This window comes from Nostoc sp. DSM 114160, from assembly GCF_053470305.1.
Genome location: NZ_JBPFGO010000001.1, coordinates 719,871 through 777,541, shown reverse-complemented (window position 1 = coordinate 777,541; position 57,671 = coordinate 719,871). Strand labels below are relative to the sequence as shown.

At 40.8% G+C, this 57,671-nt stretch carries 43 protein-coding genes and 8 pseudogenes (1 of these 51 only partly in view); 28 read left to right on the top strand and 23 right to left on the bottom strand.

Annotated elements, in window-relative coordinates; genetic code table 11:
- From NSTCB13_RS03650 to NSTCB13_RS03610, 9 genes are all read left to right on the top strand, one after another.
- Positions 1-103: the end of a hypothetical protein gene (locus tag NSTCB13_RS03650; protein WP_448271362.1), read on the top strand. Its footprint begins 212 nt before the window's first position; the window shows 103 of its 315 coding nt (coding positions 213-315); the start codon falls outside the window, past its left edge; it ends in the stop codon at positions 101-103.
- Between the two features lie 10 nt (positions 104-113).
- Positions 114-623, top strand: coding sequence for a hypothetical protein (locus NSTCB13_RS03645; RefSeq protein ID WP_448271361.1), 510 nt, complete (start codon positions 114-116; stop codon positions 621-623).
- Positions 624-1,406: a hypothetical protein gene (locus tag NSTCB13_RS03640; RefSeq protein ID WP_448271360.1), complete on the top strand. Its 783-nt coding sequence runs from the start codon at positions 624-626 to the stop codon at positions 1,404-1,406.
- Positions 1,407-1,476: 70 nt separating this feature from the next.
- Positions 1,477-2,877 (top strand): collagen-like triple helix repeat-containing protein, encoded by a 1,401-nt coding sequence (locus tag NSTCB13_RS03635; protein WP_448271359.1) that lies wholly within the window; start codon positions 1,477-1,479, stop codon positions 2,875-2,877.
- 105 nt (positions 2,878-2,982) lie between these two features.
- Entirely contained in the window at positions 2,983-3,324 is a 342-nt protein-coding gene (locus NSTCB13_RS03630) for a hypothetical protein (RefSeq protein ID WP_448271358.1), read from the top strand.
- A 40-nt stretch (positions 3,325-3,364) separates the two neighbouring features.
- A complete protein-coding gene (locus tag NSTCB13_RS03625; RefSeq protein ID WP_448271357.1) occupies positions 3,365-3,784 on the top strand; it encodes a hypothetical protein in 420 nt (139 codons plus the stop codon).
- Between the two features lie 5 nt (positions 3,785-3,789).
- Positions 3,790-4,128: a hypothetical protein gene (locus NSTCB13_RS03620; RefSeq protein WP_448271356.1), complete on the top strand. Its 339-nt coding sequence runs from the start codon at positions 3,790-3,792 to the stop codon at positions 4,126-4,128.
- The gene (locus tag NSTCB13_RS03615; protein ID WP_448271355.1) at positions 4,125-4,553 is read left to right on the top strand and encodes a hypothetical protein; all 429 of its coding nucleotides are present in this window, start codon (positions 4,125-4,127) and stop codon (positions 4,551-4,553) included. Before NSTCB13_RS03620 ends, NSTCB13_RS03615 begins: the two co-directional genes overlap by 4 nt.
- The gene (locus tag NSTCB13_RS03610) at positions 4,554-4,748 is read left to right on the top strand and encodes a hypothetical protein (protein WP_448271354.1); all 195 of its coding nucleotides are present in this window, start codon (positions 4,554-4,556) and stop codon (positions 4,746-4,748) included. It begins immediately after the preceding gene.
- A gap of 299 nt (positions 4,749-5,047) precedes the next feature.
- Here the strand turns inward: NSTCB13_RS03610 and NSTCB13_RS03605 are convergent, their stop codons facing one another.
- Positions 5,048-6,061, bottom strand: coding sequence for a glycosyltransferase family 2 protein (locus tag NSTCB13_RS03605; protein ID WP_448268668.1), 1,014 nt, complete (start codon positions 6,059-6,061; stop codon positions 5,048-5,050).
- A 14-nt stretch (positions 6,062-6,075) separates the two neighbouring features.
- Positions 6,076-6,804 carry a C40 family peptidase gene (locus NSTCB13_RS03600; RefSeq protein ID WP_445628392.1) on the bottom strand — a complete coding sequence of 243 codons (729 nt, stop codon included), beginning with the start codon at positions 6,802-6,804 and terminating at the stop codon, positions 6,076-6,078.
- 9 nt (positions 6,805-6,813) lie between these two features.
- Between NSTCB13_RS03600 and NSTCB13_RS03595 the strand changes: the two genes are divergently transcribed.
- Complete coding sequence (locus NSTCB13_RS03595) at positions 6,814-7,746, top strand: serine hydrolase (RefSeq protein ID WP_448268666.1); 933 nt, start codon at positions 6,814-6,816, stop codon at positions 7,744-7,746.
- A gap of 61 nt (positions 7,747-7,807) precedes the next feature.
- Here the strand turns inward: NSTCB13_RS03595 and NSTCB13_RS03590 are convergent, their stop codons facing one another.
- The 3 genes and pseudogenes from NSTCB13_RS03590 to NSTCB13_RS03580 all read right to left on the bottom strand — a co-directional run bounded on the left by NSTCB13_RS03590 (position 7,808) and on the right by NSTCB13_RS03580 (position 10,671).
- Entirely contained in the window at positions 7,808-8,419 is a 612-nt protein-coding gene (locus NSTCB13_RS03590; RefSeq protein ID WP_448270442.1) for a hypothetical protein, read from the bottom strand.
- 177 nt (positions 8,420-8,596) lie between these two features.
- Positions 8,597-8,773, bottom strand: a pseudogene (locus NSTCB13_RS03585) (HNH endonuclease); the annotation flags it as partial.
- A 251-nt stretch (positions 8,774-9,024) separates the two neighbouring features.
- Positions 9,025-10,671 (bottom strand): metallophosphoesterase, encoded by a 1,647-nt coding sequence (locus NSTCB13_RS03580; protein ID WP_448273114.1) that lies wholly within the window; start codon positions 10,669-10,671, stop codon positions 9,025-9,027.
- 482 nt (positions 10,672-11,153) lie between these two features.
- Between NSTCB13_RS03580 and NSTCB13_RS03575 the strand changes: the two genes are divergently transcribed.
- Genes NSTCB13_RS03575 through NSTCB13_RS03565 form a run of 3 tightly spaced genes read left to right on the top strand, consistent with a single transcriptional unit; the run spans position 11,154 to position 14,025 of the window.
- Positions 11,154-11,906 carry a sterol desaturase family protein gene (locus tag NSTCB13_RS03575; RefSeq protein ID WP_448271353.1) on the top strand — a complete coding sequence of 251 codons (753 nt, stop codon included), beginning with the start codon at positions 11,154-11,156 and terminating at the stop codon, positions 11,904-11,906.
- Positions 11,903-12,511: an acyltransferase gene (locus NSTCB13_RS03570; protein WP_448271352.1), complete on the top strand. Its 609-nt coding sequence runs from the start codon at positions 11,903-11,905 to the stop codon at positions 12,509-12,511. Before NSTCB13_RS03575 ends, NSTCB13_RS03570 begins: the two co-directional genes overlap by 4 nt.
- Positions 12,511-14,025 carry a GH3 family domain-containing protein gene (locus NSTCB13_RS03565; protein WP_448271351.1) on the top strand — a complete coding sequence of 505 codons (1,515 nt, stop codon included), beginning with the start codon at positions 12,511-12,513 and terminating at the stop codon, positions 14,023-14,025. Before NSTCB13_RS03570 ends, NSTCB13_RS03565 begins: the two co-directional genes overlap by 1 nt.
- A 209-nt stretch (positions 14,026-14,234) precedes the next feature.
- On the opposite strand, the gene NSTCB13_RS03560 is transcribed toward NSTCB13_RS03565, so the two are convergent.
- From NSTCB13_RS03560 to NSTCB13_RS03550, 3 genes are all read right to left on the bottom strand, one after another.
- Entirely contained in the window at positions 14,235-14,582 is a 348-nt protein-coding gene (locus NSTCB13_RS03560) for a hypothetical protein (protein ID WP_445628384.1), read from the bottom strand.
- An 80-nt stretch (positions 14,583-14,662) separates the two neighbouring features.
- On the bottom strand, positions 14,663-16,147 hold the full coding sequence (locus NSTCB13_RS03555; protein WP_448271350.1) for a CIA30 family protein: 1,485 nt from the start codon (positions 16,145-16,147) through the stop codon (positions 14,663-14,665).
- Positions 16,148-16,473: 326 nt separating this feature from the next.
- A complete protein-coding gene (locus tag NSTCB13_RS03550; RefSeq protein WP_445628382.1) occupies positions 16,474-16,941 on the bottom strand; it encodes a GNAT family N-acetyltransferase in 468 nt (155 codons plus the stop codon).
- A gap of 186 nt (positions 16,942-17,127) precedes the next feature.
- Here NSTCB13_RS03550 and NSTCB13_RS03545 point away from each other — a divergent pair, with 186 nt between their 5' ends.
- On the top strand, positions 17,128-17,928 hold the full coding sequence (locus NSTCB13_RS03545; RefSeq protein WP_445628381.1) for an RMD1 family protein: 801 nt from the start codon (positions 17,128-17,130) through the stop codon (positions 17,926-17,928).
- 223 nt (positions 17,929-18,151) lie between these two features.
- Here NSTCB13_RS03545 and NSTCB13_RS03540 read toward each other — a convergent pair.
- The 5 genes and pseudogenes from NSTCB13_RS03540 to NSTCB13_RS03520 all read right to left on the bottom strand — a co-directional run bounded on the left by NSTCB13_RS03540 (position 18,152) and on the right by NSTCB13_RS03520 (position 29,764).
- Positions 18,152-23,622, bottom strand: a pseudogene (locus NSTCB13_RS03540) (trifunctional serine/threonine-protein kinase/ATP-binding protein/sensor histidine kinase).
- 465 nt (positions 23,623-24,087) lie between these two features.
- A complete protein-coding gene (locus NSTCB13_RS03535; RefSeq protein WP_448271349.1) occupies positions 24,088-25,704 on the bottom strand; it encodes a tetratricopeptide repeat protein in 1,617 nt (538 codons plus the stop codon).
- A 471-nt stretch (positions 25,705-26,175) separates the two neighbouring features.
- Positions 26,176-28,269, bottom strand: coding sequence for a tetratricopeptide repeat protein (locus NSTCB13_RS03530; protein WP_448271348.1), 2,094 nt, complete (start codon positions 28,267-28,269; stop codon positions 26,176-26,178).
- A gap of 162 nt (positions 28,270-28,431) precedes the next feature.
- The gene (locus NSTCB13_RS03525; protein WP_448271347.1) at positions 28,432-29,142 is read right to left on the bottom strand and encodes a DUF4058 family protein; all 711 of its coding nucleotides are present in this window, start codon (positions 29,140-29,142) and stop codon (positions 28,432-28,434) included.
- Between the two features lie 79 nt (positions 29,143-29,221).
- On the bottom strand, positions 29,222-29,764 hold the full coding sequence (locus tag NSTCB13_RS03520; protein ID WP_448271346.1) for an SH3 domain-containing protein: 543 nt from the start codon (positions 29,762-29,764) through the stop codon (positions 29,222-29,224).
- 310 nt (positions 29,765-30,074) lie between these two features.
- Between NSTCB13_RS03520 and NSTCB13_RS03515 the strand changes: the two genes are divergently transcribed.
- Positions 30,075-30,956 (top strand): TauD/TfdA family dioxygenase, encoded by an 882-nt coding sequence (locus NSTCB13_RS03515; protein WP_448271345.1) that lies wholly within the window; start codon positions 30,075-30,077, stop codon positions 30,954-30,956.
- Positions 30,957-31,161: 205 nt separating this feature from the next.
- Here the strand turns inward: NSTCB13_RS03515 and NSTCB13_RS03510 are convergent.
- Positions 31,162-32,671 (bottom strand): annotated as a pseudogene (locus tag NSTCB13_RS03510) (UbiD family decarboxylase).
- Between the two features lie 265 nt (positions 32,672-32,936).
- Between NSTCB13_RS03510 and NSTCB13_RS03505 the strand changes: the two are divergent.
- From NSTCB13_RS03505 to NSTCB13_RS03485, 5 genes and pseudogenes are all read left to right on the top strand, one after another.
- Positions 32,937-33,407: an N-glycosidase gene (locus NSTCB13_RS03505; protein ID WP_445628373.1), complete on the top strand. Its 471-nt coding sequence runs from the start codon at positions 32,937-32,939 to the stop codon at positions 33,405-33,407.
- Positions 33,408-34,071: 664 nt separating this feature from the next.
- Positions 34,072-36,815, top strand: a pseudogene (locus tag NSTCB13_RS03500) (GAF domain-containing sensor histidine kinase).
- Positions 36,816-37,578: 763 nt separating this feature from the next.
- Positions 37,579-38,349 carry a hypothetical protein gene (locus NSTCB13_RS03495; protein WP_448271344.1) on the top strand — a complete coding sequence of 257 codons (771 nt, stop codon included), beginning with the start codon at positions 37,579-37,581 and terminating at the stop codon, positions 38,347-38,349.
- 58 nt (positions 38,350-38,407) lie between these two features.
- Positions 38,408-38,504, top strand: a pseudogene (locus NSTCB13_RS03490) (IS630 family transposase); the annotation flags it as partial.
- Positions 38,505-38,789: 285 nt separating this feature from the next.
- A complete protein-coding gene (locus tag NSTCB13_RS03485; protein ID WP_448273230.1) occupies positions 38,790-39,026 on the top strand; it encodes a hypothetical protein in 237 nt (78 codons plus the stop codon).
- A gap of 75 nt (positions 39,027-39,101) precedes the next feature.
- Here NSTCB13_RS03485 and NSTCB13_RS03480 read toward each other — a convergent pair whose 3' ends face one another.
- Positions 39,102-39,962 carry a phosphate/phosphite/phosphonate ABC transporter substrate-binding protein gene (locus NSTCB13_RS03480; protein WP_448271343.1) on the bottom strand — a complete coding sequence of 287 codons (861 nt, stop codon included), beginning with the start codon at positions 39,960-39,962 and terminating at the stop codon, positions 39,102-39,104.
- Positions 39,963-40,143: 181 nt separating this feature from the next.
- Here NSTCB13_RS03480 and NSTCB13_RS03475 point away from each other — a divergent pair, with 181 nt between their 5' ends.
- Entirely contained in the window at positions 40,144-41,052 is a 909-nt protein-coding gene (locus NSTCB13_RS03475; protein ID WP_448268647.1) for a c-type heme family protein, read from the top strand.
- Between the two features lie 48 nt (positions 41,053-41,100).
- On the opposite strand, the gene NSTCB13_RS03470 is transcribed toward NSTCB13_RS03475, so the two are convergent.
- Complete coding sequence (locus tag NSTCB13_RS03470) at positions 41,101-42,561, bottom strand: protein kinase domain-containing protein (protein WP_448271342.1); 1,461 nt, start codon at positions 42,559-42,561, stop codon at positions 41,101-41,103.
- Between the two features lie 165 nt (positions 42,562-42,726).
- The gene (locus NSTCB13_RS03465) at positions 42,727-43,053 is read right to left on the bottom strand and encodes a DUF4278 domain-containing protein (RefSeq protein WP_448271341.1); all 327 of its coding nucleotides are present in this window, start codon (positions 43,051-43,053) and stop codon (positions 42,727-42,729) included.
- 422 nt (positions 43,054-43,475) lie between these two features.
- On the opposite strand from NSTCB13_RS03465, the gene NSTCB13_RS03460 reads away from it, so the two are divergent.
- Together NSTCB13_RS03460 and mltA are read left to right on the top strand one after the other, a co-directional pair.
- Positions 43,476-43,730 (top strand): hypothetical protein, encoded by a 255-nt coding sequence (locus NSTCB13_RS03460; RefSeq protein WP_190728057.1) that lies wholly within the window; start codon positions 43,476-43,478, stop codon positions 43,728-43,730.
- A gap of 3 nt (positions 43,731-43,733) precedes the next feature.
- A complete protein-coding gene (mltA, locus tag NSTCB13_RS03455) occupies positions 43,734-44,993 on the top strand; it encodes a murein transglycosylase A (RefSeq protein WP_448273112.1) in 1,260 nt (419 codons plus the stop codon).
- 180 nt (positions 44,994-45,173) lie between these two features.
- Here the strand turns inward: mltA and NSTCB13_RS03450 are convergent, their stop codons facing one another.
- On the bottom strand, positions 45,174-46,043 hold the full coding sequence (locus NSTCB13_RS03450; protein ID WP_448271340.1) for a DUF5895 domain-containing protein: 870 nt from the start codon (positions 46,041-46,043) through the stop codon (positions 45,174-45,176).
- Between the two features lie 255 nt (positions 46,044-46,298).
- Positions 46,299-46,991: a haloacid dehalogenase type II gene (locus NSTCB13_RS03445; protein WP_445628364.1), complete on the bottom strand. Its 693-nt coding sequence runs from the start codon at positions 46,989-46,991 to the stop codon at positions 46,299-46,301.
- A 470-nt stretch (positions 46,992-47,461) separates the two neighbouring features.
- On the opposite strand from NSTCB13_RS03445, the pseudogene NSTCB13_RS03440 reads away from it, so the two are divergent.
- The 4 genes and pseudogenes from NSTCB13_RS03440 to NSTCB13_RS03425 all read left to right on the top strand — a co-directional run.
- A pseudogene (locus tag NSTCB13_RS03440) lies at positions 47,462-48,481 on the top strand (thiamine pyrophosphate-binding protein); the annotation flags it as partial.
- A gap of 265 nt (positions 48,482-48,746) precedes the next feature.
- The gene (locus tag NSTCB13_RS03435) at positions 48,747-49,214 is read left to right on the top strand and encodes a thiamine pyrophosphate-dependent enzyme (RefSeq protein WP_448271339.1); all 468 of its coding nucleotides are present in this window, start codon (positions 48,747-48,749) and stop codon (positions 49,212-49,214) included.
- A 16-nt stretch (positions 49,215-49,230) separates the two neighbouring features.
- Positions 49,231-50,370, top strand: coding sequence for a 3-oxoacyl-ACP synthase III family protein (locus NSTCB13_RS03430; protein WP_448271338.1), 1,140 nt, complete (start codon positions 49,231-49,233; stop codon positions 50,368-50,370).
- Positions 50,371-50,411: 41 nt separating this feature from the next.
- On the top strand, positions 50,412-51,386 hold the full coding sequence (locus tag NSTCB13_RS03425) for an SGNH/GDSL hydrolase family protein (protein WP_445628361.1): 975 nt from the start codon (positions 50,412-50,414) through the stop codon (positions 51,384-51,386).
- A gap of 123 nt (positions 51,387-51,509) precedes the next feature.
- Here the strand turns inward: NSTCB13_RS03425 and NSTCB13_RS03420 are convergent.
- Both NSTCB13_RS03420 and NSTCB13_RS03415 read right to left on the bottom strand, forming a co-directional pair.
- A pseudogene (locus tag NSTCB13_RS03420) lies at positions 51,510-52,422 on the bottom strand (IS982 family transposase).
- Between the two features lie 167 nt (positions 52,423-52,589).
- Positions 52,590-56,133, bottom strand: a pseudogene (locus tag NSTCB13_RS03415) (WD40 domain-containing protein).
- Positions 56,134-56,570: 437 nt separating this feature from the next.
- On the opposite strand from NSTCB13_RS03415, the gene NSTCB13_RS03410 reads away from it, so the two are divergent.
- A complete protein-coding gene (locus NSTCB13_RS03410) occupies positions 56,571-56,750 on the top strand; it encodes a CopG family transcriptional regulator (RefSeq protein ID WP_448268638.1) in 180 nt (59 codons plus the stop codon).
- Here the strand turns inward: NSTCB13_RS03410 and NSTCB13_RS03405 are convergent.
- Positions 56,735-56,878 (bottom strand): hypothetical protein, encoded by a 144-nt coding sequence (locus NSTCB13_RS03405; RefSeq protein WP_445628358.1) that lies wholly within the window; start codon positions 56,876-56,878, stop codon positions 56,735-56,737. The genes NSTCB13_RS03410 and NSTCB13_RS03405 overlap by 16 nt on opposite strands.
- Before the next feature lie 359 nt (positions 56,879-57,237).
- Positions 57,238-57,384 (bottom strand): ribbon-helix-helix protein, CopG family, encoded by a 147-nt coding sequence (locus tag NSTCB13_RS03400; protein ID WP_094348756.1) that lies wholly within the window; start codon positions 57,382-57,384, stop codon positions 57,238-57,240.
- Positions 57,385-57,671 lie beyond the last annotated feature (287 nt).

Genomic DNA, 57,671 nt, shown 5'->3' with positions numbered 1-57,671 from the left:
GTCTCCGGTTACTCGCAACGGTGTTGCGAAAACTCAATTCCAATTTTCAGAAAGATTTTATGGGCCGTACAGTGCCCCGACATTCGATCCAAACTCAATTTAATAATTAATAAATGCAGTGTACTGTCGTTGGAACTTATCTTTCCTCTTTAAATGGGTGCGATCGGGATACATTATCTGTTGTCTTGACATTTGAATCAGGGAGCTTTTCTTATAGCCCAACATTAAATAGAGAGTGTGGAGTTGAATATAGAATTTCAGAGTCTTCCATAACAGGATTGAGTTCTATTACTTATACATGGGCTAGAGGATCTGGAACTCTTGATTATTCTACTTTTGCTGATTTTTCTTGGATAGGCTCACCGAGCATATCTTGTACTAGCACTACTAAATACGATTGTATTAATGGTACTTGTACAGATGCAAATACACACAAAACCGCAGGAATTTATCAATCGCTAGCTGATTGTCAAGCTGTTTGTGCAAATGGTGGAGCGTGTGCATCAGGCAAGCAATGCGTAGACCCGACAACATTTATTCCTAGTGGTAAAGTCTGCATTGATCAAGGTGAATTTGCATCAATTGAAGCCCTAATATCTAAAATTGGTGGTGAGGTTTGTTAAGTGTCTACAGAAGGTCAATCTCTGATTTCCTCACTTTCAAATATTAGTCATTGTTCTGGTCATCAGTGCGATTGTTGTCAGCAACTCCAAAGTCAGATTGATGAATTAAGGAATTTAATTAATAATTCCAATAATGGAAATCTTCAAAGCGAGATTGATGCACTTAAACATCAATTAGCTGATGTGTATCGCCAATTAGCCCAAGATGAAATTCAAATTGGCAATATAGAAACTGAACTACACGATCTAGAAGCAAAATTAATTGCAGTTGGGGCAGGGATTGCCGCAGTAGTAGCAGTAGTGGCTGCTCCATTAATTGCTGCTGCTCTTGAGGGAGTGTTTGCAGCGATCGCGGCATTAGGTGTAGAAGTCGCAGCCGCAACCGCAGCAACCGCAGTAGTAGAAGCACAATTTGTAGTTTTGGAAACTGAAATTGTGGCACTGACTGGTGAGGCATCGTCAGCACTGGCACTAGCAGGCACAGCTGAGGGAACTGCCACATCAGCACTGGCACTAGCAGGCACAGCTGAGGGAACTGCCACATCAGCACTGGCACTAGCAGGCACAGCTGAAGGAACTGCCACATCAGCACTGGCACTAGCAGGCACAGCTGAGGGAACTGCCACATCAGCACTAGGAACAGCATTACCAGCCTTGACCCTGGCGCAAAAAGCGGATTTAACAGCTGATTCAGCGTTAGGTTTGGCAATGACCCGCCGAAGGAACAGCAACTTCAGCATTATCAATTGCAGAAATTGCTCAAATTCTCGCTGGCACGGCTGAAGAAACAGCAGTAGCCTCTGGCGCAACTGCCACCACTGCATTAGGTACGGCTGAAACAGCAATTGCTGAATTGCAACCAATTGCCGCTCAAGTTCAGGCTCAACAAGCTGAACTGGCATTTCTTGAACCGCAAGTAAAAGTAGCTATCAGCTTAGGGACAGTTGCAGAAGGTGAAGCTGCTGCTGCCGCTGCTGCTGCTGCCGCCGCCGAAGCAACAGCCACATCAGCATTAAGTTTGGGTACGGTTGCAGAAGGTGAAGCTGCTGCTGCCGCTGCTGCCGCGACCGCCGCCGAAGCAACAGCCGCATCAGCACTAAGTTTAGGTACGGTTGCAGAAGGTGAAGCTGCTGCTGCTTTAGCAATGGCTGAAACTGCGCTTGCTACAGCAGAAGCAGCATTAGCAAAGCCAATCATCCCAGGTCCTCCAGGTTTACCCGGCGAACCCGGGCCACAAGGTGAACCTGGAATACCCTTGCCTCCATTGCAAGGGCCCCCTGGCGAACCCGGTCAGCCTGGACAGCCAGGCCCCCAAGGTGAACCCGGTCAGCCTGGACAGCCAGGCCCCCAAGGTGAACCCGGTCAGCCTGGACAACCAGGCCCCCAAGGTGAACCCGGTCAGCCTGGACAACCAGGCCCCCAAGGTGAACCCGGGCCACAGGGAGAACCTGGAATACCTTTACCTCCACTGCAAGGACTTCCAGGAGAGCCGGGGCCACAAGGAACGCCAGGGCCACAAGGCGAACCCGGAACACAAGGAACGCCAGGGCCACAAGGCGAACCAGGACAAAAAGGAGATCCAGGCCCACAAGGTGAACCAGGTGAAAATGGTAAGGATGCAGAGGTGAATTTAACAACAATTACCGTTCCAGTATTTGAGGGATGTAGCGATACCCATCAACCAACTTATGGATCGCGAACAATAACGGTTATTCAAGGAACTGAAGCTCAAGAGGCGCTAAAGTTTCAACAGATGGCAGAAATTGCAAGTGAGCAATGCAAAGTAGATAATTCTGGTTCATCAAATGTTGTAGCTATCGCATCTTTACCCGAACGATACCAACTTTCACCTGATGGACATATACCGCAATTGGTATGTTTATTCCGTGAATTAAAATCTGATAATTCACTAGGTAGCGATTGGTATCCGATTACAATTCCCCATCCACAGAACACTATAGAAACTGAGCAGAAAACTCTACCAAATTACAAAAAAGGTTCATGGGAATTAATATTAGTTTTAAAAGACAATAGCAAAGTTTTTGTAAACGCATTCTCTAAAGATGATGCTGAACAATTTTTAACATCTATTAAAGCTACAATTAATCCGACCTATTTGGAAAACTCTACTCAAAAGATAGGGCAGAGAAAGGGACAAGCTCTAAAAGAAATAACTGTCAAAATGGTACGGGCTGACTATTACCCTCAAGGCACTGCTAATTCTAAGCCAGAGTGGTCAAAAAAGTTTGTCTGATGGCTCTCGTTGAGCATACGTTGCTACGGAGCCTTAACCGCTCCGTTCGTTTGACAGTCGATGTCAAGATTATGCTGTAAGAACGCAACAAATCATTTTCTAAATATGGCTAATTTGAAATCTTATCTATTAGTAATTGATAGCATCAATTACGCTTTGCACTTGGACAGCAATATTTACGATGGTATTAAGGAAATGGTTGGCTTAACTGATATGCCTGCCACTCCTCCAGCATCTTTAAGGCAAACCTCAATAGCTGAACTAGAAAAAAATGGTTTAGCTCATAAAATTAGCGTGGGTTTGGCAGGGACAGCAAATGGCAAGATTACAAAGCGTAAAACAGTTATGTGCCCTTCTACTAAGCCTTTCAAAAATATGATTGGTAAACAAATTAATAGCCTTTACGTGAAGTCTGCCAGCGTAAAAACTCATCGTACTTTTGTTTAACTAATAACAATAACAACAATAACCAAATAACAGGAGAAGCATGGCTGGACTTTATTCAACACTGGCGGTTACTGGTACTCAACTTGCGCTTGATGGAACCGAAAAACCATTTACATTTTATTTTCGAGGCGCAAAACAAATTTACGAAGATAATGAATGGTCAACCGCAACGGGAATTAAGGATGTTACTGCCACTCACGCCGGGCAAGTTGTTCTTACAGACATAGGCGATCTACTTTTGCATGGCATTGTTCGGACTGCTGAAGTTGAAATCAAAGATTCTGATACGGGCAAAGTTCTTGCTATAAAAAAGGTACGCTATGCCGGCTCTAAGTCTTCAACAGTTGAACAAAAAAAAGCTGATGGTGGAATTGTTGGATTAACCTGGAAAGGAATCGGTAAATTTAATGGAAAGCCAGTAGCAGCAGTTATTGAAACCAGAAAGATGATTGTTGATTAATTTCAATGGATTTATCTACTGGCTGGATTTCTGTAGGGAATGGAAGCTTCACATCTGCTAGTGGTTCCATTCCTTCATTCACTGTACCAACTCTTCTTAATGCCCAAATTGTTGCAATTAGGATTTTGACAGAAAATGCTAAACCGACTTGGTATACAGGGGCATGGGTAGATCAGAAAATTTTAACTGGACTAGATACTTCAATTCCGTGGATTACTTTCTCTAAGAAGATTGGGCTTGGAGGGAATGTTATCTTTTTACCTCAAGCTATCTCTAACTACTCACTAGATATTAGTTTTCCAACCTATTTTAAAACTGTATCTGTTGGGGTATGGATACAATGATGAACACTCCAAAAAGCACTATTGCTGTTACCACTAATCCACAACCGGGAATAGTTATAAGCCTAGAAACTACAGAGATATTTTTAGCAATTCTTGTTAGTGTATCTATCTTGTCTGGGGTAGCTATCCGAGTTGTTACCAAGATGAATACTATTTCATCTTCAATTACTCAAATCGAAAAAGCCCTTAAAGAGCAGGCTGTTCATACTGAGAAAATTGGGCGAATTGAACGAACTTTAGATTTGCATATTCAGGAGTATGTCAACCGAAAAGATGTAGTTCAAATGGTACTCGGACAACTCGATCAGAAGATTAATCACAAGTTCAAAAGAGTTCTCTTTTATACAAGAGATATTCAGCGTTTTTTACAGAAGAACGGGAATTTCACAATTCGAGAATACGAAGAAAATACAGAGGAAGAATAAATGTCTAAATCTACATTGAACACTTTAAGCACGATTCTTGGCTTGGTTGCGGGCGGTTCGAGTTTACTAGGCAGTGCTGGAGTCATCAATCACCAACTTGCAGGTACTATTGGTGGGCTTGCTACGGCACTTCTTGGGTATCTTGTACAGCAGCCCGCCGCAGAACAACCGCAAGCCCCTACAACTCAAAAGTAAGTCTCTGGGGATTCAAGGTAGATGCAATTTAACTAGTTTTTTGTCATTTGTCATTTGTCATTTGTTCTTTGTCATTTGTCATTTGTCATTTGTTCTTTGTCATTTGTCCTTTGTCATTTGTCTAGAGTCAACCAATATTTATTGTTAATTATTTGCTAATGACCAATGACCAATACTTCTCTACGAGAGGCTGCGCCAACGACTTCACTAAGTAGCAAGTGCCCAATGACCAATGACTAATGACCAATGACCAATGACTAATGACCAATGACTAATGACCAATGACTACTATTGTTACGTTACTTAACATTTTTTGCTACCACCTCTCGCACGCGATAGATAGGCCGTCCTTGGGATTCGTGGTATGTACGCATGAGTAATTCTGCTAAAAGTCCGAAGCAAAACAACTGCACTCCTGTTAGTAACAGCAAAACTGCCAAAATCAGCAGAGGGCGATTGCCAATCATCTCACCTAAAGCTAATTTGACGAAAGTCAAGTAAATTCCGATCGCAGTTCCCGAAAACATTGAAATCAAGCCTAACAGCCCAAAAACATGCATCGGACGGGTGAGGAATTTTTTCATAAACAGAATGGTTAACAAATCCATCAATACCCGGAAAGTCCGCCAAATTCCATATTTACTACGACCAAAGCGGCGGGCGTGATGACGTACAGGTATTTCGGTAATTCTAGCTCCTTCGATGTACGCCAAAGCGGGTAAAAATCGGTGTAATTCTCCGTAGAGGTTCATATCTGCCAAAAGTTCTGCCCGATAAGCTTTCAGCGAACAACCATAGTCATGAATATTCACGCTAGTGGTGCGGCGAATTAGCCAATTGGCAATTTTGGAAGGAAGTAACCGATTTACAGCCCCATCTTGGCGTTTTTGTCGCCAACCACTCACCAAATCGTAACCTTCGTCCAGCTTTGCTAATAACATCGGGATATCAGCCGGATCGTTCTGGAGATCGGCATCTAAAGTCACGATCGCTTTACCGACTGCATAATAAAATCCAGCAGCCATCGCCGCAGTTTGTCCGTAGTTGCGGCGCAAAATCACCGCCTTTAAATCAGTGCGGATTTGCGCCTGTTCTTTGAGAAAATTCCCAGAACCATCTGTAGAACCATCATCCACACAAATGATTTCATAATTTACCTGACTAGAAGATAAAGTAGAGGCGATCGCTTCTAGTAAAAGCGGCAAACTCTCCACCTCGTCATGTATTGGTACTACCACCGAAACATCTGGGACAATTGCTGAAATCGTCCCATTTTCCCCCATTACCCCTTGATCGATCAACCCACTCCTCATAAGCCTCAGCATCCTCAGCGTCTCTGTGGTTCGTAACTCTTAAAAACTCTACCAGCACCTCGCAGCTGCTGATAGTACGACTGACTAACCGCATCTCCCTGTTCCGAGAGAATATCAATTCCGATCCCATTCCGTCCCTGTTCTTTCCCAGAACTATGGATATAATAACCATCCGCCAAATAAAGCCCGACATGGGTGGCTTTTTGCCTAGTTCCAAAAAATACCAGATCCCCGGCTGCTAATTCTGCAATCGTAATTGGTTGAGTGAATCCTTCCTGTTGATAGGCATCTCTAGGTAGCCAAATACCCACCGAAGCAAACGCCGCCTGCATTAACCCAGAACAGTCATAATTTGGCCCAACCGTACCACCCCAAAGGTAATAATTTGATTGTTGCATCGCTTTTTGGGTAAAGGCGATAATCTCTGCTAGGAGTTTTTTAATCTCCGATTCAGAAAATGTTGCAGCCTGATAAGGTACAGTAGCAGATTGTAATGAATCAAAATCTGAAACAGATAGCCATCCCGGATAGTCATCTTCACATAAATACACCTCAACCGCCGAATTTTGATGATTTGATGTTAGCCACAAATGTCTCCCAGATGCAGCTTGAGTTGCTAAACGCGTACATTCAGGAGAATCATATAAATTCAGGTCAGCTAAACACTGATACTCCCCTGATTTTGGATTTTGAACTTCGGCTTCGCTCGGTCGAACCATTTTGGATTTTAGATTAAAGGACATTATCAGAGAATGATTTTTTTTAATAAAGACGAACAACTCGAAAATCTTGGGTTAGGCATTTTAGATGCAACTTGGGCAGCATTTCCAACCTTAGCGCGAAACCAAATTGCCTTGACTTGGGTTGTTTACGATCCACCAGTGCGAGTAAATACTGGTGGGGCGCTGACTCCCAACGCTTTTTGGGATCACCCAGTTCGTGGTTTCACTTATCGCGGTGTTGAGCGGATTTATCCTGCCAGTGTAGTCAAGCTATTTTACCTGGTAGCGGTAAACGAATGGCTAGAAAAAGGTATGAGTCAAACCTCCAAGGAGTTGGAGCGAGCTTTGCAGGATATGATTGTCGATTCTAGTAACGATGCTACCAGCTTGGTTGTGGATATTTTGAGTGGCACTACATCAGGGCCAGAATTACCAATTGGCCCCTTTGAAACCTGGAAATATCAGCGTAACATTGTTAACCGCTATTACCAATCTTTAGCTTGGGAAGAATTGGAAACAATTAACGTCTGTCAAAAAACTTGGGGTGATGGCCCTTATGGGCGGGAACGGGCGTTTGTGGGGGAGTTACTAGAAAATCGCAATATGTTGACTACAAATGCGATCGCTAGATTACTGCATAGTATTGTCGGTGGGGTAGCGGTTTCAAGCGCGCGATCGCAAGCCATGATGGCTTTACTGAAACGTCCTCTCAAAGATTTGCCCACTGACACCGAGGAAAATCAGGTGACAGGTTTCTTAGGCGGTGGACTGCCTGAAAATGCTCAAATTTGGTCAAAAGCAGGTTGGACAAGTCAAGTTCGCCATGATGCAGCGTATATTGAATTACCAGAACAGCGCCCTTATCTTTTAGTGGTATTTACTGAAGGGAAAGCCCAGGCTAAAAGTCGGGATATTTTGCCTTTTGTTTCTAGGCGAGTTGCCGAAGCGATCGCTAGTTTATGAGCCAAAATTTTTAAACAAACAAACCCTCCTATAGGAGGGTTGTGCTTCAACGTTGTCTGCCTCAACCTGCTAGGCGAAACTCGATGTCGTGACTGGCTAACGGGAGCAACCCTGAAGACACCGTGATACGCCATATACCAATGCAGTTTACTTTTAAAGGCAGGAATAACGGAACACACCATCGACGTACTAGAGCAGTCGTCTGTGATATCGATAAATCAGAATGAGAGATCAAAGCAGTATGACCTTCGGCATCTTGAACAGAGTAGTCAATCCGAAGCATTGTGTTTATTGGGATAGTACCAGTTTCGACAATGCAGAGCAGGTTTAGTTGCAGATTGTATGGCAGCGACGGAACCTCATAGTACGCCCACCCACCGCCAAGTACAGAAAATAGACCTTGTACTTGAATCGCATTGGCAAGAAAAATGGTGGATATCTGGAGTCCATTTTCAAGATCATCCACGTCTGCCGGACGACCACTATAAGTAGCCACGCCACCACCACCGCCTCCTCCACCGGGAACCTGCCCTTCTCCTCCGTGGAGGTCTATTGGTTCGTGAAATCCCGCTGGAGTAACACCGACTATGTTGATTATTCCGCCCTCGCCACCAGCACCGCCAAAATACCCACCTTCTCCACCTGCTTTCAGTTGTGCACCGTGAAAGTCCATATAAACACTTGTCTGCAAGTGACTTTCCATCGTTTTTTGAAGTTCGGCGACCAGGGAATCAGACAATGCAGACACTTCGATTTCTGCTTTCCTTGCGTTTTCTTCGCGATCTGCCTTTATGCGTGTCAAGTATTCGACGGTGTATTTATGAAGGTTCTCCTTAGCGTCAATCACTTTGTGGTGGTTTTTACAAAGAAGAATTAGATTCTCAAAAGAATGTCTTTCTTCTGAGGTTTGTTGTGCGTTGTATCGAAGACCACCAGGATTCTGGGCACATATATGACACACATCGCCCAGTATTGTACTGGAATCTATGATGGCATTAGTGCAGCTTGGAAATGCACATTGGTTCATCGATAGTGCAAATAGTCTCCGAATCGTCGAATCTCTCGGTGTCTTTATTTCTGTCACCTTGCTCCCCCGGCTTTGTTTTCCGCCTGCCCACGAATGATTAGCCTGTTGCTTTATATTGCAAAAAATTGCAAAGCAGATACCGAGAAAGTACCTAAAAAGTTTTTATTGTTTGACTTTGACGGCTTAATTCATCTTATTCAACAACAAGTTTATTTAAATTGTCCTTACGCTTTCATATTCTCGTCAGTAACTCATTGGGGATTCAACTTAAATTCGTCAAACTTTAATACTTCCGAATCAGGCTTACGAGTATCAAAACGATAACTACTAATCGTACCCGTCCCCGTATCAAAGATACTAAAAACCGTAATATCATTACTCGCAATATAAGGCATCGGCTTCCCATCTTCACCCAGCAAGGGGGCAATTGTTGGCACTATCGGTTCTAATTCATTGGGATCGCCAAGCTTAACATAATCCTCTTGATATCCAATTGGGACTTCTCGTTTTCTGTCACCCCAAGCAGCACCATAAGTATTGCCTACATTAGATGTTTCCAAAAAATGCATTCCACTGGGACTAACAAAGCGGTTCCATAAATGAGAATGTCCATAGAATACTAATTGCACATTAGCCGCTTCAAGTATTGGGACAACATCGCGGATAATATAATCTGCGTCTTTTGGGTACTCATAACGCACTGCTTTGATATTGTCGCTATCCCGTTCAATTATCTGTACTGGCTCTGTATAAGCAGGAACTATATTATCACCCAAAGTATGGGGTGGATGATGGAACATCACAACTTTGTATTTTGCTTGTTGAAACTCAGGGCTGTTAAGTTCCGACTCTAGCCAATTATATTGCTTGCTGCCTTTAGCAATTGGCTCATAAATCACCTGTCCATAACCCCAATTTTCAGGATTATTTAAATCCTTTTCAGCTTCTCGATATCTACCCTTAAACTTTCCATCTAATTTGGGAGTTCGCCACATATTTGTAGCGTACAGTACCACCAAACGCGTATCACCAAAACTAACTGCATAATACCTTTTTTCACCCTCTTTACTTTTTGGTAAAGAAAAAATCTCTTCATAGGTATTAGTATTAAAAGAATTATCGATTAAAGATTTATCTGGATAGATTCTTTGAGCAACAACACGGGGAATTGTATCATCAAATTCATCATTTAAACTCCCTGTCCTAGCAAACCGCCCCATTACCTCATGATTGCCAATGCAAGTAAACATGGGTGCGTGTTGAATTATTTGTCCGCCAGTGTAGATTGTTTTAACACCATTGTGCGTCATTTCATGTTTAGCACGACCTTGCAAACCGGGAAACAACGCACCACCACCATTATCATCAAACCATTCTGAGGCGCGATCGCTAACATTGACCAAATCACCGGCAAACCACACGCCATCGACTCGTCCCACTGTTTCTACCACCTTTTGCAGATTTGCCGCTGTCATCGGCTTTAATTGATGATCTGAGGTCAGTAGAATTTTAAGTGGTGTATCTGATTTAGGAGTAGCTGCAAGGCTGAAAACATCACTGTCAACACTTTTGCCGTCTTCTTGCACACTTGTGACACGATAGTTAACCCGCACACCAGGAGTTAACCCAGTTACCTCAGCCTCATGTCGCCAAATGTCCCTTTGGACGGGTTTTTGATAAACTTGTCCGTCTTGGTTTTGGCTTGCAACTCTTGATTGTTGGTCTTCACGCGTGCGACTAAGTTTGGTAGTACTTGCTCTAGCAGTTTGTTTGAGATTTTCCCCGTAGGTTACTATGTGATTAACACCAGCAAATTCAGTAAACCAAACTACTTGCACTGAAGTTGCAGTCGGCAATTGCAAAAATGGGTCGGTGAGCAGTTGGGGTGCTGATGTCATAATTGTTTGCCCAAATGAACGCACACCTACCAGAGTAAAGCATATAACAAGCACAAGCATCGCTACTGAGGAAATTTTTCGGCGGCTTTTGTGTCTGAGCATGAGTAACACACCAAATTTTAGGGTATTCACCGACTGAACGCATTTTATTATAGGAAATGTGTGTAAAATCCCGAACAATTACTCCAGCAGCTACCGGATTTATTCAACCGTCAGCAGCAAGTAAACCAGACAGGACAATTAGTTGCTAAATTTAATAGACCCGCCTTGAAAATAGGGAATAGGGAATAGGGAACAGGAAGAAGTATTTTCATTGTTCCTTGTGAGTTCCACTCATGAAGTCTCTTGCAAAAATATATTTTTCCAAGAGAGGGAAAAGGGACTCATGTTAAAGGGGAGGATTTTGAGTTTCTTTACCCTTTTCCCTTTCACCTTTACCCCGGCTTTTGTAAGAAGTCTAATATCAGTGTGAGTAATCAAAAGTGGAAATACAAACTTTTTCACAACTACTAATTTTTGGCTCTTTTATCGGATTAATTGGTTGGACTATTAGCAATCAAATTGGCAGAACTCAACTTCAAGTTAAAAGCCATGAAGATTGGTTACTAGATGGTACAGGGCTAATGATTCAAGGAATTTTGATTCCCTTACTACAAGCTACTTTAGTTTATTGGCTTTATCAACATTTATTACCAACTCAGCAAGGAAATTTAAAATTATCATTAATTCTGAGTTTTCTGATTGGGTTTGTTGTAATTGATTATTTATATTATTGGAATCATCGTTTATTACATACAAAATATTTGTGGACGGTTCATCAAGTTCATCATACTGTTACTCAGATGGATGTACTAGGAACTTCTCGCAACACACTTTGGACAAGTTTGTTAATTATTTATTTATGGATACACACTTTATTTTTATATCTTTTAGCCGATCCTACAGGTTATGTACTTGGAGTAAGTCTAACTTCTGCCTTAGATTTATGGCGACATAGCCGTTTGATAATTCCTGAACATAGCTGGTTTTATCAATTTTTATCTTCTTGGTTAATCTTGCCACAGGATCATGCTTGGCATCATTGCTGTGAAATCCACAATTATAACTATGGAGCTAATCTAAAAATTTGGGATAAGTTACATGGGACATATTATGAAAGCAAAAAAATGCCATCTACAATCGGAATTTCTAGCTCATTAAACTTGTTCCAAAAACTTTTATTTCCATTTTCATGACTGTTCTAAGTAAAATTCTGTTGTTTTTTCCCGCCTTTGTATTATTGCTAACTGGGGCAGCAATAGTCTACCTCGTTTATTCACCCAACATCTTCAGTATTTTCGGGGTGTTCCTTTCTATTTATGGGCTACCAGTGCTAGTTTACCGCTTGCATGAATGGGTTTATCCTGTGCGGGAAGGTATTAGTTATCTACAAAATAAAGAATATAATTCCTGGTGGGGTAGTCATCAAATCCAAGTAATTTTTATTGCAATTCCAGTGTTGGAAGCAGTGTTGCGGTTGATTCCAGGGGTGTTTTCTTGTTGGTTGCGATTGTGGGGTGCTAAAGTGGGGCGAGATGTCTATTGGACACCAAGTTTAGAAATTGCCGATCGCAGTTTATTAGAAATTGGCGATCGCGTCGTTATCGGGCATCGTGTCGGTATCTATTCTCACGTCATTAAACCCCGTAAGCAAAATTTAATGTTGTATGTCAAAAAAGTCAAGATTGGCAGCAATGTTTTTGTGGGAGCCGGATCTAATCTTGCTGCTGGTGTCGTCATTGGTGATGGTTCTTATGTACCAGCAGTCAGTAACCTTTATCCTAATCAAAAGGTGCAATAATGCGTCCGATTATTCAGCTTTTTGGGCAAATCCTTGCGCCAACTGCGAGGCGATTTCATCAAGCTTTGGATAACCCAGAGTTAATGCAGACATCTATAAAAAGGGAGATTTGCGATCGCCTAATCAAAAGTGAGTATGGTAAAACTTTGGGAATTCATTCTGTAGACGATTGGCAGCGTCTACCAATTGTAAATTATGATACACTCGAACCTTACTTAAATCAAAAACATCAGCAAATTTCCCTTACACCAGAACCCATTTTGTTCTACGAAAAAACCTCTGGTAGTAGTGGAGCAGTAAAATGGATTCCTTATACTCAATCTTTGCGGCGATCGTTTAATCAGATGTTCTGTGTATGGGCACACGATCTGATTGTACATGGCCCGAAATTTTCCACAGGCAAACTTTATGCTTGTATATCGCCGCAATTAAATGTAGCTGATAGTCAAACTTTACAAGATGATTTAGATTACTTAGATGGCTGGTTGCGTTGGTTTTTGCGTCCTTGGTTGGTGATGCCAAATAAACTTAATCGGCTACATGATGCGAACTTGTTTAAACATCAACTGGCTTTGGCATTATTAGAGGCTGAAAAACTAGAAATTATCTCTATTTGGAGTCCTAGTTTTCTACAAGTACATTTAAAATATATTCAAGAAAATCAAGATTTGTTACGAGGAGAATTACACAACCGGATTTCACATCATCGGTTGCAAAACCTGTGCGAAAGTAATATTCCCTGGATGCAACTCTGGCCAAATTTGAAGCTGATTTCTTGCTGGGATAGCGCCAATGCAGCAGACCAAGCGCAAGGATTAAGATTAAAATTTCCAGACGTATTAGTTCAAGGTAAAGGACTACTTGCAACGGAAGCACCAATGACGATTCCGTTGATTGTTGCTGGGGGATGTGTGCCGGTTCTGGATGAAGTATTTTTCGAGTTCGAGGACGATGCTGGTTCGTTGTATGGTTTACATGAACTCAACATTGGCAAGGAATACACGATTATTTTATCTCAAAAAGGGGGTTTGTATCGTTATCGAATTGGCGATCGCATTCGGGTAACTCATTACTATCGCCACACTCCCTGTTTAGAGTTTCTCGGACGATATCAAGCCATTAGCGATTTGGTAGGCGAAAAGTTACAAGAAACCTTTGTAAATAATGTTCTAACTCTACTGAACTTGCAAGAAACTAATTTTAAAAGCTTGATGCCAATTACCGATCCTCCGCACTATATTCTATTATTAGATTCGGCAACACAAACCCCAGAAATAATCGCTCAAAAACTGGATCTGGCTCTATCAGAATCGTATCATTACAAGAGAGCGAGAGCCATCGGTCAACTTACACCACCACAAGTTTTAATCTCTAGTCAAATTCCTGAAATATTAGTTTCCCATCGTATCCGCACTGGAAGTATTTGGGGAGGTATTAAGCATCCAATTCTGGCAACATCACCCATTAGCACTGAACTTTTACAAGAATTGCAGGTGAAAATTGTCCAAAAATAGCTCAATACGGTTCGGTTAAAATTTTTTGATGAAAATTATAAATCGCCGTCAACACGAAAAACTGATTATTGTAGAGACGGCGATTCATCGCGTCTCTCACCTTCGGCGATTCATCGCGTCTCTCACCTTAATGTGTTCATTTTTAATTTTTAATTTTTAATTTTTAATTCCGCCTTGCGGTACTAGCCTTTTAAAATTTGATTAAATATTTAACGCGATTCTAATTTAGCAACTCGCTCCTCTAATTTATTAACTTGTTGCTTCAATTCAATCACCAAAGTTGCAAGCCGATCGAACATCGGATCTTGTTGTGATAAGTTCCTTCTAGAACCAGTTGACTGTCGTGGGGTAAGTGTTGTTCTTGAAGATGGAGACTGGCGAGTTCTACCTAACTGAGACTCTAGCTGATTTAACCGCGACTCAACACGATTTAAATCCGCTTCCAGATTGTAGATGCGGGACTCTACTTGCTGCGATGAGGCAGTTTTAGAAAAAAAACTGCCCCAGATAATTGTTGCTAAAATCCCGGCGATTACTAACACCTTGATTTTTTTCATACCAATAGCTGACTTGTTAGAACAGTCTATCTAACCAGAGTTGGTTGAGATAATTTACAGACTAAAAATCTGTAGATATTTCATCTCTTATCTGGTTGTAAATTAGAAAATAAACTCTGCCAATCGATATTGACAGTATTTTCTCCCTGCTTAACCTCAAATGTGACGTTAGACGCTTTTCCTATTTTTAACGCTTGTACGCAAAGTTCTGCCACATCCTCACGACTGATTTTGCCTCTAATATTATCACCTTGCTCAAATATTAATTCCTTACCTCCTGGGTCTTCAGTTAAGGCACAAGGTCTAATAATTGTATAAGGAATTCCGCTTTCTCTTAAACTATCTTCTCCCTTCAACTTCCAAGTTAAAATTCCTCCCAATTGGTCATTTAATTTCACTGCTGGCGGTTCTTCATCTAAATTAATGCCAGGACGACCAGGACGAGTGACACCTGCTGAACTGACGAGGATAAATTGTGGTAAAGTTGCCCCCCCATAAGCTTTAATTGATTCCAACTGGAAAGTAAAACTACCTGGGGAAAATTTCGGATTTAAAGCGCCATCATGTTCAAATTTGCTCAACATCAGTTGAAATGAGCAAATTCTACTTTGCTCAATTGGTGGCGCATCTTTGACAGTTTTTGCCCGAAAGACGGGAATCAAATCTGCAAAGGGAACATGAACATCTATCCAGGTATTAGCTACGGTGTCAAAAGAATAGCTGTAGCCAACACCATCCCATGTTGTATCTGTCCGCAGAAAGATTTTATAGCGTTGACCATCACCTTTGACACGCAATTTCACACCTTCATAACTAGATAAGTTGAAAGGTGGATCAAAATTTTTCGTTCTGACAGAAGCAAATCCGCCAGAGTTAGCAGTGGAAACATTACCCGCAAATAAAGCTGTATTTTCTAATAATTGGATATTACTAGCACTCACGCCACCCATGACAACATCATCCAACGCTCCCCAGCTATCCTTTAATTCTGCTGATGGCTTGGTGAAATCAAATATTAGTTTTTCCTTTGCTTGAGGTAGATATTTTGCTGCCGCTTGGACTAAGTTTTTTACTCCTTGATATTCTACATTTTCGGGAGTGTCACCAACAATTTCTGGCTGGTAAAATTTAACACCTTGATAGTATTTAGCTCTATCTGCTGTGTCTCCCTCAACTGGTTGTACGTGTACTGCTGTACAACAAATTACAGCTTGGATATCAGAAAGAACTAAAGGAGTTAAAGTTTCTGGTTGCGTGATATCCGCAACTACTAAATCGATATCATTACCAAGAATTGACCGCGCTTTGTCAATGTCTCGAACTAAAGCGCGAACTTTATAACCTTGTTGGAGCGATCGCTGCACAACTCGTTTACCGACACCGCCCGTTGCACCTGCTACTAATATTACACCCACGTTTCTTCCCCCATTGGGTCTATATTGATTATCCTTAGGACGACCTTGGATTAATTGCTGTACCCAGTTAAGGAAAGGAATTACCTCAAAGTAAGTCAGGGTTTCGATAAACCTGCCTAAGTCCCATTGAGAACGATTTTTGTCAGTCATATTTGCGTCCTCATAACTTTATTTACTCTAACAATTTTAGAGGGAGTAGCGAGTCAATACTTTTTGGGTTTTGGGGGAAAGGGAAAAGGGAAAGGGTTTGATATTTACCTTTTCCCGCAAACCCATTAACCTTTACCCAGACCAAAAGAGAGATTGTTGGATTTATCCGAAAAGTATTGAGTGACGAGTAGTGTAGTTCAATTACTTGAAAAACGCTGTCATTTCTTCAGAGTGCAAGAGTATCATCAGCAATATCTAGAGAAGCATGGACGCGCCTCTTACAGGATAGGCTAATCTTTCACTGGATTGAGGGAATATATAAGTGCTCAGTTAGAATATTTATACTTCATAAATAGTACAAAAGATTTTGTTAACCTCTTTCGTAATTGAGATAGTCCAAACTTAGACTTGAGGGATGGTGGTAAGTCTTGAAAGTTAACGGATACAAAACCTCTTTGAATGTAAAAATTCACCAATTGATGTTTTAAGCATTTTAAATAAAGCGGTTGACTAGCTTGAGTAATTAAATGCTGCACTAGAACAGTCCCCAAACCACGGTTTCGCCAAGCTGGTGCAACAAATAAACTACCTAGTTCTTGTGCTAAGTGAAAGTTTCGGATCTGCCCGAAGGCTACTAAATGCCCATCACATTCAATGACCCAAAATTGCTGCCATCTGAGTTGACTGGGATCTAGCTTTGCTTTAAACACAAAAAATACTATTAACCACATATCAAAAGGCTTGGCCTTACGAAGAACATACTCAGGTGGCAACGAGACATTAGACTGTATCATCTATCCAGCAATAATTAGACAGTCCCAATTTACCTTGACTGGTTGAAATTTTTTGACCAAAACAGGGTGTAGGCTGTAGGGGAAAGACGAAATGGTAAGCTGAAATTGTAGTTATCCCGACAACAGGCATCAATTACTATCGTTACCAGAGCAGTAAAGCAGGCAGAATATAGCTTTTGGGCAATAATGCAAAAACTCCTTTTTAATGACAAAGATAGATTTAGAGCGCAGGCCCTGTTCCTTGGTAAAGGTATTAACTTACAGACACTAGATAATTACGTTTCCTTGGCGACTATGCCACTAATAATTAGAGTTGGTGAAGAAGGCTACGCAGTATTGCTAGCCTATGGTGCAGTTGTCCTGTTTAACCTTGAGCCGAGAGAAAAGGTAGCCTTTTTGACCAAACTATCTTCTCAAATTAGCGGCCCTTTTGCCGACCCAGAAACAGAAGAGGTAGAAGTTCATCTCAGTATTAGTGAGAGTGAACGAGCCAAGGAAGGAAAAATTTTACTGCATGAATTGAGTATAGAACGCTTGCAGATAGTGGCTGATATTCTCGCCAAGAGTGTTGTGTTGTCTCACTATGAAACCAGCCTAGCGACTGTATTCGATCAAATTGAACCGTTCGCAGCTAGTCTCCAGCGTGAAAACAGAAGTAGACAACAAAGCCGGGAATTACTGCGTCAACTAGGAACTACCCTATTAGTTCAACATAAGATTGTAGGTCAAGTAGAGATTATCGATAAGCCGGAGTTGCTCTGGGAATCTCCACAGCTAGAAAACTTATATCTGCGCTTGGAGGATGAATACGAAATTCGCGAACGTCACCATGCTCTAGAACGTAAACTAGAGCTAATTGCCCAAACCGCTCAAACGGTGCTGGAGTTCATGCAGCATAGCAGTAGTCAGCGAGTAGAGTGGTATGTGGTGATTCTGATTGTGGTAGAGATTCTGCTGTCACTTTATGACATCCTTTTCAAAAGCTAATCTGAAATTTGGGGTTGTGAAATGGCGAGGGAGCGATCGCAACTACTCAAAATTCAGTGCGAGAAATCGCTCCTCAGAGCAATGTTATTACTAATACCATTTTGAAAAATGATTGCGACACATGGATTCACACCAAGCCAGACGCACCAAGGCAATTTCCAATCCAAAATCGTTCGACTGAGCGCAGCCGAAGTCTAAAATCCAAAATCTAAAATGGTATAACTTACTGGCAAACTGGAATACGGATTTGAAACTCCGCTCCCTCGCCCGGTTCTGAAGTGCAAGAGAGCGAACCACCATGTTTTTCGGTAACGATTTGGTAGCTAATCGACAAGCCCATACCTGTTCCTTTACCCACAGGTTTTGTGGTGAAGAAAGGATCGAACAGGCGACGGCGAATCGGCTCTGGTATACTCATCCCATTGTCTGCAATCCGAATTTCGACTCGATCGGCATTAATTTGCTCAGTGTGAATAGTAATAGTTGGAGTTGTTATTTCTCCTTGATTGTTCGTTAATGACTCTTCCAAAGCATCGATCGCATTACTCAACACATTCATAAATACTTGATTTAGCTGCCCTGCATAGCATTCCACTTGGGGCAAATTACCGTAGTGTTTAATAAGCTCAATAGCGGGACGATCTGACTTGGCTTTGAGGCGATGTTGGAGAATCATTATCGTACTGTCAATGCCCTCATGAATATTAACAGCTTTAATTTCGGCTTCGTCCATACGTGAGAAGGTTCGCAGAGAAGCGACAATTTGCCGAATCCGATCTGCTCCAACCCACATAGAAGATAGTAGCTTCGGCAGGGTCTTCTAGCACGAATTCTAGATCGATCGCCTCTGCTTCTGACTGAATCTCTGGATGGGGAGATGGATAATGCTTCTGATAAAGTTCCAGCAGTCTTAGCACCTCTTGGGTGTAACTGTTGGCATGGGTCAGATTGCCAAAGATAAAATTGACTGGATTGTTGATTTCGTGAGCAACCCCAGCTACCAATTGCCCCAAGCTCGACATTTTCTCGGTCTGCACAAGATGAGCCTGGGTTTGTTGTAGTTTATACAGAGATTTTTCGATTTGTTCGGCTTTTTCTCGCTCTCGCGTTTCGGATGCTTGCAAAGCTTCATTTTTAGTTTCGAGTTCTTGTGATTTAGCTTCCAGTTGTTCTGAGTAAGCTTGCAGGTTGGTGTAAAGACGGGCGTTGTCGATCGCAATCGAAATTTGTGCTATCAACAGACTCAGCACATTCACCCGTTCTGGGGTAAAAGCACCAGAAATGAGATTATTTTCCAGGTAAATAATTCCAGTAAACTTGCCAGAGTGAATCAGCGGCAAACACAAAATTGACTTGGATTGGTAAGTGGTGATATAAGCATCAGCCACAAAACGTGAGTCTTTAACAGCATTGTCTAAAACTAGATTATTTCTAGTTCTTTCGACATAATTCAATAAGGCAACTGGGAGTAGGGGTGAATTAGTTTTATCCTCTACGTTAACAACAACGCTAACCTCCTTATCTATAACTATTCCCGTCGCTTCTAACATCCATTTATTCTCGTGCTTGGCAATAAAGTAACCTTGTTGAGCGCCAGCATTTTCGATGACAATCTTCATCAATTTTTCGAGCAGCTGAGTTAGCACCATTTCTTCTGACAGCACTTGTGCAGCTTTCATCACTGTCATGAAGTCGAAAATGTGAGCGCCTCCAGTAGTCGTAGAGCTTGTTTGAATAGTGTGTAGGTAATTCGTTTCGATTTTTTCTGTGTTTGACCGCAAAATTAATTGCGGATAGCGTGTTTCTAAATCTTTGACTTTAGCAACAGCACCCCAATGACTATAGGCGTAGTAAGCATTTGTCATGTATATTTGGGCAATCGTTTCTTTACCCCATAACAAATAGAATTTGGCGGCGAGTTCGTGAGCGATCGCTTCCTCGTTGATGTACTCGTTTTCTTTAGCAAGTGCGATCGCTTTTTCATACATCTCGATCGCTTCGATTTTTTCGCCTAAAACTCGATGCCGTTCTGCCTCTACTAAATAGAATTTGTGTAAATGATTCATTGGGGCATAATCTGCCCATTTTTGGATTTTTTCTTGATTAGCTTGGACGCGATCGAGAATTGCCTTTTGCTCTGATTCTTGGCTATTAGGATACACCGCTAGCCGCAGTAAAGAATCGTAAAAATTTAATAGAGGAACAAGGGGCATTCCTACCACTGCATCTAAATACTTCTCTGCTATAGCGAGATTCTCAATCGCTTCCGAGTAATTTTCAAACCAATAACAAAGCAAAAATTTGTTCAAATAGATGTAGCCAACTCCCGCATTGTCGTTTGCTTGTTGGTGCAGTGGCAACCCGATCTGTTCATCGCAGGCTTCACCCTTTAGAAGGCAGGGATTTTCATTTTTTCCCAGTAGATTTAAGGTAGCCTGCCAATAGATTTCTATATAATTAAGCGCTGTTTCTTGCTTAATTTTATGAATAGCATCTCTGTTTCTTGCCATCTCTCTTTCAAGGACAGCCAGTTCTTTACCGCTAAAGTAAGCTAAACAGGAGTACTGTAGTAGACAATAGCCTGCATATTCTAAATCTCCTGTCTCCATTCCGCTAGAGTAACCTGACAGCAAAGGCTCTAAGGTTTCTCTCAGATGCTCTTTCCAATGTCGGATAAATAGATTTACGATGAAAACTGTCTTGGCTTTGATTTCTTGAGCATTTAACTTTGACACTAGATTTAAAGCCAACTGACCAAATTTATAACCTGAATCAATATCTCCCACAATCGCACAAAGAAGAAAACCATAATTGGCATAAGCAAAAGGAGAAACGGCAGCATTACCATATTCGACAGATAATTGTACTTGTTTGCACACCGTCAAGGGCAACAGTGCAGGAGCAGCAATATATGCAGGAGCAAAGATACTTGACAAAAGTCTAATAGCTGCTAATTTATAGCGATCGCTCATTTGAGGTAGCTCAATTAAATCCTCAATTCGCCTTCCAGTCAAAATTGCCGCAGTGTCCGCCAGACCTTGCCCAATATCTGACGCGTTCGGTTCTTGGGGAAACTCTACCCCTAACTGCTTTAAAACTTGTAGCGCTGTGTTAACCGCTTCTAATAACCTGTTCTGCGCCATATAAGCTTGAAGCAGGACTTCATACACTTTAATTTTGTCCAGTAGCGTCACAGCACAGTTTTGGACGATCTCAAACAATCTCTGCATTTCTGCAAAATCACCGCTCAAAAAAGCTGCCTCTGCCGCTTCTAAGTGCAGTGCTAATGTCAGTTCATATTCACACTTCCAGCTTTCTTCTGCTAACAATCCCAAACCGACTTGCAAATATTTGATGGCGGAATCGTGCGCTGTGGCTGCTTTTGCTCTTTGACCGGCGATCAGATTTAGTTCTGCAAGTTGATATTTTTCTGTTTCAGATATCAGTAAATCAGTACCGTAATTGAGTTGATTAACTAAAGCAAATATATTTTCTTTGCGTTCTTCTGGTGTCGTATTTTGTAGTAGTAATTGACCAATTTTCAGATGCGTTGCTTGCTTGCGATCGTCGGGAATTAAAGAATACGCCGCTTGCTGTATGCGGTCATGTAAAAACTTGTAATCAACCTTGACATCAGTTAAATTAATTCTGTCAGAATCTTCCTGAGTAAAGACTAAGGGAATTTTGTAATCCTGATTTAACGGTAGAATTAACCCAGCTTGCAGGGCTGACCACAATTGCGCCGCAGTGGTTAAAGAAGATACTTCGTTGACGATCGCTAATACATCTAAGTTAAAAGTATTACCAATACAAGCAGCCAGTTTCAGAACTTGTTGCGTTTCTAATGACAGTTTGCGAATATTTCTCGCTGTCAATTCAACAACATTCAAGTCAGTAATGCCGATTGCTTGAATATGTTGAATATTCCATTGCCATACTCCTGAATGGAAGTCGTATGTTAGTAAGTCTTCTTGATATAAAGTTTTCAGCAGTTGTGTTAAGAAGAAGGGGTTCCCCCCGGTTTTGTGGAATAGTAATTCTGCTAGTGGCTGACTGTGCTCTATGTGATTCAATGTATCGCCAATTAACGCTTCCACATCCGTTAACTGCAATGATGACAAGACGATGTTATTCACCAGCGCACCAGAGGATTGAATTTTGGACAAACTCATCATCAATGGATGGGTGGGCGACACTTCATTATCACGGTATGCCCCGATTAGCAATAAATATTTGCGCTCAGTATCGGTCATCAATAGCTCAATTAAGTTCAGTGATGCCAAATCTGCCCACTGCAAGTCATCCAGAAAGACAACTAAGGGATGGTCTTGGCTCGTAAATACCCCAATGAATTGCCCAAAAACGCGATTGAAACGGTTTTGAGATTCTGTTGCTCCCAATTGGGTTACAGGTGGCACAGTTCCAATAATCAGTTCGACTTCGGGTATCACATCAATGATGACTTGCCCGTTTTCTCCCAACGCGGTTAATAGTTTCTCTTTCCATCCTTGGATTTGGGCAACACTTTCAGTGAGTAATTGCTGAATCAAAGATTGGAACGCCTGAATCAACGACGTGTATGGAATATTGCGTTTGAACTGATCGAATTTGCCTGCAATGAAATAACCTCTGGCCCCGACAATCGGTTTATGAACTTCATTGACGACACTCGTCTTGCCAATGCCCGAATAACCAGAGACGAGCATAAGTTCGCTGCTACCACCTGCCACACGCTCAAATGCAGTCATTAATGTTGCTACTTCTGCTTCGCGTCCGTAGAGTTGTTGTCCCAATCAAAAAATGCCCAGATTTATCCTGTCTCCCTGGTACGAAGTTTTCAATTTTGCCAATCACTTGAAGTTGAAACAAGCATTCCTCTAAATCCGCTTTCAGTCCCCAAGCGCTTTGATACCGCTCCTCTGCTGTTTTTGCTAACAGCTTCAAAATAATTGCACTAATTGCCTCTGGTACATCTTCTAGAACACGACACACGGTTTCACTACAGGGTGCAACTGGCATTTTGGCGATGTGACAGTGGATCAACTCCATCGGGTCACTAGCATAAAATGGCAGCGTGCCTGTTAGCATTTCATACAAGGTGACACCCAACGAATAAAAGTCGGTGCGATAGTCGCACACCCGGTTCATTCTGCCTGTTTGCTCAGGCGACATATAGGCAAGTGTACCTTCAAGCAAATTAGGATTGCTCAAGGTAGGATTTTCTCGATCGAGGCGCGAGGAGATACTGAAGTCAATCAGTTTGACTTCCCCAGATTCGGGATTAATTAAAATATTGTGCGGCTTAATATCTTTATGTATAATTTTTTGGGCGTGTAGCTCTCCTAAAGTCTGTGCCAAATTAATCGCCACCTTGAGAAAAGTAATCAAGGTAGTTTTTTGAGTCGCAATTATTTCTTTGAGCAAGCAACCTGGGATATCTTCCAAAACCAAAGCCAAACCATGCTGATAATTCTTTAATTCGTAGGCTTTAACAATGCCAGGAATTCGCAGTGACTCAATGATTTGATATTCGTGGCGCAGTCGAGCAATATCTTCTAGGGGTGGATGTTCGCACAGAAGAGTTTTGATCGCCACAGAGACATTATCGGTTTCTCGCCGTCCACGATAAATGACGGTTTTACTACCGGAGTGAAGGGTTTCGAGGAGTTGATAACCAGATAAAGTAGCTGTCATTGTTTTCTCTTGCAATATAAGCATTCTTAATATGCCCATGCAAGTTTAGCTTTGTAACATCTGAGATAAAAATAAGTATATTTTTACGAGATGTTACATGAATCATTTGGAATAAAAATGTATATTATGACTTGATTTTCACGGCATTTCGCGTTTTTTTGACCTGTGATGAAGTAATGCTTATCCGATCGCAGTCGCAAATGAAGACATGACACCACGAATCAAAGCCAATGCCTATTTTCTCTGCAACAAACAGAAGAATCGTTGGATTTTCGCGGGAGCTAGCTTCATGGTAAAAGATATTAAAACTACTGACTGCTAATTAGTCTCTTGATTTTTCAGCTAAGTAATTACACAAATTAAGCTTTTTACAAATTAATTGAATATATGACTAGTATTTGATTGCGTGAAAAAATTCAGCACAACTTCAAGAGGCTTCTTTTCCGTTTTCTATATAGGATTTTTTTAGAAGTTTAAAATATCTAATGATTCTTCTATTTCTAAATCTAATATTATTTCTCGTGTATCTTTGAGTGCTTCTAGCTTACCTTCTTGACGATAGATATCTGCCGCTTTTTGGAAATCTTCAATTGCTCCCTGCTTATCTGCAATTTCTAAACGAATATTGCCACGGTTGTAATAAGCATCAGCATAACTAGGATTAATCTGGATTGCCTGAGTATAATCTTCAATTGCGCCCTCAAAATCTCCTAAATCTGAACGAGCATTCCCACGGTTGTAATAAGCATCAGCATAACTAGGATTAATCTGGATTGCTTGAGTATAATCTTCAATTGCCCCCTCAAAATCTCCTAAATCTGAACGGGCATTACCACGTTTTTTATAAGCTATAGCATCTTGAGGATTAATCTTGATTGCTTGAGGAAATCCTGGCTGAGAGCCTAATAAATAACGAGTAATTCCACGGTTTTTAAAAGCATCAGCATAATGAGGATTAATTTTAATAGCTTGGGTATAATCTTCAATTGCTCCTTGATTATCTCCAACATGAGAACGAGCTTCAGCCCGGTTTTTATAGGTTACGGCAATATTAGGATTAATTCTAATAGCTTGAGTATAATCATTAATCGCTTCCTCTAATCGCCCCAGTTGATAAAGAGCTAAACCTCGTTTATTGTAAGATTTCGCATCATGAATATTCATCTGGATTGCTTGAGAATAATCTGCAATCGCAGCTTCGTAATCTCCTATTTGATAATGAGCTAAACCTCGTTTATAATATAAACTAATATCATTATTAATTTCTAAGGCTTGAGTATAATTAATAATAGCATTTGTATATTCTCCTTTTTCGAGATATTCATCACCCCTTTTTGTATAAAGTAGATTTAAATCTTCATCATTATATTCAGGTTTAAAAGTAGATTTGAACACCTGATTAATAGTTGGCTTAAATGAAATTTCTTGTTTCGGAAGATATTTATAAATAGGTGGTTGTTGGCGAGAATAATTATTTATAGAAGATTGTAACTGTTCTAGATAGCACCATAAACCACCCCCATATAGTAATTGTTCTATTCCAAAAGAAATTTTCCCAGTCTTCAACTTAATCATCCGGGTTGGGAGAAAGCCAGCCAAAAAAAGGTGATACTCAGATTGTGCTTCACTGACATCTTCTTGAATTAAAATGCAAACTACTACTGCATTTTTTTCAACTTCTTCAGAACTAATTGACCATCTAACTCTGTCAATGCGACCATGACGAGATTTAACCTCAATACCAATAGATGGGTCAGAAGTCAAGGTAAAATCTATATTACCATCGCCGCCAAATCGCTTTTCATAATCGACTTCGGTAATAAAATCAGCTAAACGTTCTTTGACAACTTCCTCACCCAACTTTCCTTTGAGATAGCTAAGAAAAACATCACGTACTGGTAAAACACGCTTATATTTTTCAGCCATCTGCCAGCAAAATTCCCGTAGTGCCTTTAACCTCTCCCCAGAAATTATAGTTAATTCACTATATTGACCTTCTGTTTCACAATGAAGCAGACAACCAGATGCTAACCTTTTAATAAAATCAGACTGTAGCGATCGCAGTAGTGTAATCCAGTCCATTGATATTTCTGCGAATCTTTTGATGAGATTATTCTATTAAAATATCCATTCGGCGTAAACCTTTTAATTAGTTTGGGTGATATTACCAAAAATTGTTTACTATTTTGCAATAATTATTCATTAAAATTAATATATGACAATGAGCTATGATATTTACCGTTAGACATTGGCGTAATTTACATTAGTTTTGAAACTGCGGCCATGTTTGATTATGCCAGAGTTTTAAAGAGTTGGGAGAGTGCGATCGTTGGGAATAATACATGAAATATTAATTAGCTAACTACCAACATCACAAATGTCCGAAAATCACAACCTCAACCCAAAGCCTCTCACCAACTCCAGTCCCCCTCTCGAAAAGCAAGGAGAGGGCTAATTATGGGGGTTTTGATGAGGAAGTGCGATCGCAGTAGTGTAATTTCCTCATTTATGTTTATGCAACTTTTGATGAGATTATTCTATTAAAATCTCCATTCAAGGCATCTCCCATACTTTAACTGTTTTATCATAACCACCACTAACAATATTTTTACCATCTGGACTAAAAGCTACTGACTCTACAAAAGATTCATGTCCAAAAAGAGTGATAATTGGTAGTCCAGTTTGCACATCCCATACTTTAATGGTTTTGTCATCACTACCACTCACAAGGTTTAGTCCATCAGGGCTAAAAGCCAAGGATGTCACTGCATTAGAGTGGCCTTTAAAAGTACGTATCTGCCTATTATTTTGCCAATCCCAAAGTATGATGTTATTGTCTTTACTACCACTAGCCAAAATCTGACCATTTGGGCTAAAACCTATAGCACGAACACACTGTTGATGTCCTTCTAGGGTATTAATTTCTTTGCCAGTTTGCACTTCCCATAGTTTTATACTATTGTCGCAGCTTCCACTAGCGATAATATTATTATTTGGACTAAACTTCAAAGACTTAATGTAACCTGAGTGTCTAGAGAAGCTACCAATTTCTTGTCCAGTTTCTATATTCCAAAATTTAATGGTTTTGTCATCACTGCCACTAGCTATGGTCTGTCCGTTTGAACTAAAAGCAAGGGAACCAACCCAATCAGAATGTCCTGATATAGTAAGGATTTTTTCTCCTGTACTAACATTCCAAAGCTTAATAGTTTTTTCAGTACCGGAACTAGCAAGAGTTTGACCATCAGGGCTAAAAGTTACAGCAAGAACTGAACCTGAATTTCCAGAAAGTGTGTTAATCTCTTGTCCTGTCTTTAAATTCCATAGTTTGATAGTAGAATCTTCACTCCCACTGGCTAAAGTTGTTCCATCAGAACTGATAGCTACTGACCGAACCGCAGCAAACATTCCTGAATGCCCTGTGAAATTATATATTAATAACGCCTTACTATAATCTGCACTGATGTAATCTTTATTTGCAGCTTCGTATTCACCAAGTGTTTGGTGAGCGATCGCACGAATATCATAAGCTTCATAATACTTGGAATCCAGCTTAATAGCATTATTTAAATCCTCAATTGCTTTTTTTGGTTCGCCTAATTTTAAATTAATAAGTCCGCGTTTATAGTAGGCATCTGGATAATAGGTATTAGCATCCTCTGCATTATTATCAATAGCCTGAGTGAAGTCTTCAATAGCTTTTTCATATTCGCCCAATTCAGCCCAAACAGAACCACGTTTCAAAAAGGCAGCCGGATAATTATCAGCAGTTAACTTTAATGCTTCTGTTAAATCCTTAATGGCTTGTTGATAATCTTTTTGTTCAATATAGATAATAGCTCTGCCTAAATAAGCATCATAAAAGTCAGGATTTAGTTTAACTGCTAAATTAAAATCATCAAGTGCTGCCTGATAATTACCAAGTTTGATGTAAACAGTACCTCGTCCTAGTAATGGTTCAACATATCTGTCTTTGTCTTCGGCAAATTTGGGGCTAACATTCATTGCCATAGTATAATCTTTAATAGCTCTATCCTCATCTCCTAACTCTGAATATGCACGACCTCGGCTTACATGGGCTTCTGCAAATTTGCCATCTTTACTTAAAGCATCGCTGTAATGCTTAACAGCACCCTTATAATCTGCTTTTTCTTGAGCTTTTTCGACTCCTAATTTATAACACTCTAAAGCAGGAGACACAAAGGAATCTTTTTTATCACCTATATTAATCTTAATTAAGTTAACCTCTTGAGCTTCAAAAAAGAAATCTACTCTGCCAATGAAAGATAGAGTAGGAGCGAAAGTAGGGGCAAAAGTCGGTGCGAAAGTAGGAGCAATAGTTGGCGCCAATGTTGCTCTTAAAATAGAAATATCTGGAATAAAAGAATTCTCTGTGGCAAGAAAATTTCTAGCTTTTTCCAAAACTGCAAGTGTCTTATCTACTTGCAAGGATGATAAATATTTATTTATGGTAACAGCCTCAGCCACTCCATGCCTTGTTAGAGGTAGAATAGGTAAAATAATCTCTGTCATACTCAGAATCAATGCGAGTAAAATACAAAATACAAGTTTAGATAAGTGCTGCAATACATTAGAAAATTTTATAAATACAGCCTGTTTTGTTTTTTGTAGTGTAGTCAATTTCATATTTTTAGGAATCCAGTCTTACCTTACAAGGAATCTCCGGTTAGTATTCCCAGTTAAGTGATAGAAATCTCAAATCCTTATTAAGTTCTACTGTAATTCTTTCTCCTGCAACAGTGCATCAGCTCAAGCTGCATCTGCTTCTGACAACGCTGGTACTGGCTGTTAACTGTAATCTATTACTAAGTCATAACTTGCGCGGTCATAAATCCCAGCTAATAAACTCTGCAAATCTACCAACGGTTCACTATCACCAGTTCGTAAAGGCAATGGAAATGCAGGAATCATATCTTGCAAATTGAAGGCATATAAATCAGATTGGGGACGATTTTCTGCCCGACTAACCAAAATCCGATAATCATTTTGCGTACCATCTCCAAAAACTAACATTGCTTCCCCGGTACGCAACAAATCAATTTCCACCAAATGTGTTGAACTTCCCAATACTCGTTGCCGCTTAGTTTCGTATGCGTTGCGTCCTTCTCCTGTACGTTTATTTTTAGGTGATAAAATTTCAATTACTGTCACTACTTCTTTTGTTCCTACCTTTCGCACCTCTAAATATCTTTCCTTTACTATCTCAGGTATGGGAACTGTCACCGTTTTAGGTTGAACAGCAGGTGTAGCTACAGCTATATTCGGTATTTTAGGATTTATTGCTGTCTGTGAATTTTGTACTATTACATCAGGAATACTAACCAAAAGTTTATCATCGCCAGTAGTTTGATAAATTCGCTCTTCAATGGCGACAAAATATTTCGGACGTAATTGAGGAGAGAGATAATCTGCGATCGCAACTATTAGTCTCCCATGTACTCCTGCCCATAACTCAGGAGCTTCTAAATACGGGTTCATTCCTGGAAATGGATAAGCCATAACAAATATCTCAAAACCAAAAAAATTTTAAAAGTAATTCTCATAGCCCCATCCTCGCTTGCCTGTTGGGGGTGAGATTTTAAGAACAATTAGTGAGGGCTGCACCACATTGCTCTTCCTTTGTCAACCAACCTTTAACACTTTGATATTCTACCTGCGCCCAATCTCCCTGACAGCCTAACAATTTGACAGCCGTATTAGCAGGAATTCTTCTCAGTTTTTGGCTTTTTCGACTGCTACTAGCATAGAAATCCACACCATTAGTACCGTAGCCCCGCGTTGTTAAGCCTAACTTTGGCACGAATACCCATCCAGTTCCTTGAAAACCATTGCTAGCATTAGTAATTTGCACCCAATTTCCAGCAGCACCAATAACGTGAACTGTTTCGTTAATGGGTATTTGTCCTATAATTATGTTATTTGTACTTGCACCACTCCGCACATTTAACCCTTGCGAATCTGTATCGATGACATAGGCAAAAAGATTGCATTTTTGAGAATTACTTGATTTCGCTAAACTTATTTCACTAGCTATCCCAGTATTGAGTATCATATTAATACAACTGAATGCTAATCCGAACGCTAATTTTGGTGCTGGATTTTTCACTTTTTTTGCGATCATTTCTTCAAGTTTCTGGCATCATTACTCAAGGCTAGAATCTTAGTTTATATCTTTGAATCTACCTAAACAAATTATGGTTAACTTTGTAACGTAGTTCGATCAAATAAATTTTAGTACTACAATAACACTTTTAATTTTACAAAATTTAGTCCTGCAATGTCTACGACGGGTGGTTCCTGAGCGCAGCCGAAGGGCTACGCCTACGCTGATGGATGCAACACAACGATATCATTGAGTATTAAGATGTCAGTATATGGTGTAGTTAACGCCAACAGGAAGTTCATATTTCGACAAAGATTCATTAAGTTATATGAATAAAAAAATACATTCCATATCAGATAGCATAGTTCAAAAAATTAATAATCTCGACAATGTGAGTATTTTAGAATTAGACAAAGAAGAAATTATTAGCTTATTTAAGGCTAATGGAATCTTGCTTTTTAGAGGATTTGATGTTGATGTTGATATTTTTAAAAAATTTACCAATCTCTTGAGTACCGATTTTATAAATTATGCTAGTGGTGCATTCAGTAGAAGGGTAATTAATGGAGATGAGACTCTTTTAAGCGTCAATGATTTTAAATCTGAGATTAAGTTGCACGGAGAAATGTATTATCAGCAGAATATCCCACTTATGCTGTGGTTTTTCTGTGCTAATCCACCATTAAAAGATGGTGAAACTACGGTATGTGATGGCAGACAGTTTTTTAATGAAATGAGTAGTTCAACTAAAGAGTTATTCAGGCAAAAGAAGTTAAAATTTAATGTTCGGATGTCTCAAGAGGACTGGCAGAAAAAATACCAAACAGATGATTTGAATCCGCTAGAAGAAATGTGTCAAAAAAATAATACGCATTTGACAATAAATGACGATCGCTCAATTCTGCTTGAATACATTTCTCCAGCTATTATCCCTAGCAGATGTGGAAAATATCAGGTATTTATTAATAGTCTATTGCCTACAAAGCAGTTAAACCCAAAGATTCTTAATTTGGAAGATGATTCAGAAATTCCTGAAGAGGTTATCTCTGAACTTAATGAGATTGCTGAAAAAATAACCACGGAAATTTCGTGGCAAAAAAGCGATATTTTAATGATTGACAATACAAGAGTACTTCATGGTAGAAGGTCTTTTGCTGACGATCAAAGAGATATTTATATCAGGCTGTGTTCTCCAGCTTTTTCATTTTGAGATTTGATTACACCAGGTTTCATTTATTTAAATGATATCTGTCGTAAAATATAGCTTTACTGTGCTATTACTGCATTATCTATCACATAATACTTTTTAGTTAAGGATTATTGGGGTAGATAATTTGTCTTTCAAGACGCGATAAATCGCGTCTCTACATTAGGGTTTTGTTGCTTTATCTAAACTGTATTGATTTTATAACAGGTTATTTCATATCATAGCCAAACAAATTTGGGTCTACTTCTCCTAACTGCAACTCTGCTAAACCATACTCCGCCCATCGTCTCTCTACCATCGCCGCCACATCTGGGTCGGATTCTAAAGGCGAACCCCATTCATGATTTGTTTCCGGCGGAATCTTGGTAGTTGCATCAATTCCCATCCGTCCGCCTAAGCCAATCTTCTCACTGGCAAAATCCAAGGTATCAAAAGGTGTATTCGGCAAAATAAAGACATCCCGCACTGGGTCAACTTTAGAACTAATCGCCCAGACAACTTGACGCGGATCGCGAATATTTATGTCTTTATCCACCACAATTACAAATTTGGTGTATGTAAATTGAGGTAAAGCACTCCAAAACGCTAAAGCCGCCCGTCGCGCTTGTCCCGGATATGCTTTATCAATGGAAATAATCGCTGCTTTGTAACTCAAAGCTTCCATTGGCAGGAAGAAATCGACAATTTCTGATACTTGTTGCCGCAGTATAGGCGTATAAATGCGATTGAGTGCGATCGCCATCATCGCTTCTTCTTTGGGTGGACGACCGCTAAATGTTGTTAAGTAAATCGGATTTTTCCGGTGCGTCATACACTCGAAGCGAATTAACGGCGAATCTTCCACGCCGCCGTAATAACCCATGTGATCGCCAAAAGGCCCATCTGGTAAAACTTCCCCTGGTGTAATCGTTCCTTCCAAGACAAATTCGGAATCCGCGGGAACTTCCAAATCTACAGTTTTACATTTTGCCAACTGGACGCCAGAACCGCCATAAAGTCCTGCAAACAGCCATTCTGATAAATCTACAGGTATAGGTGTAGCTGCTGCCATGATAATTAGAGGATCTACACCAAGTGCGATCGCAACTTCTAATTTTTTCCCACGTTCGGCCGCTTTTCGCAAATGCCTCGCCCCACCCCGCACCGATAACCAGTGAACCGTCATCGTATTTTGAGATTGTAGTTGTAAGCGATACACACCTACATTTGGAGTACCAGTCTCACAATCCTTGGTAATTACTAATCCCAGCGTGATAATCCTGCCAGCATCACCAATATAAGGGCGTATCAAAGGCAACTTATTTAAATCTAAATCATTACCTTGAATCACAACTTGCTGACAAGCGGGGAAAAAGTCTCGTCCCTGGTTTTGCCTTCACCACATCAAACAGCACTTTTCCAAAATCTATCGCCTGGGAAATCTTTTTCGGTGGTTTTGGCTGTTGCAGCATACTCAATTTTTTACCCAGAGTTTCCAACTCCTCTGGATGCTGCATATTCATCGCCCAGCAAATCCTTTCCACAGTTCCCATCAAATTCACCGCCACCGGGAAGGAAGCGCCTTTGACGTTTTCAAACAACAACCCTGGGCCACCTTTTTGCAGCATTCGGTTGGAAATCTCAGCAATTTCCAAGTCTGGGTCAACTAAAGCTGAAATTCGCCGTAATTGTCCTCTTTCTTCCAAAATTTTGATGAATCCCCGCAAGTCTCTCGCCATTGTTCTAATAAAGCTGATTATTTAAGAAGTGTGAAGCGCTTTCTTATATTATGGGGCATTGGGAGAGTGGACTAGAAGACAAGGAGAATTGGAGACAACACATCTCAGGAAAGCTGATGAGTAAACTAGTAAACCTACTGTTCCAAAAATTGTGTAAAATTACTCCCCCAGAGTGATGTTACTAATCCTTCATATAAATGAAGAGTTTTGAAACCTAAACTTTCAGTTACCCTGAAATTGATATATATAAAAGAGCAATTTTCAAATGACCATTTACTTTTATAAGGTTTGGCAGCCTTATGGCTGTTTTTCTAACTTTTCTCTCCACGGAATCCACATCGAGGGTGTTTACTGGCCAACGGTTGAGCATTATTATCAAGCGCAAAAGTTTGTAGGCAGCACAGATGCGGCAATTATACCTCTTATCCATGCCGCCGCCACCCCAGAAGAAGCTGCGACTTTGGGAAGATGTAGCACTCGCCAACTCCGTCGAGACTGGGATTTGGTTAAAACTCAAATTATGCGAGAAGCTGTACTCAAAAAGTTTCTCACTCATGCTGATATCAGAGAAGTTCTCCTGAAGACAGGTAATGAGATGTTGGTTGAAAACTCCCCAACCGATTCTTTTTGGGGCTGTGGTGCTAATAAAAGCGGTCAAAACCATCTCGGTAAAACTCTTATGAGTGTGCGTGAAGAAATTCGGAATTTACTATCTTTAACGGTAATTTACGAATAATTTAATCAAAATAGTTACATCCAACATCAAGTCAAGCAATTAAACGGGGAATAGTCAAATTCCCCAGCCAAAAACATTTTCAAAAATTACTAATAATTTAGTTATGGCTCTGAATAAATTTTAATTAATTGAATTAATGGGCAAAAAGATTAAAAAAATCTTTTTAATTTCAAGAAATTATTCCAGTTATAAATTAAGTAAAATTACTGGAATAGTTTAATGATTGAGAATATAAAATTAATAAATGTCAATGATTAAAATTTTCTGAACTTTAGACTTGAGATGAGCGCTAAAAAGTATTTAATGATACAGCATTTTTATATATCACTTAAATCCGCTTTCCAAGAGACCTCTTGGCAAAAGTGCTTTTTACACTCTCGTAGGAAAAGGTTTTGGTTAAAGGGGAAGGGAAAATACAAAACCTTTACCTTTTCGCGACAAATGCCAAGAAGTCTAAGGGCTACAGGGAACAAGCAAAATATCTGTTACTTTTCAAACATCTTCTAATCCATTTCCCAAAATATTTGTAATACATGTATGCCCTTAGCAATACATTATTAGCAAGAATTTTTGGAAATAGGATGAAAATCAAAGTATTGTAAGTTGAAAATTACGATCGCGAACAATTATAAAAAATTATACTTAAATAAATTAAATATAAGTAATGACACGTAGGGATAAACCAAACGAGTTGCAGCAAAACTTCGGTCGAGAAAGCTTACTGCACCGGATGACAAAACAGATTAGGCGATCGCTCGACCTTCAAGAGATATTAACAACTACTGTTAGCGAAGTGCGTTTATTTTTGGGTGCAGATCGGGTGAAAATTTATCGCTTTGATGCTGATGGTAGTGGTGAAGTGATTGCAGAATCTATTCATAAACAACGTCTGCCATCTTTATTGGGGTCAACGCTTCCCAGCTGATGATATTCCAGAAGCCGCCAGAGAGATGTTTTTGTTGGCGGGGCAACGTTCGATTGTCGATGTGGCAAATGAGAAGATTGGGCTATCGCCTCTACAGTCAAAAGAAACTGGCAAACGTCTAGAAACTAATATCTACTATCGGCAAGTAGACCAGTGTCATATTCAATACCTAAAAGCAATGGGCGTACAGTCTTCGTTGGTAGTACCAATTTTAGATTGCGAGCCACAAGAACTATCGGCAAAGCCTAAATTGTGGGGATTGTTGGTAGCTCACCACAGTGAACCGCAAAAGATTTTGAAGCGGGAACTAAAAGTATTGCAGCAAGTTGCCGACCAGGTAGCGATCGCGATCGCTCAAAGTAATCTACTCGCTGAAGCCCACGCCAAGCAAAAGCGAGAAGCTACTATTAATCGAGTCACCACATTATTGCATAAACTGCCGACAATCCAATTACAAGGAGCACTAGAAGAAGTTATTACTGCCTTCTGTGGAGTCGGTGGCAGGCTTTACATTGCAGAGAACCGAGAACTATACACCTGGGGCGACCAACCGACACTCCCCTACGAGTTAGATAACAGTATTATCGAACAGCATCCCATCTGGCAAAACTGGATGGCTGAGTTTCAACAAGGTAATATTTGGGCAACTACCGACCTCTATAAAGAACCACGTTTGCGAGTTTTGGCTTTAGCATTCCGTTCTACTGAAATTCGCGGACTCATGGTGATTCCGCTACATTACCGCGAAAAATTTATCGGTGTATTAACTATTTTTCGCTCGGAATTGGAAACGGAAATCTTGTGGGCGGGAAGATGCGAACATAATCGGCGACAACTTTTACCCCAGCTTTCCTTTGAGATTTGGCGAGAGCAAAAAAAAGGGCAATCACCTGAGTGGAAATTGGAAGACATCTTTTTGGCACAAGCTTTATACGATCATTTCTCAATGGCAATTCAGCAGCAGCAGATGTATAAACAGGTACAATCCCTGAATGCCAACTTAGAACTGCGGGTGCAAGAGCAAACCTCTGAACTCGAAAAATCATTACTGTTTACCAAAGTCATCAAGCAAGTCACAGAGCATATTCGCCGCACATTGGACTTGCAAGCAACTCTGCAATCCATAGTTCAAGAAGTCCGTCCCCTGCTAAATTCAGACCGAATGCTGATTTTCTACCTGAAGACTCAATCAGTGATTGTGGAAGAGATTAATGGTGATTGGCAGTCAGTTTTGGGAGTGAATGCACCACCAGAATGCTTTCCTGATGAGTATACCCGTCTATACTGTCAGGGTAGGGTACGGGCAATTAACAACCTTTCAACGGCTTCTTTAAGTGATTGTCATCGAGAGTTTTTGCAGAGTTTGCAAGTGCAAGCAAACTTAATAGTTCCAATTAATATGGGTATGGAACTATGGGGCTTATTAATTGCCCATGAGTGTGAGGCTCCCAGAAATTGGCAAGATACAGAAATTGATTTATTGCAGCAGGTGGCAGATCAGGCTGCGATCGCAATTCAACAAGCACAACTCTACCAACAAACCTCACTAGCCGAAACTGAAGCCAGAAATCAAGCTGCTCAGTTAGAGCAGACCCTACACGAACTCCAAGAAACACAGACAAGATTGATTCAGACCGAAAAAATGTCTAGTTTAGGACAGTTGGTGGCGGGTGTCGCCCACGAAATCAACAACCCCGTTAACTTTATTTACGGTAATCTGTGCCACGCCAGTGATTACACCGAACAGCTGCTAGAAATTTTACGTCTCTACCAGCTATACTATCCCCATCCCCATAGTGAAATTCAAGCCGCGATCGAAGCGATCGATTTTGAATTTTTGGTAGAAGACCCTGCCAAAAATCATGACCTCAATGCAACTAGGAACCGAACGCATTCGCTCAATAGTGTTGTCGTTACGCAATTTTTCTCGCTTGGATGAGTCTGAAAACAAGCGCGTTGACCTGCATGAAGGTATTGACAACACCTTATTAATTTTGCAACATCGGCTGAAAGGAAATGCCGAATTTCCACGAATTGAAATAATAAAAGATTATGGCAGCATTCCACGGGTGGAATGCTATGCCGGTCAAATGAATCAAGTATTCATGAATATTTTCAGCAATGCCATAGATGCTCTGGAAGTAGGGCGTCGAGAGTGGCGCGATCGGGGTGACAAGGAGAATAACTCATGCCCAATTCCAACTATCCAGATTTCCACTAAAGTCTCAGCAGACAACTCTCGTCTGTTAATTCGGATTACTGACAACGGCCCCGGAATGAATGAAGACGTAAAAAAGCGAATTTTTGACCCGTTTTACACTACCAAGCCTGTGGGCAAAGGTACAGGATTGGGACTAGCAATCAGCTATCAGATTATTGTCGAAAAACATGGGGGAATAATGGAGTGTATCTCAGAACCTGGCAAAGGTACAGAGTTCTGGATTGAGATTCCCATCAAGCCTCCAGCCAAAATAGTTAACTAGCAATAGGAAATGGGAGATGAGGATGCAGGGGAAAAATCACTATTGGTTATTGACCAATGCTCAATTGTTAGTTTCAAAACTTAAAAATCGATTGATAAATTTTTAAATTCATCCACAAGATAGATGATAATTTTATTAACATATAGGCTAAATAAATAGCTATCAGCGATCCAGGATACAATACTGCTCGCTTTGTGCATTTTTAAATCGAAATTGGATTTGGGGAAAAGGTTAAAGGGTAAAGGGTAAAGGTTTTTTCTTTCCTCTTTACCCTTTCCTTTTCCTCAAAACCCGACAAGTATCGATCCAGGATATGCAATATATTTAATTCGATTAAAATCATTTAAAAGTAAAGTTTAGTTGCAAAATAAATTCCTCCCAGCTACAAATGATAATCTAATAGTAGAAGCTAATAAACAAGCTTCCTTGGCAGATAATAACAGCTGCATTTGAAATGTTAGTAAGAGGTATAAGACGCTGTTGAACTTACATCTGTCTCGTCAAAATACAGCAACACCCAACGCGAAAACTGCTGTTTCCTCAAATCTATAAGATTAGGGGGCACTGTAACTGATTTTCATTTCTTGTTTACAAAAGCAATGGAAGTTAGTACATCCCTAACTACGATCGACAAAGAGAGGAGATAGTTCAGGGAGTAGAGGCTTGGGTGTTGTTGTATTTAAACAGAAGTCTGAAATAGGGACTCCTCTGGGTGTAAGATTATACGAAGTTGAATAGTGAGAAACAGTTAAAATAGCGCCTTATGTCAATAATTGCGCTCAGAGCGTGGTATCTACAAGATTATGAGCCGATTCCAGAATTGGAAAAACGTCCGCCAGACATTCGCTTAAGCAAAAAAAGCCTGCTGAAATCAGCATTGCGAGCAGACTTTTTGGAAGACAGCGACGAAGTGAAAAAATCAACTTGGTTTGGGCGCTATTTGGAAGGGGAAAATATTGAATTTTATATTGAAGGTAGCGGTGGCTATTGCGTCTCTAACATTGACTTAATTAGTCATGAAATTTATTTCACTAAACAGGCGGTGTTGGCTCAGTTAGAACCAACAATTTTTTTATCCTATCAAACTGAGTATGGCGCAGCGACGAATATTCTCAAAGAAGAACTGCGAAAAAGTTTAGACAATTTAAACTTGCGATCGCGTCTTCCCCTAACATTAATAGAATCCTCTCGTCCTAGCGGTGCTACTTTCCGAATTAACCGCACAATCATGCGGAAAATCCGTAAGAGTTTGTTATTTATCGCTGACACCACGCCCATTGCTAGTATTGATGGTAAGGAAACGTCTCAATTAATTCCCAGTCCGAATGTCTGTATTGAAATTGGCTATGCCATCCAAAGTAAGCGATCCGAACAGATTCTACTAGCGCAAATGCAACGCCCAGATTTTGAAGGTGAATTTCCCTTCGACTTACCAACACAGCAAATTTTGCAATTCCAAGACACTATAGAACTGGACAAAATCCTGACAGAGACAATTAAAAACCAGCTAGCACGATTCAAATTGTTTTTTTGAACAAGATATACAAGATAATACTTACTTACCAAAAATAAAACTATAGCACTCCTAAAACATGACTAGGCTCTATGCTAGGGCGTTAAAGGGAAAAAGAGCACACGGTGCTCGTCCAGACAAACGTGGTAAAAATATAACTATTATTGGGGCGATCGCAACCCGTGGGATTGTTGGTGCAATGAGTTTTAAAGGTGGAAATGATAAAAACGCATTTAAAACTTATATTAACCAAGTCTTAGTTAGTTCGGCGAAAGAGAGCATTCGACGGATGAAGCCTCCGAGGTGTACCCCGTATCCGCCTGCCGCCCGATACAAGCGGGTGGTCGTGCGGTCGCTGTGGTACGACGCGGATGGACTGACCGTCGAAGTGCAGGGGCCGGGGTTCGTGTTCGCCCGTGTGGTGTTCCGGCGGCCGGTCGGGTTCCGAGTGCTGGACGAGCGTGACCCTGTGCGAATTCTGGGACAGCTACCACGCCGGCAACGGGTGGTTGTACGAGGTTCACGAAGGCGGCTGGCAGGAGTTGGAGTCGCACCGCCAGTACTTTAACTCCCCGTTGTGCTTTACCGGTCTGCGGGAGTTCCTGGTGGTTTGCGACCAGTGCGTCAGCGTACTGGCCGTCGAGCCGCCGGAGCTCATCGACTTGGGTGCGAACCCGGAACACCCGCTCGCCGACTGAGTAAAACTAGGGTATTTGAGCATTAGAAGAGGATTTTTGAGAAAACAAAGGCTGAAAGGGTTGCTATTGCTTTAATTAGAATAAACGAACAGGTTTACTTTGCAGCTTTGAACTAATTGAACTTACCCGATCGACCACAGAAATCATGTATTTGTAATCTGGTACTTGTCCATTGGGTACATACCCCACTTCTTGAGCTAAATCTGAAGGCGAATCACTCATCACTTTGCGGATAAATTCTTGACGGTTACGTTCTACATTCGGCCCAATCAAAACCACACCTAATGGTACATAGTGAGGGTCTTTAAATAGTATGCGGAATTGGGTTGGTGCCAACTGCGAACTGTAAAGACTTAATTCCGCCTCCGAGACGGCACAGGCGATCGCTTTTCCTTGAGCGACCAATTCCAGTGCTGCTTTGGGTGTGGGCGCAAACAAGATGTCAGCTAGTGTTGTACCATAAAGATTGTAAAGAGGAAAATAATATCCTGTTGCTGAACCTAACTGTCCTAAAGCTATTGTTTTGCCTTGTAATTGTTTCAAGTCAGCGATCGGATTATCTTTGCGAACAACGAAGATTGAACGTAAATTACTAATACCTATTAAAGGAAATAGGGGAACATATTGGTGACGTGCGATCGCAATAGCTGCTAAACCCGGTGGAGCAAATACCAATGACCAAGCACGAGCATCAAGGCGCTCAACCGCTCTATTTTCATTAAAAACAGGCTCTAACTGAATATATGAGTTTGTTTTTTCACCTAAGTAACTATTAAATCTCGCATATTGATTAATTATCTGTTCGCCTCCACCATAGTTAATTACACCAATAGTTAACGTGCCCTCAACCCCATCTCCATTTTGTGGTTTGCAGGCAGCAAATGTAAAACCTAGTAGATGAAACAGAAATAAACGACGGGGAAATCGCACAAACATCACTAATTATGGTTAAGAAAATAATTTGGCTTTCAGGACTAATTTAGATAAATTTTACTGCCGCCTAAAAAGGTTATATTGCAGTAAAAAATTAATATTTATTTAGATATTGTTGAGATGCTTTCTAAGAGGTATAAATAAATATTAGACAAACTCACAGGCCACCTTTCTTGCTTAGGTTATGTTAAACAACATTACGTTAAAAAACTTAAAAATAGGTGCTAAATTTAACTTGCTTTTAATATTAGTTTTCATCATCAGTATTTTAGGAAGTGGCGTTGCCTTATCCAGTGTACTTCAAAGGAGAGCGCAAAATGAAGTAAGTTCTCAAGCGGAGATTCTCATCCAAATGGTGAATGCAGTTAGAGATTATACACAAAATCGTATTGCTCCCCTATTAGAACCTAGATTAGATACTAACCCAACATTCCTGCCTGAAGTAGTACCAACTTTTTCCTCTAAAGAGGTTTTTGAAAATTTTCGTAAAAAGCCTAAATTTAAAAACTTTTTTCATAAGGATGCAACACTTAATCCAACCAATTTAGCGGATAAAGCTGATAATTTTGAAACTCAACTTGTCGAGCGTTTTCGCAACGAACCTAATACTTTAGAAATCACAGGCTTTCGTAAATTGTCAGAAGGTGAAGTATTTTACATTGCACAACCACTAAAAATTACCCAAGCGAAATGTTTGCGATGCCATTCTACACCCGATCAAGCTCCTAAAAGTCAGTTGCTAAATTATGGCTCGGAAAATGGTTTTGGCTGGCAACTTAATCAGATTGTTTCTGCCCAAATAATCTCTGTTCCTTCTCAAGATATTTTTGCTAATGCCACACGGACTTGGATATTGATAATGGGACTTTTAATTGCGATCTTTGCGTTCGTAGTTTTCTTAATTAACTTTTTAATTACAAAATATGTGATTCAGCGCATCAGAAGAATAGAGAAAATAGCTCAAAAAGTTAGTATTGGTGATATGAGTGCTGATTTTGAAGAAAGCTCTCATGATGAAATTGGCGGGTTAGCAGAAGCATTTAATCGGATGAAAGCTAGCTTGAAAATAGCTTTGGAAATGCTGAATAATTAAGGCTAATAATCCGTAATTCACAGAGAGAAAAACGCAATTTTGAGAAAATCAAGAAAGTAAGCGTTGCTCAAATTGCAAAGCTTTTTGACGTTCGGGAATTTGCGATGCTAAAATTTTCACAAATTCTGCACGAGAGATTTGTCCAGCAGATTTCATAGCTTTTTGCACTAGAAACTTAGCTATCGGGCCAATTAAATTAGCCAACTCACGTTCGCACTCTTCCAGAAATTTTTCACTGATGACTTGAGATTCTTGGTTTGCTAAATTATTTGAGTTAATACCAGATGGATCGGATTTTACAGTAAGTTCTTGTAAGAGAGTAGGTTTTTCTAGTAGAAATGTTGTTTTCTTCTTAAAATCAGTTTGTTGATTTTCTCGAAGACGAAGGGCTAATTGACTAATTAATTCTTCCAAATTGGACGCTGATGCCGCAACTTGTCGTAGTAATCTTGAGGCGATGGGGCCGACAAATTCTAAAAGAATTGTTTCTAAGCGGTTGTAACTTTCCCCAGACAGAATAGAAGCAGTTGGATACCCAATTGAGTTTTGTTGAGTAAGCGAAGCTTGAGGCGGTTGTGTTAAATCTGGTAGTTGAAGCGATCGCGCTTCTACCTGATAATCTTGACGATAATATTCTTGCTGTTTGGGTGTCGAAGATGGTAGTTGAAGCGATCGCGCTTCTTTTCTAGGATCGAGATCCTTAAGCACGTGTAAAACTTCAGCCGCAGACTGATAGCGCTGTTTAAAGTGATGTAGCACCATTTTAGATAGCACAGATGCCAACTCAGAACTGACGTTAGCTTGATGCTGCCAAGAAATTTCTCCTGTATCTGGGTCTTCTTCAAAGTTGATCGGATGTAACCCTGTCAGCGATTGTATACCAATAATGCCCAAGGAATAAATATCACTGTTGAGGCGGGGCTTACCTTGTCCCTGTTCTGTAGACATATATCCGGGAGTACCAATAATAATAGTAGCTCCCGTGTGCCCTGCAATTGTCAGCAGTTGAGTTTGGACTTGTTTAACAGCGCCAAAGTCAATCAGCACTAACTTACCGTCTTGTTGCCGCCTAATTATATTGTCCGGTTTGATATCTCGATGAATAACATTGTGGCTGTGAATAAATTGTAGAATATCCAAAACCTGTTGGAGTAGTTGAATGACTCGATCTTCTGGCCAACGTTGATTGGGGAATAGTTCCGCTTTCAGGGTATGTCCTTCAATGAACTCTTGCACCAAGAAGAACTCTTGGTTTTCTTCAAAATAGGCTAAAAGCCGAGGAATCTGGTCATGGTAGCCCAGTTTTTCTAGTGTTTCTGCCTCACTAGTAAATAGCCGTCTGGCAGTTTTGAGAAATTCAGGACTACGAGTGACGGGCTTAAGGTGTTTGACAACACATTTTGGGAAACCTGGTCGATGGGTATCTTGGGCTATGTAGGTTTGACCGAATCCCCCTCCACCTAATATCTGGAGGACTTGGTAACGTCCGTCTAATAATTGTCCTAACATTGTGTTACAAACCTTAATTCCTCAAATTAATCTTGACACAACTACCAGCTTTGGCAAGGTTTGTTCAGACAGAAAGTAGGTAGTGGCAAAATTTCAAGCAAGGTCTTTTGAGGATTGCATTACAAGTTTATGACTGACTAAACTCCAGATCGGCTTGCAGGCATATTATTGTTGAAGCTTTAATAATTCCTCAGAAATCGCCAGTATCTCAGCTTTTGAAGTAGTTGTTGGTTGAGAGACTAGGCTAACCTCTCCTAATTGAGTTTTATTGACAAAATAGGTTATTCCCCGAAAGCTCAATTTATAGGCTACTGGTGCTAGAGGAACTTCTGCCGATTTGGAATTTGGATCGACACAATAGTTAACACCACGGTAGATCAAATTATAAGCTGGCCCAATTTGAGGAACTGGTTGAAACGGCTGTTGTGTTTTTTTGCTGCCAACTTTGCTTAAGTCGTATTCGTAGCTCAGACCACGATAGTAAAGTTTCATAATTTTCGCTTCCTGAATAACTGTTTTTCAATAATGCCAATGACTTATCAGAAGTTGATTGGAATGTTATGCAAGAGCTAATGTAAACTTACACTTTTTAAGGAACTGCTTAAAGGATTAAGCGTCTAGAGTGAAGAGTTATTGGGCATTGGGCATTAGGAGTGCTGTTAGCGATAGCGGGGGCGTTTAGCCCGTGCTGAGTTAAGAGTTAGGAGTTAACAGTAGAGACGCGATTAATCGCGTCTCTACAAGAGTTAGGAGTTTTGTTTATCTCCTTGTCCCCTTGTCCCCTTGTCTCCTTTGTCTCCTTTGTCTCCCTGCTCCTCTGCTGCTCTGCTCCCAACCTCCCGTATGCTTACCCTTTTCATTCGGGGGTTACGTGGTTAACAATGGGTTGAATGTTTTTTAAATGATTCAACTTTATGGCTAGAACCGCAAATGAATATGCCGTATACCTCCTACTGGAAAGCGGCCACCGAGAAGAAGTACGTTTTCCTACTATTCAAGAGTTTCAGAAATGGTATAGCGGCGAACTTGTGCCAAAATCTGCTTCTAATGACTTTATTAGCGTACCGATCAAAAATATTCAAGGGGAATATATGGTAGTACGCCCTTCTCGGATTGTGGCAATCCGGGTAGAACCGATTTTTAGTTCTAGTGTTGAAAGATTCAACTAAATGATGAGAAAAACCCTTGCTTTGCTTTCCTTGAGTCTAGGAATTGCCCTCGTAAACCCTCTCTGGTCGGCTGTTGCTCAGGTTCCTAACTTACTGCCGTTGCCACTACCGACTGCTCCCGATCTTCCACCCATACCAATACCGATCGCTCCTGAGATCGCGCCGCCGCTAAAACCAATCACTATCGAAAGCGATTGTACACTCCGGCCGACTTGCTTGGGTTGGGATGAGCAAATTTGGAGTCAAAGAGGTAAAACAGGCGATCGCAAAGCGCTGTTGGCTTCCATTGATAACAGTTTGCTTTATCTAACAAAGGGTGATGCGATCGCAGCATATCAAAATTATCCAGTTCGGGAAATTACTCTCGATCGCGTCCGGAGGAGTTTGCTGCGTTTCCGCCAACTGGTTGTCAGTTCTAAGTCAGCAGCCCAACTACAAGCTGCTGTCAGTCGTGAGTTTGTCTTCTACCAATCTGTGGGCAACGATGGCAAGGGTACTGTTAAGTTCACTGCTTACTACGAACCTGTTTACACCGCTAGCCGTGTGAAAACTGCAATCTATAAGTATCCCATTTATCGGCTACCACCAGATTTTAGCCAATGGCCTAAACCTCACCCAAAACGAATTGATTTGGAAGGGAAAGATGGTTTAAAAGGGAATAAGAGCAAATTACGCGGTTTAGAATTGCTTTGGTTTCGCGATCGCCTAGACGCATATATGGTACATATCCAAGGTTCCGCCCAAATTAAATTAACCAATGGCAAAACAACATCAATTGGCTATGCAGGTGGAACTGATTACCCCTGGACTAGTATCGGCAAAGAATTAGCCAAAGATGGCAAACTTCCCCTGGAAGGATTGACAATGCCACGGATGATTGCTTATTTCCGACAAAAACCCCAGGAATTGAACAATTATCTACCGCGCTGGGAACGATTTATTTTCTTCCAAGAAACTGGTGGTACCGGAGCTACAGGCAGTATTCATGTGCCAGTGACAGCAGAACGTTCTATTGCTACAGATAAGTCTCTCATGCCTCCAGGAGCGCTAGCGCTGATTTATAACTCATTTCCCTATCCTGCTGGTGGTGGCAAACTAGAGAACCGTACTGTTAGCCGCTTTGTACTTGACCAAGATACAGGAAGCGCCATCAAAGGGCCGGGCCGGGTGGATTATTTCATGGGGTCTGGTAAACTAGCGGGCGATCGCGCTGGTATCACAGGCGGTAATGGTTCATTATATTATTTGCTGCTCAAAGAATAGATATTGGGCATTGGGCATTGGGCATTGGGCATTGGGCATTGGGCATTGGGCATGGAAAAGAGACAAGGTAGACAAGGAAGAGGGGGAAGACTTGGGAGAGATTTGTTCAATAATTCCCCCTTGTCCCCCTTGTCCCCCTTGTCCCCTGCTCCCCTGCTCCCCTGCTCCCCTGCTCCCCTGCTAATACGGCGGATAAGCAAAATCATCCTCATCAGCATAAACGTAAGAGTTGGAAACTCCTGCCATTGCCAATTTAGGGGTTTCTGATTTTACAGGTTCCTTGCCAAAATCTTTGTATTCTTCAAAAGTCTTACAAATCATTGCAGACTCCAGAGCATCGGAAGCAATTAAATATTGCGTTAAAGTCCCTACGGTGGGATGTTTATAGTCCACAGTTGAAGCTACCAAAACTGTATTTGGTTCAATTCCTCTTTCTTCACACTCAACGATCGGACAAAAAATCCCGTGAGCGTGGAACAAAGGCCCTTTTGGTGTCAAAGGTTGCTTGCGGTAGATAGCATAAGCTTTTTCTAGTTCAGCAACGAATCCACCTACTACTCTGCCTTGTTGATATTCACAGTAGGTTTTGCTGAAACTCGCTCCGGCTGCACCATTGAGAGTTAGTTGTAGTGGTGATTCATGTAAAAACTTTTTATTCTCACCCACTATAAAAATTAGATAGCGAGTAAAGGTTTTAAATTTAAGTTTGTCGGCTAAAAAAGCATCATAATTATCTTTGAGCGTACCCAGTTTTAGGCCACTTTCCCGGTCTTTAACAGACAATGGCCCCCGGCGCACTATGACCAAGCGTGGAGTAGCGCTAATAAAGACTGTTTCTACTCCAGAGCTAAATTCATGCTCAACTTGCTGCCAGTTATCATCTGGTACAAAGCCGACAGCATTGGCATTATCCAGCTTAATCGCCAAACCGTGAGATTGTATACCATCTGTGCCATACCGAGGATTAATCATCTGACACCAGGGAAGGACTTGCGAAGGCGGTGCATTGAATTTCTCGTCTTCAAAGTCAAAATTAGCAGATGCTTTCATCGTTTTAGGCTATCAAAGTGTTTTATTGAACAAGGCGATCGGCAGGGCGCACAGGAAAGTCAAGCCAGTTATATGCTGTGGTTCCCAAAGTTTAAGAACATTAAACTGACGTAGTATTTTTTCTAGAGTAAGACAGAATCAATCTATGTTGCAATCTCTGTTTAGTTTTTTAACAACAAATTCTTTCTTTGGCATCTCTCTATCTAAATACGCTCTACTTTTTGTTCCTCTCGTGGTTAAATTCAAATCAGCAAATTACTGTAAACTTAAAGCCGCGAGAGTCTTCAAATCAGGCACTTCTAAATCAGGTTGAGTGACTGCTGGTAAACTCGCACTAACCCCTTGCTCTGCTCGACGATTTACCCAGACTGTTGATAATCCTAGAGATTTGGCTGTCACTATATCATGATATACACTAGCAGCAACGTGTAATATCTGCTCTAGCGGCAAATCAATTCTCTCAATAGCCAGTCTGAAGTTGTTGAAGGCAGGTTTGTAGCTTTTTGCCTGTTCTGCTGTGATTACCTTGTCAAACTCCACCTCCAAGTGCTTTGCCGAGAAAGCAAAGAGATCGTCATCTACATTTGAGATAATTATCAGCCTAAACTTTTGCTTTAAAGTTCTAAGTGCCTCAACTGTATCGGGGAAAGGCAGCCAATGCTGAATCGAATCGGCAAGTGAATTTAGTTCGTCAGCAGTTGGCTCAAAGCCAAATCGTTCACCAAATTTCTGGACTACTCTTTGCAAAACTTCTCGATATTTGATATATTCTCCAATTTCGATTTCTGCTTCAAATTCAGCAAAAATATCAAGAATTTGCTCGTTATCCAAATTAGTGTTGTGTGTCAGCAGAAGTGGCCTTAGCACCCCTAAGATGCCATTTTCCCAATCAATTAGGGTTCCGTAACAATCGAAAGTTAAAGCCTTATACTGATTTAATTCAATCACTTTTTTATACTCCAGAGCTTGATTAATAGCGTTCAGTTTTCACAAACCAAAAGACGGGTGAAATCATCCGTATTGGCGCAGGGAGCATTTCTCTACGAGACGCTTTGCGTAGCTTGCCCGCAGGGGTACGACAAAGCTACTTCGGCTGCGCGATAGTTGAGCGCAGTCGAAACTCAGTACAAGTCAGTGACCACCGCAGGCATCGCCACATCCACTGTTCTTGAAGTCTCTGAACATTTTTATTTTTTCTATATCAGGGTAACGCGGAACTTATAGGTTGCTCAAAGATTGACAAAGTGAACCGCCAAGGTCGTTTTACAGTTATACCTGCGTTGGAGAGCATTGCTCGCCAAAGTTGTATTGGCATTATCCAAACAAATTTATATTACATTGATAATACAACATTACTAAGTTGTAGGTGTGGGATAATAGTTATTCCAAAAAGGAAATTATTCCTAAGTATAATTTGTATGGATGTGAAATTTCAGGATACACAAGCGAATACCACTAAACAATTAAACTCAAGTAAACAGCCATCTAATAGCAAGCCATCCGATACTTTTTCGGTAGCGGAGGCAGTGGTAAAAATTCTGGAAGATATGGGAGTGCAGTATGCCTTTGGTGTTTCGGGAGGTGCGATCGCGCCAGTGTGGGCTGCATTACATCAAAGTTCCATCCAGGTGCTGCACTTTCGCCATGAAGCTGGAGCCGCTTTTGCAGCCATTGAGGCGTATTTTGCTAGCGATCGCCCAGTTGTGGTATTCACTACCACGGGGCCAGGAATCACCAACGCTTTGACAGGGCTATTAGCTGCTCGTTGGGAAGGTGCTAAGGTGATTCTGATCTCAGCTTCAACTTCAGCGCCACAGCGTGGCCGGTGGGCTTGCCAAGAAACTAGCACCTACACAATGCCTAGCGCCGGAATTTTTACTTCCGGGCAAATATTCCATTATGCAACCACTCTCGAATCCAGCGATGAACTCACAGAAGTTTCTCGAAGGCTTGCTCTTGGACTAGGACAACCAGGAGGATTCGTAGCTCATATAAGTATTCCTACAAATATCCAGACAACTTTACTAAAGACATTATTGCCACGAGTAACTCTATCTCACGATAGGGCAACAGCAACTGAGGAAACAATTGCCGAATGTGTCCGATTATTATCTGAGGAACCGTTTGCCATCTGGGTAGGTTTCGGGGCACGGGGTGCTGCAAAAGAGATTCGCCACCTAGCCGAGAGAACAGGAGCTGCGGTGATGTGTTCACCACGGGGCAAAGGTATTTTTCCTGAGGATCATCCTCAGTTTGTAGGTGTCACTGGTTTCGGTGGGCATGAGTCGGTTTTGAGGTATATGCAGGAGTACGGTCCTTTACGAACATTAGTTTTAGGAACACGTTTGGGTGAACTGACTTCGTTTTGGAACCCCATGATGGCTCCTCGGAAAGGCTTTTTACATGTTGATATAGACCCGCAAGTACCAGGAACCGCGTATCCATCTGTCGAAATTTTTGCCGTCCATTCTGATGTGAGAGTATTTGTCAAAGCATTACTGAAGTACTTTCCCGATCGTCCTGGCATATCAAAACTCCCGTCATTGGCATCAAAGACCGATGTAATTTATCCACTTACTGACGAGAAAGTGCGGCCAGATGTGCTGATGAATATGATTCAACAGGTGATTGTCGAACAGAGCAATGCAGTTGTCATGACCGAAGTCGGAAACTCGTTGGTTTGGGCAATTCACCTGCTGCGATTTGCCAAACCTTCTCGTTTCCGAATCAGCACAGGCTTCGGGGTCTATGGGACATTTTGTGACTGGTGTCGTGGGTGCCGCCTTAGCAGGGAATGGCAAGGTGGTTGCGATTGTCGGGGATGGTGCTATGCTCATGAACAGCGAGATAAACACTGCGGTAGAATACCAAATTCCGGCTGTCTGGATTGTACTCAACGACGGGCGCTACAATATGTGCGAACAGGGAATGACGTATTTGGGCTTCAACGGTATAGATGCAAAAATTCCCCAAGCAGATTTCGTCAAAATTGCTCAGGGTATGGGAGCTGATGGTATCCGTGTTCAAAGTGAGTCCAACATTCAAGCGGCGCTAGAGAAAGCTATGGCATCGCCTCGTCCGTTTGTTATTGATGTACTCATTGAACCTACTAGTTCTGCACCAATAGGAAGCCGTCTCGACAGTCTAATTTCGCAAGGCGCTACGAATTAGTGAGAGGAAATTAGTTATGGTGAATCAACCAGTAGGTATTCGGGCGATCGCACTGAGCTTTCCCAGCATTAGACGTACTAATGATTACTACAGGCAAAAATACCCTGAGTTAATTGCTCAGGCAGAGCAAAAAAGTTTGGCGAGGATGTTTTCGCTCGCAGGCTCAACTCCCAGCAACGAGTTTGACTTAGAAATGATGCCATATCTGTCAGACCCATTTCGTGGTACTGTTGAGCGATGGGTACTTGGTACTGGCGAGTCATCACTGACGTTAGAAGAGCGGGCTGCAAGGGATGCCCTCGAAGCCGCTAGGCTTTCTCCCAAAGATGTCGATCTAATGATTGTCGCTTCTGTATGGCCCGAACAAATCGGGTTGGGCGATGCAGCTTTCCTTGCCCGTAAACTTAATCTAGGGGGTGCCGCATGGAATCTTGATGCAACATGCGGCAGTACACCTATTGCGCTTCAAACCGCCTGTGCCTTGGTACGAGCAGGAGAGTACCGCAATGTTTTGGTAGTTATCTCATGCACATACTCTCGCTTTTTCGACGAGGATGATACCATGTCATGGTTCCTTAGTGATGGTGCCGGAGCTTTCGTAGTTGGTTCATTAGAATTGAATCAGGGAATCCTTGGCACAAAGACCATTCATGCCGGTGAGTTGTGTAATGTCGTTTTTCCCAAACTTACAACGGACGCACAAGGCAATCCACAGCTTCGCATGAAGCTATGCAAGGAAGCCAACAAGGTAACTCGCGAAACCGCTGTGGGGTTTCTCCGTACATGCTGTGAGGGTGCGATCGCCGCAGCCAGTGTGACACTCGAGCAAATCGACTTTTTTATTTTCAATACATCTACTGCTTGGTTTGCCAGCTTCTGCATACGCGTACTGGGCATTGATCCAGAACGGACGATCGATCTCTATTCTCAATATGCAAATATTGGGCCAGTACTTACTGTCGCCAATATGTACTATGCTGCCAAATTGGGCAAGATTCGCGAAAATGACTTGGTTCTCGTTTATGGCTTCGGTGCAGCCGGTGCTATTTCTGCGAACGTGATGCGCTGGGGCAATGTAGCGCTAAGTCCTGACCCTCTTGAAAGCTCTAAATCAGCAAAAGAAAGCTCTAAACATTCGAGCGAAGTTTCTTTTTAAAGACATGTTTGCAAGGTTGAAACTAGATTAAGGAATTAGCTGTGCAAAGACAAATTATAACAATAGGATTTTTGCTATTATCTTTGATATTTCCACTCAAAGTATTAGCAAAAGATTATGACAACATTTACGTCTTTGGAGACAGCTTTTCTGATACTGGTAATGTATTTAATGCCACTAACGGAATCATTCCTCCAAGCCCAACCTACTCTAATGGGCGTTTTTCTAATGGCCCAATTTGGGTTGATTATCTTGCCTCTGATCTAGGATTAACATTAAATCTGAAAAATAACTTTGCTTTTGGTGGTGCGACGACAGGAACTAAGAACATTGGTATACCTAGCTTACCAGGATTACAGCAACAGATAAATAACTTTGTAGCAGGACAAACTGCTGATTCTAATGCTCTATATATTATTTGGGCTGGTACTAATGACTACCTAAGTTACTTTTTCGGTGGTGTTCCCAACCCTACCAATACTGGGGGAAATTTATCAGCAGCGTTGACATCACTTGTTACTGATGGCGCTAGAGATATCATGGTGGTCAACTTGCCAGATTTAGGAAAATTGCCTTTTGCAAATTTCGATAGTCAACGTTCCAACTTATTTAATACATTCAGCAGCACACATAACTCTACCTTAAACACGACACTCAAATCTTTAAAGCAACAATTAAGTCCCGATATCAACATTATAGAACTAAATGTTAATTCCCTATTTGATAGGATTATTGCGACTCCAGATGAATTCGGTTTTACAAACGTGACCAACTCTTGTATTAGCAAAGACTTATCAGTAGTACCCATAGATGTTCCCACACAACAAGTTTTATGTAACCCTGAAAAATTTGTGTTTTGGGACGAAGTTCATCCTACAACTGCTACTCATAAGCTAATTGGAGAATTAGCTTTCTCAGCACTTGAGCCAGTGCCTGAACCATCTGCTGGATTAGGGATATTAGCATACAGCGTTTTAGGTGCAGTTTCGCTACTGAAACGCAAAATCCCCAACTGATAGTGTTCGCGCAGCCTGTCGTAGAGAGCGTCTTGATTATGACACCTTAGCAGACCGTCTCCGGCTCTGCTCCTGAATTCAGAATAGCCGTATTCTTCTTCAATTAACGTGAGTTCGACGGAACTAAAAAATGGCAGGAGGTAGCGCAGGCAAATCTTTTGGGTAAATATCAATTGAAGGTTTTTTAGGCAAATAGGTATAAGCAGCTAAACCAGCCATCAAATTCACCAAAAAATTAAATGGACTACGATGGCGAGAGTGTTCGATTTGACATATATTTTTCAGATGGTCATTGACGGACTCAATCACAGCACGTTTGCGTAACAGAATTTTATCAATCAGTTTTACCAAGCGATTTTTCATTTTCTTTTTAGATTTTGTGATTAATTGCAACCCTCGTTCATATAACTCCTCAAATAATTTTTGAGAGATGTAACCTCTGTCACCAAAGAGTTTACCAATTAAATCTTTAGTCATATCTGGGACTGGTTTTCGGTCATCGATATTTGCTGGAGTTAGTGAAAATGCGAGTAATTCTCCACAATCATTAATAATCAAATGCAGTTTAAATCCAAAGTGCCAGCCCACAGAATTTTTGCCCCATTTCACCAACCCTTTAAATACCTTGTGAGAATGCGCTCGACAGTTGTGACAAACATCTATTGGGGTGGAATCGATAAAACTAATCCCTGTAATTTCTCCTGTTCGTGTATGCAAAAAACAACACAGCAACATTAAACACCAAGGCATGAGTTCCACAAATCTTGTGTAACTGACCAAATTTGGAAACACTCCACGCCAGCTTTGTAGTACGTGCAACGTATAAAATTCCTTAAAAGTCTTATAACCACTGCCATGAAACGCGATTACTATTGTCATCACTTCCGATAAATGCATCCTGGACTGACTGCGACGTTCTCATGAGTGTGGATGGTAACTGTGGTACTTGTTGCCATAAGCTTTGCCACTGATTGCAGAAATCATCCACATCCCAGAAGATTTGCGTGATATCAAGGCGAGATACAATGGTGGACATAGCCGAGACCCTTATTTTTCTTAGATATTTTTAGTCTCGGCATTTTTTTGTGATTTTTTGGCTAATCCTCAATTAATCTTAGCGATCGCTGCCGTGAATAACCTTGTTTTGCAAATCTATACATCGCAAGCTTTTTACCTTTTTATAACCGTCGAACTCACGTTCAATTAATACTCAACTGCTCCTAAAGCTTTTAAAGTATCCTTCTGAGACTCAGTTAACCCAGTTATGCTAGTGATATTCATTCCCTCATAAGGGCTTTTGCTTCTCAAAGTTTTCAAGCATGCACCTGTTTCTACATCCCAAACTTTAATTGTCTCATCTTCACTGCAACTGACCACACTTTGACCATTGGGACTAAAGCCAACTGACCAAACCCACCTAGTATGTCCAGATAAAGTCCTTAAGCAATTACCTGTGTCAACATCCCAAAGCTTCACTGTTTGGTCGCCACTACCACTAGCTAGTATGCAACCATCTGCACTGAAAGCAACTGAGTATACGCTATTAGTATGCCCTTGCAAAGTTCCAAGGCAGCCACCAGTGCTAACATCCCACAGTTTTATAGTTTGGGTCTCCGCTACCGCTAGCTAGAGTGGAACCATCCGCACTGAAGGTGACTGAATATATCCAGTCAGTATGACCTTGCAGAGTCTGAAGGCATCTACCAGTATGAACATCCCAGAGTTTCACTGTTCGGTCATGACTCCCACTGGCTAATATATGACTGTTAGGGCTAAAGGCGACTGACCATGTTCTACCGCTATGTTCTCGTAGAGTATTAAGACATTGACCAGTGCTAACATCCCAGACCATTACTGTTTGGTCATCGCTACCACTGGCAATAAAATGACTATCAGCACTGAAAGTGACTGATGTAACTCGATTAGTATGTCCCCTCAAAATTTTTAGACACTTACCAGTATTAAGATCCCATAGCCTTAAGGTTCGGTCTTCGCTGCCACTAACAATAAAATGATTATCGGCACTGAAAGTGACTGATGTAACTCGATTCGTATGCCCTCTCAAAATTTTTAGACATTTACCAGTTGTAATATCCCACAGTGTCACTGTTTGGTCATAACTACCACTAGCAATAATCTTACCGTCTGGGCTGACAACGACTGACCATATCCCATTGTTGAAACTTTGCAAAGTTTTAATACATCTACCAGTGCTGATATTCCATAACTTTACCGTTTGGTCATCACTGCTACTGGCACAAATATTTTGATTTATACATATTGCTAAAGACCATATCCTACTTCTATGTCCTTGTAGAGTTTTAAGGCATTCACCAGTATCGAAATCCCATACCTTAACTGTTTGGTCATCACCGCAACTAATAAGAGCATTACCATCTAGACTGAAGGTAACTGAATGTACTAAGTCAGTATGCCCCTGCAAAGTTTTAAAACATTGAGCAGTACTGATGTCCCAAAGTTTCACTGTTTGGTCATGGCTGCCACTAGCTAGTGTATTACCGTCAGGGCTAAAAGCGACTGAGTATACCCTCTGAGTGTGACCCTCTAAGATGTAAATACATGAACTGCTGTTAATATCCCACAGCCTCATTGTATAATCATCATTTCCACTTGCCAATATGTAATCTTTTGGACTGAAGGCAACAGACCATATACTACAACCAACTTCTTGTAAGGTTTTTACACATTTGCCTGTAGTGGTATTCCATAGCTTCACTGTTTGGTCATCACTGCCACTAGCAATAACCTGACTGTCGGGACTAAAAGTGACTGAACGAACCCCACCACTATGACCCTTTAAAGTTTTGAAACACTCACCAGTACTAGTATCCCACAGCTTTATTGTTTGGTCATTACTGCCACTAGCAAGAACCTGACCGTCGGGACTAAAGGAGACTGACCAAACCCAACCAGCATGACCCTTACAAGTCAGAAGTTGCTGACTATTTGCAACTTCGTACAAGCGAATTTCTCCATTGGTATCACCAGTAGCTAAAAGTTTACCATTAGGGCTGAAGGCTACTGAAAAAATACCACCAAAGGTTTCAACAAAAACGCACTTAGCTAGATGGGCGTGAGCAAAATTTGCATTATATAACTTGACGTTTTGCAGGTCGGCTTGCCAAATAGTTAGATAAGAAAAATCATAACCGCTAAGATCGGTTTCTAAATCAGAAAGTAGGTTAAAAACATTTCCTGCCGTATAACTTTGTTCTAGAGGGGATGTATCTCGTAGGGTTGTTAAAATTTGAGTTAAGTGATTTTCTAGGTTTTTTTTACTTCTAAAGACAGTAAGCAACCCATTTATAACTGGTTTGACGATCAGGCGAATTTGAGTATCTCTAACATATTCTTTTGCTGTCGCTTTTATCAAAGCTTTGCTCGTGAATACATCAAGATTCTGAGTGATAATCTCCTCACATACGATTTCTATAAAGCTACTAGTCACATACTCCATGACAACAGGCTGGAGAGTAAAAAGCGATCCAGTTTTTTCAATGAGCGTAGGCGTAGCCTTCTCGATTAGCGATCGCCTTCCTAAAGATTCTACAGCCTCTAGTAATTTTGCTTGCGGTACTTGTGATATAATATCGTCTCGCAATTCTGGAAGCGTCATTGGCTCACGATTAATCGCTAGCCAATACATTATTTCCTTTTCTAAATCTGACAAGCGCTCAAACTGCTGCTCTAAGATATCGCGAATGTCTCCAAAAACAGCTGTGTCTTGTTGTAAAAAGTCAGTAATATTACCATCAAAGATATGTTGAATGGTTGTGGCAACTATCTTTAAAGCTAATGGATTGCCTGCGTAACGTTCAATCATTACTTTCCATTCATCTTCTGCAGCCGATAGTCCCTTGAGTTTTAAAATTTCTTGCCCTTCCGCCACCTTCAATCCACTCAGTGGCAATGAGCGAACAGGTAGTGCTTGTCCTTCCAGAAATGCTATTTCTCTGGGTTTTTCACGACTAGTTAACACTAAGCAGCTTTGGTGAGTTGCTTCTCCTACCCGTCTTAAAAGCTCACCATATTCTTCATATCCTTCTCGATAAAGTCCAGCGCGGCTACCACTACGGAGAATTGATTCTGCATTATCAAGGAATACTAAACAGCGATAATTTTGTAAATAATAGAGTAGTCGCGATACCCGATCGCTAAAACTTTCTGGTAAGTTATTTTCTGTTTCCTGTTCGTCAGATAAAAATTGAATTAAGTTACCTAAAATAATTTTAACAGGTGGTGCTTCTCGTAGCGATCGCCAGATCACATACTCAAAGTTGTCCTGATTTTTTTGAGCAAACTTTACAGACAGTGCTGTTTTTCCAATACCTCCTATTCCCAAGAGTGCAACCAATTGGCAGTTCTCATTAAGAATCCATTGCTCTAATGTAATAAGTTCTTCTATACGCCCATAAAAAGCGGAGTTAAAGATAGCCTCTCCCCAATCTAGACGAGTATTTGAGCTTGAATAGTCACTTTTGTCTATTTTTAAATTAAAAACTGAAAAAAGCTTCTCAATAGTCTGTTTGTCAACTCCTCCTTCCCGATTCAATACTTTCGAGATGGTAGCGGAATATAAACCAGAACGTACACTCATTTCTTCAAGAGTATACCGATTTCCAAAATTTTCCTTTGCTTCTGATTGATGCTTTGCTTCTTTAATTTTTTGTAAACCCTTCGTAGTAAGTGCAACGCCACGCTTACGTCTCCAATTCTGTAAAGTCATGTATTAACTCACTGTTCGTTTAATCACTTTTTATTAAAAGGAATTATCTACTAGGTTGTTATAGATATAGGGTAATAGCCATAACAAACGAATAATCTCATGTTGCAGAAGATTCAAAATAGGCATATTACCAACATACTCAGTAATAAAAACTACCTTTGCATCCACTCATCTCGGTAATTCAACACCGCTTGCTCAACAGACTATCTGGACTGTAGGACATTGCTAACATCATCTTTTTAGCCGAAAGCTTCTTACATTTGGTAATGGCAGATTTATTACGTAGGGTATTAGTGATTTAATACCTCGTATTCTCAGTAATATTTTTGGGAGTAAAGCTTAAGTTCAATCTCAAAATCCCGATCTTCACTGGTAAATACAGCTCAAAATTGGCAATCTTGATAAGGAAAGTTTCTATATATCTAGCTTATCAATCAATGAATAAAACTGCTGCACTGAAATTTCCCCGTTTGACCACCTCCAGTCAAAAAAGAGCGCTTAAGCGAATCACTATCAATTTGACAGCAGATGAAGCTAAAAACCTTGAAAAGTATTGTGAACAGAAAGGCAAACTAGCAATAGACGTGATTCGAGAACTCATTCAAGCTTTGCCTTGAGCTGCTGAACGTTGACGCCAAGTCCCAAAAGCGATATCCAGAAGAGTTATAGCTAAAGTAGAAGTGCAGATTTGGACAAAGGTTTCCAATTTTTCTCTGATGTGAGTAATTGCAAGAGCTGTAATCATAGATTAGATCCTCACGACTGTATATTTGCTACCTCAATGCTATTGTTTGTGGCGAAAATTTTAAACAATATGGGTTAGAGATTATTTTCTGACGAAGATGACGACACAATATAATTACCCAACCAAAAAAATATTCTCTCACTCCTCATTGTGCAACTCAATAATAGCGCTCGCGTCATCTTCTTTTTGACGTGCTGCGCTCGTAGTAATGAGCGCAGCACGCCAGAAACTAAATTTTTACGTTCTTCTCAATATCACAAAAAATTACTACCTCTTACTTTAAGACCTCCAAATTAAACCAAATTTTAATAGTTATATCTTGAAAATCAACCAGGGTGAAATAGTTCGCAAATCTACTTTTATTTTGTCAGTGGCAAGGCTCGAATAAGTTCTCTGATGACATCCGTTGCTGGTCTGCCTGTCTGTTCACAATATTTTTCAAGGTTTTTGGCTTCATTTGATGCCAGGTTTATAGTGATTCGCTTGACCGCCCATTTTTTGTTCATACTGAAATAGATAAATCGTGTAATCATAACTTCAAATTCTGATTTTACCTTCCAACTGGAAAGTAACCTAAATTTTGGATATACTGAGATACCCTTTTAATAGGACGCGTTGTAAATAAATATTGCAGGTGTGCTTTACTGATTTACTAACTTGTCTATAAATGATAAAGGAAGAATCAATCTTTGGTACTCTATCATTTAATTTTTTATATTTTTTAGCTTGGGCTGTAGTCTAATGCATACCCCGTTTGCTGTGCGTAGCAAGCTATGCGCAGTAGTAACCACAA

Bases quoted from the DNA above. Each gene is read 5' to 3' on its own strand.
- NSTCB13_RS03645 (WP_448271361.1), top strand. From the start codon at position 114: ATGCAGTGTACTGTCGTTGGAACTTATCTTTCCTCTTTAAATGGGTGC.
- NSTCB13_RS03630 (WP_448271358.1), top strand. From the start codon at position 2,983: ATGGCTAATTTGAAATCTTATCTATTAGTAATTGATAGCATCAATTAC.
- NSTCB13_RS03625 (WP_448271357.1), top strand. From the start codon at position 3,365: ATGGCTGGACTTTATTCAACACTGGCGGTTACTGGTACTCAACTTGCG.
- NSTCB13_RS03620 (WP_448271356.1), top strand. From the start codon at position 3,790: ATGGATTTATCTACTGGCTGGATTTCTGTAGGGAATGGAAGCTTCACA.
- NSTCB13_RS03615 (WP_448271355.1), top strand. From the start codon at position 4,125: ATGATGAACACTCCAAAAAGCACTATTGCTGTTACCACTAATCCACAA.
- NSTCB13_RS03610 (WP_448271354.1), top strand. From the start codon at position 4,554: ATGTCTAAATCTACATTGAACACTTTAAGCACGATTCTTGGCTTGGTT.
- NSTCB13_RS03605 (WP_448268668.1), bottom strand. From the start codon at position 6,061: ATGAGGAGTGGGTTGATCGATCAAGGGGTAATGGGGGAAAATGGGACG.
- NSTCB13_RS03600 (WP_445628392.1), bottom strand. From the start codon at position 6,804: ATGTCCTTTAATCTAAAATCCAAAATGGTTCGACCGAGCGAAGCCGAA.
- NSTCB13_RS03595 (WP_448268666.1), top strand. From the start codon at position 6,814: ATGATTTTTTTTAATAAAGACGAACAACTCGAAAATCTTGGGTTAGGC.
- NSTCB13_RS03590 (WP_448270442.1), bottom strand. From the start codon at position 8,419: ATGGACTTTCACGGTGCACAACTGAAAGCAGGTGGAGAAGGTGGGTAT.
- NSTCB13_RS03580 (WP_448273114.1), bottom strand. From the start codon at position 10,671: ATGACATCAGCACCCCAACTGCTCACCGACCCATTTTTGCAATTGCCG.
- NSTCB13_RS03570 (WP_448271352.1), top strand. From the start codon at position 11,903: ATGACTGTTCTAAGTAAAATTCTGTTGTTTTTTCCCGCCTTTGTATTA.
- NSTCB13_RS03565 (WP_448271351.1), top strand. From the start codon at position 12,511: ATGCGTCCGATTATTCAGCTTTTTGGGCAAATCCTTGCGCCAACTGCG.
- NSTCB13_RS03560 (WP_445628384.1), bottom strand. From the start codon at position 14,582: ATGAAAAAAATCAAGGTGTTAGTAATCGCCGGGATTTTAGCAACAATT.
- NSTCB13_RS03555 (WP_448271350.1), bottom strand. From the start codon at position 16,147: ATGACTGACAAAAATCGTTCTCAATGGGACTTAGGCAGGTTTATCGAA.
- NSTCB13_RS03550 (WP_445628382.1), bottom strand. From the start codon at position 16,941: ATGATACAGTCTAATGTCTCGTTGCCACCTGAGTATGTTCTTCGTAAG.
- NSTCB13_RS03545 (WP_445628381.1), top strand. From the start codon at position 17,128: ATGCAAAAACTCCTTTTTAATGACAAAGATAGATTTAGAGCGCAGGCC.
- NSTCB13_RS03535 (WP_448271349.1), bottom strand. From the start codon at position 25,704: ATGGACTGGATTACACTACTGCGATCGCTACAGTCTGATTTTATTAAA.
- NSTCB13_RS03530 (WP_448271348.1), bottom strand. From the start codon at position 28,269: ATGAAATTGACTACACTACAAAAAACAAAACAGGCTGTATTTATAAAA.
- NSTCB13_RS03525 (WP_448271347.1), bottom strand. From the start codon at position 29,142: ATGGCTTATCCATTTCCAGGAATGAACCCGTATTTAGAAGCTCCTGAG.
- NSTCB13_RS03520 (WP_448271346.1), bottom strand. From the start codon at position 29,764: ATGATCGCAAAAAAAGTGAAAAATCCAGCACCAAAATTAGCGTTCGGA.
- NSTCB13_RS03515 (WP_448271345.1), top strand. From the start codon at position 30,075: ATGAATAAAAAAATACATTCCATATCAGATAGCATAGTTCAAAAAATT.
- NSTCB13_RS03505 (WP_445628373.1), top strand. From the start codon at position 32,937: ATGACCATTTACTTTTATAAGGTTTGGCAGCCTTATGGCTGTTTTTCT.
- NSTCB13_RS03495 (WP_448271344.1), top strand. From the start codon at position 37,579: ATGTCAATAATTGCGCTCAGAGCGTGGTATCTACAAGATTATGAGCCG.
- NSTCB13_RS03480 (WP_448271343.1), bottom strand. From the start codon at position 39,962: ATGTTTGTGCGATTTCCCCGTCGTTTATTTCTGTTTCATCTACTAGGT.
- NSTCB13_RS03475 (WP_448268647.1), top strand. From the start codon at position 40,144: ATGTTAAACAACATTACGTTAAAAAACTTAAAAATAGGTGCTAAATTT.
- NSTCB13_RS03470 (WP_448271342.1), bottom strand. From the start codon at position 42,561: ATGTTAGGACAATTATTAGACGGACGTTACCAAGTCCTCCAGATATTA.
- NSTCB13_RS03465 (WP_448271341.1), bottom strand. From the start codon at position 43,053: ATGAAACTTTACTATCGTGGTCTGAGCTACGAATACGACTTAAGCAAA.
- NSTCB13_RS03460 (WP_190728057.1), top strand. From the start codon at position 43,476: ATGGCTAGAACCGCAAATGAATATGCCGTATACCTCCTACTGGAAAGC.
- mltA (WP_448273112.1), top strand. From the start codon at position 43,734: ATGAGAAAAACCCTTGCTTTGCTTTCCTTGAGTCTAGGAATTGCCCTC.
- NSTCB13_RS03450 (WP_448271340.1), bottom strand. From the start codon at position 46,043: ATGAAAGCATCTGCTAATTTTGACTTTGAAGACGAGAAATTCAATGCA.
- NSTCB13_RS03430 (WP_448271338.1), top strand. From the start codon at position 49,231: ATGGTGAATCAACCAGTAGGTATTCGGGCGATCGCACTGAGCTTTCCC.
- NSTCB13_RS03410 (WP_448268638.1), top strand. From the start codon at position 56,571: ATGAATAAAACTGCTGCACTGAAATTTCCCCGTTTGACCACCTCCAGT.
- NSTCB13_RS03405 (WP_445628358.1), bottom strand. From the start codon at position 56,878: ATGATTACAGCTCTTGCAATTACTCACATCAGAGAAAAATTGGAAACC.
- NSTCB13_RS03400 (WP_094348756.1), bottom strand. From the start codon at position 57,384: ATGAACAAAAAATGGGCGGTCAAGCGAATCACTATAAACCTGGCATCA.